We start from the raw sequence: 56,278 nt of genomic DNA, 5'->3' as shown, positions 1-56,278 counted from the left end.
ATGGTAATGGTGGTGCGGCCTTCGGAGAGCGCATCGATGGCGGCCTGCACCTCCTGCTCGGTCCGGTTGTCCAGTGCGCTGGTGGCCTCGTCGAGTACCAGGATCGGCGGATTGCGCAGAATCACCCGCGCCACCGCCAAACGCTGCTTCTCACCGCCGGAGAACCGATAGCCGCGTTCGCCGACCAGCGTGTCGTAACCGTCCGGCAGGCTCGCGATATGGTCGTGGATCTGCGCGGCCCGCGCCGCGGCGTACAACTGCTCATCGGTCGCATCGGGTTTGGCGAAGCGCAGATTGTCCGCGACCGAGGCGTGGAACAGGTAGGTCTCCTGCGAGACCACGCCGACGGCCGCGGCCAGATCGGCAAACGACAAGTCGCGCACATCGATTCCGTCGATCTCGACCCGTCCGGATGTCACATCGTAGAGTCGCGCCACCAGGTAGCCGAGCGTGGTTTTGCCCGAACCGGTTTCGCCGACGATTGCCAAGCTGGACCCGGCGGGGACGGCGATGTCGATGTCCTGCAAAACATCCCGAGTCCCGGCTCCATAGGTGAAGCCGACGTGCTCGAAGCGGACCGCGCCCTTGACGCCCGAATCCGGCACCGGCACAGCCGTTATCGGTTCCTCGATATCCGGCTTCAGATCCAGGTATTCGAATATCCGGCCGAACAGCGACATGGAACTCTGCACCTCCACGCCGGTGTACAGCAGTTGCACCATCGGCCGCAGCAGGCTGGTCTGCAAGGTCGTGAAGGCGACCAGGGTGCCGATCGAAACCAGCGGATGTCCCGCCGCCACGGTCAATCCCGCCGCCCAGTAGACGATCGCGGGCATGGCCGCCATGACGATCTGAATCGTCGACTGCCGCCACCGTCCGGCCATGCCGGACCGGATCTCCAGGTCCACCAGCCCACGCGACTCCTGCGCGAAATCCGCAACCAGCGCGGGCGAGCGGCCCATCGTGCGCCCGAGCAGAATGCCGCTCACCGACAGCGATTCCTCCACGATCGCCGACATGCCCGCCAATTTCTGCTGCCGCTGCGCGGTGATCTTCCTGCGTTCGTCGCCGACGCGGCGGCTGATCCAGACGAAGAACGGCAGCATGACCAGTGAGACCACGGTGAGCCGCCAGTCCAGGGCGATCATGGCGATCACCGAGGCGGTCACGGTGGTGAAGTTCGAGACCAGTGAGGTCGCGGTCGAGGTGACCGTCGACTGCATGCCGCCGATATCGTTGGCGATCCGCGACTGCACCTCACCGGTGCGGGTAGTCGTGAAGAACGACAACGGCATTCGCTGCAATTGCGCATACACCGCGGCGCGCAGATCGTGCATGACCTCTTGACCGACCGCGGTGGAAATGTAGGTCTGGAGCACGCCGAAGATGCTGGTGAGTGCGGCCACCGCGACCATGCCCGCCGCCAGCACGGTCAGCAGATCGGTGCGGCCGTGTGGCAGGGCGTCATCGAGGATGCCGCGCAACATGAACGGTGATGCCAGCGCGACCAGTGACGACAGACCTACGAGCGCGGCGACCAATGCCAAGCGCGCGCGATACGGACGAAACAGCCGGACGATCCGGCGAAGTTGATGTGGGGGCCGCATAGGCGCCTCCTTCCGAGGACTACTACAGCAAACTGAGCATGACTCATAATTGTTCCCAAAACAATGAGTTATGCTCAACGAATGGATATCGCGCTCGATCCCGACCTTCCCGAGCTGTTCCTGCGCACCGCGAAACGCATCCGCCGCAACCAGGTCGCCCGACTCGCCCCGCTAGGCATTACCCCAGGTCAGGCCCGTGCTCTCCGCATTATCGGCCACCACGACGAGCCACTGCGGATGGCCATACTCGCCGAGCACCTGGGCATCGTGCCGCGATCGGCCACCACCGTCGTCGATGCGCTCGAAGCCGCGGACTTGGTCACGCGCGCGCCCGACCCGACCAACCGCCGCTCGACCCTGGTGACGCTGACCGACTCCGGCATAGCCGCGCTCTCGCAGATGGCCGCGGCCCGCCGTGCGGCCGCTGAAGAGGTCTTTGCCAGCCTGAGTGAACAGCAGCGCACAACGCTTCGCGATTTACTTGCCGCACTCGATTCGGAGGCGCCGGTCGGCCCATCCGCTGGGACGAACATCTCGTTGACCTCCCCGCCGCCCCGGTGCTGAATTGGGACATGCCGGCCTCGCCCGCCGGTCCGATTGCGAGGGCGCAGACCGACATCGCCGCCGAGACGGACCTAGCCCATAGCGGGCCAGGCATCCCTGCCCGGTCTCGACGTTGATCGTCGCCCGGAATAGCCGCACCATCGGGACCGGCCAGCGTCACCCCGCGACATCCACGCCGTGGCTGCGGGCAAGGTAGCCAGGTCGTAGTGCCGAAGTCCTTGGGGCGGTGCGTGTTAGGCGGAGCGGGAAATTTCGGCGGCGGTTACTACGTGGCGCATGAGGAGGGCGGTGGTTACGGGGCCTATGCCGCCGGGGACGGGGCTGAGGGCGCAGGCTTTGCCGCGGACGGTTTCCGCGTCGACGTCGCCGACGATTTTGCCGTCGGGGGCTTCGTTGGTGCCTACGTCGATGACAGTCGCGCCCGCGCGGACGTGTTTGCCGGTGACCAGGCCGATGCGGCCGGCGGCGGCTACGACGATATCGGCGGCGGACGTGACGACCGGGAGGTCGGTGGTGCGGGAATGACAGATGGTGACGGTGGCATTTTCGGCGAGCAGGAGTTGGGCAAGGGGCTTGCCGACGATATTGGAGCGGCCCACGACGGCGACATGCCGACCGGCGAGCGGGATTTCGTGATGCTTCAGTAGTTCGACGACGGCCTCGGAGGTGGCGGGGACGAAACCGTCGAGGCCGGAGGCGAGCAGGCCGAGGGAGAGCGGGCTGACGCCATCGACGTCCTTGCCGGCGGCGATGGCGGAGCTGACATCGTCGAGGGTGACACCGGCGGGCAGCGGCGTCTGCAGCATGATCGCATCGATGGCGCTGTCCGCGCTGCGGGCGGTGAGTTCCTCGCGGATCCGCTCGATGCTCGCGTCCGCACCGAGTTCGATGGTGTCGCAAGCGATTCCGAGACGTTCGGCGGCCTTGCGCAGCGAGTTCACGTACCACGCGCTGGCCGGATCGTCATTGGCCACGATCAGGGCCAGGCGCGGCGCGGTTCCGCCCGCGGTGAGCGCGGCGGCGCGCTGCTTGGTGTCGGCGTTGATGGCGGCGGCGAGTTCCTTGCCGGACAGCGAAACGGTATCCACGTTGTCACACCTTATCGGCTGCACCGCGCGGCTGGTTCCGCTGGTCGTCCTGCGCGCGGCCCGGTTTACCCGAACGCCGGAAACAACGCCTGGCAATTCCCAGTTTATGGCCTTTACCAGTCGTATTGTGATTGTGCTCGCCAATGGCTAACTGTCAGCTTACCGACCTCATACCCCGTTTCACGCGTGGAAAGGTGTCGACTGCAGTGAAGATCTCGAGGCATTGGAAACTATGGGTGGCGACCGCGTTCGCAGCCGCGACCATCACCGGACTATCGGGCGCACCCGCCATCGCGGCGCCGGAAACCGACGTGCTCTACAACTCCGCCCAGCGTGCCTTCACCGACGGCGACGATGCCGCCGGACGCGCCGAACTTCGACAGCTGATCGCCGCCGACCCGGCTGATACCGAGGCCCTTTCGCTGCAGGCGATCTGGTCGCATTACGCCGGTGACCTGCCCGCCATGGCCGATGCGCTGGCCCGCCTCGCCGCCGCCGACCCGGCAATGGCCCAGGGCACCAATAATGTGCTCGGCGCGATCGGCGCCGCGATCGCCACCCTGCCGAATCCGCTGCCCGCGATCGTCGGACCGCAGACCGGAATCGTGGTGCTCGGCTACGGCCTGCTCCCGGACGGTTCGCTGCGCCCCGAATTGGTGAACCGGCTGACCGCGGCCTGGTTGCAGGCGGTCGCCTCACCACTTTCACCGATCGTCGTCACAGGCGGTAATCCACAGAACGGGATCACCGAGGCCGAGGCCATGCGGGCCTGGCTGGTCGGCAATGGCCTGCCCGCATCCCGGATCAATGTCGAGAGCCGGGCCGGATCTACGGTGCAGAACGCACTTTTCAGCACCAGGATGCTGCGGGATCTCGGCGCGAACAGCGCGGTCGTGGTCACCTCGCCCAACCACATCCGGCGCGCGGTCGCCGATTTCATCGTCGCGGGCACCCAGGTGGTCGGGGCGATGACCTCACTCGAGCAGCTGGTATCACAGTTGCCGCCGCCCGGCAGGCAGGCGCAGCGCGGCATCTACCTGGACGCCACGCGGACATTCCAGCTCGCCACCACCCGCTGAGCGACCCGGTCCGAGCGTGCACATTCGGCCCCGAAATGGCACAAACGCAAAAAGTGCACGCTCGGCCACCACCACACCCGCAAACACGGCACGATATTCCGATGACATCAACCGGAGATGTGGTCGCGCAACTGCGCGCCGCGGGCTGTGTATTCGCTGAAGACGAGGCACGGTTGCTCATCGCCGCCGCGACGGAGACCGGTGCCGATCTCATGGAGTTGGTCGCCCAACGGGTCTCCGGAACTCCACTGGAATACCTGCTGGGCTGGACCGAATTCCACGGCATCCGTGTCGCGGTCGCCCCGGGCGTGTTCGTACCGCGCCAGCGCACGGTCTTCCTCGTCGACGAGGCCGCCGAACTCGCTCGCGCCATGTCCGCGCACCCCCTCGTCGTCGATATATGTTGCGGCTCAGGCGCATTGGGTCTCGCGCTGGCCAAAACTCTGGCCGCCGAAGGCCGTCAGATAGAACTCGCCGCTACCGATATCGAACCTATGGCGGTCGAATGCGCCCGCCGCAACCTCACCCCGATCGGCGCGCCCGTCTACGAAGGCGACCTTTTCGAGCCGCTTCCCCGTGAATTGTCCGGGCGCATCAATATCTTGCTCGCCAACACCCCGTACGTGCCATCGGAGATGATCTCCAAGATGCCGCCGGAGGCACGCGATTACGAACCGCGCACCGCCCTCGACGGCGGTCCCGATGGCCTGGATATCTTCCGCCGTGTCGTCGCTGCCGCCCGCAGCTGGCTCGCGCCGGGCGGCCACCTGCTGGTCGAATCCACCGAAGCCCAGGCCATGCCCTCGATCAGCGTCCTCACCGCGCACGGCTTCACCGGCCGCATCGCCGAATCCGATGAGTTCTACTCCACCGTGGTAATCGGCACCAAGCCGAATACGTGATGCAGGCCACCACGCAACGCCGATGAACTGGATACGACCGCTCGGGCGATCCGAGGCCGCTACTTCTTGCGCCCGGTGAACTCGTCCATCGAGTGGTACACACCAACCGAATTCAGGAACAGATCGCGCAGCTTGATCGGCAGCAGACCGGAGATCGCCTTGTTGAGGCGGGAGGTCCACGGCAGGATCACAAGTGGAGTGCCTGCCTTCATTTCCCGCCACGAGGTATCTACGACATCGTCCTGTTCCAGGATCGGCGTGAACAGGAACCCCTTCGCGCCATCGAACATTCCGGTATTGATGTAGGTCGGACAGACCGTCGTGATCTGCACGTGGTCGTGGCCCGCCTGTTCGAGTTCGATGCGCACCGAATCCGACCAGCCCAGCGCCGCCCACTTCGAGGCCGCGTACACGCTCATGCGCGGATTGGAAACCAGACCCGCCGAGGACGCGATGGTCAAGACGCGCGCCACACCCGTGCCGCGCACCATCGCGGGCAGGAATTCGAGCGTAATGTACATCGGCGCAAGGGAATTGATGGCGATCGTCTTATCGATATCGGCGCGATCGGTGGTCTCCCAGAAGTAACTGTTGCCGCGCACGATGCCCGCATTGTTGATCAGGATATCGATATCGCCGACTTCGGCGCGCACCGCCGCCGCGGCCTCTCCGATGGCGTCCTGCGCGGATACATCGACCACATAGTGATGAATGGCGACACCGCGACCGGACAACTCGACCGCGGTCTCCTTCAATGCGGATTCGTTGATATCCCACAGCACCACCGCGGCCGCGCCCTCACGCACCGCCCGCTCGGCGAACCGCTTACCCAGGCCCATTGCCGCGCCCGTGACCAGGACCTTCTTATCGGCTACCGTGTCCAGTTTCATTCGTCCTCATCCTGATTTCTTCGTGAAATAACTTCTGGCGCAATTACTTTTGACGCAGCGCCTTCATGACGCCGAAGTACAGCGTCATCGTCTTCGCCCACAGTTCCTCGGACATGCCGGGCAGCGGCGCGATCGGGAGCATCCGCTGCACCGCGATCGTCTGGGTGTCGATGTACTTCAACAAGCCCTCTGGACCGTGCCGACGCCCGGTACCCGAAATGCCGAGCCCACCCGATGGCGCGTCCGCACTCCCCCATGCCGCGATGAAGCCCTCGTTCACATTCACCGAACCCGCATTGATGCGCGCGGCTACCTTGCGGCCTCGATCGGCATCCTTGGTCCAGACGCTCGCATTGAGTCCGTATGCGGTGTCATTCGCCTGCTCGACCGCCTCATCGTCGCTGCCGACCCGATAGATCGACACCACCGGCCCGAAGGTCTCCTCGCGATACACCGTCATCCCGGGACGCACTCCGGTCAGCACGGTCGGCTCGTAGAAATACGGTCCGAGATCGGGACGAGCCCTGCCGCCCGCCAGCACCTGTGCGCCCTTCGCGACGGCGTCGTCGACATGCGCACTGACGGTGTCCAATTGGCGCTGGAATGTCAAAGACCCCATATCACTGGCGTAATCGAGCGCACCGCCCAATTCGATCGCCCGCACATGCTCGATGAATTCGCCGACGAACTGGTCATAGACCTTGTCGTGCACATAGATTCGCTCCATCGACTCGCACAGCTGCCCCGCCGAGGCGAAGCAGGCCCGAATCGCGATCTTGGCCGCCCGGGACACATCCGCATCGGCCAGCACCAGCAGCGGATTCTTGCCGCCGAGTTCGAGCGAATAACCGATGAGCCGTGCCCCGGCCTGCTGCGCGATGGTCCGGCCGGTCGCACTGGACCCGGTGTAGTCGACATAGTCGGCGCGCGCGATCACCTCACCGCCGATAACCGAACCCCGACCGAGCACCGCCTGCCAGAGTCCGCGCGGCAGCCCGGCGCGCTCGGCGGCATCGATGGCCCATAGTGCGGTCAGCGCAGTCTGGTTATCCGGGCGCGCGACCACGGCATTTCCGGCGGCCAATGCGGGCAGGGCGTCGGAGACCGCCAGGGCCAGCGGATAGTTCCAGGGCGAAATCACCGCGACCACGCCCTTGGGCCGATGCCGCACATCGACCTGGGTCAATACCGGCAGCACTCCGCGCGGCTTGCGGGGGGCCAACAGCTTGTTCGCGACCGACGCGTAGTACCTGGCATTGACCGCGACATCCCCGACCTCGTCGAAGGCGTGCGCGCGCGATTTACCGGTCTCGGTCTGCACAATATCGAGGATGGTGTGCTGTTCGGCCAGCACGATGTCGTGGAATTTCCGCAGCACCGCGACCCGCTCGCGGACCGAGCGCCGCGCCCATTCCTGCTGCGCGGTGCGCGCGGTCGCGAAGGCCGTTTCGATGTCGCCGGTAGCGGACTGCGGCAGGTCCGCGATCTTGTGTCCGGTCGCGGGCGCAAACACCTCCACCGCGGGGGCACCGCCCGCGATCGCACGATTCAGCAGGGGTTGCACCAGGGCCGCGGGCAGGGCCGTCGGTTCGGTCAGCTGGCGGGCGGTCGTCATTGTCGGCCCTCTCCTGGGTCGGGCGCCTGTGCTGGACGAGGCGGTAAGCCGAGTTCAGCCATTTCCTGAACACTAGTGTTAGATTAATGCCGGTGCCGCACCTCATGTCAAGCTGTCGGGTGTGGGACACAGACGGGTCAGGCTTCGAGTTGTGAGGCATCACCATGTCCACTGACACTTCCCACACGAATGGCGCGGCCCGCCGGGGCAGACCACCACAGACCCAGGAGCAGGCCGAGGAGGTCCGCGCCCGCATCGTGCTCGCCACCGCGGCGGTATTCACCCGCGGCGGCTCGCGCGGACTCAGCGTCGCCCAGATCATCGAACAGGCAGGACTGGCCCGACCCACCTTCTACCGCTATTTCGGCAATGCCACCGAACCGCTGCACGTCGTGTTGGAGGTCTCCAACGACGGCCTCGTCGACGGCATCCGCACGGCACTGACCGGTCCGGACGAGCCGGTCGAACTCGGCATTCGTCTCATCGACGCCTACCTCGGATGGGCCCGTGGACATGGTGCGATGCTGCGCCCGCTGTTCGCCGAACTGCACGATCCGGCCTCACCAGTATCGGCCTATCGCGAACGGGCACTGGACGATATCCGCGCGCTGGTGCGCGAAACGTTCGCGGAATTGGGCCGGCCGGTACCGTCACCGCTGGATCTCGATGCGGCCCTGCATGTTTGCGAGTATGTGGTCTATCGCATTTCAGCGGGTACCACGCCCGGCGCCGAGCCGGACGCGGAAACCGTTGCCGCTGGACGGCTCACCATGATCCGCGTACTGCTCACCACGCTCGGCACCCGCGCCGATCTCGAATACGCGATGACGCTACCGGGCATCTTCCCGGCCGCGCAGTGAACCTATAGATCGAGTTCGAGTTCGCCACCGCGAGAACGCGATACGCAGGTGAGCATCGCATTGTTGCGCTCGCCGGGCAGTAGCGCCCGGTCCCGGTGCTCGACCTCACCGGCGAGCACACTCGCCCGGCACGTCCCGCAGAAACCCTGCTGGCACGAGTAGGCGACGCCGGGTACTGCCCGCCGGATCGCGGTCAGCGCGGATTCGTCGGCCGCGACATCGACCTCGGCTTCGCTGCGGCGCAATCGAATACGGAACGGCGCACCGTTGCTGACCGGTACCGCCGAGAAGCGCTCGGTGTGCAGCGAAGCCGTCGGATCGTGCAACAGCAGCACTTTACGCGCGGCTTCCGCCAATGCCGGTGGTCCGCAGACATATACCGCGGCACCGGTCGGCGTCTGTTCGAAGATCATCCGCGGATCCGGCACCCCGTACTCGTCATCGGGTCGCACCACCACATCACCACCGGTGAAGTGAGCGAGCTCGTACAGGAACGGCATCCGCGCCCGCGAGCGCCCGAAATACATGAGCCGCCACGGTATTCCGGCACGTTCGGTGGCGGTGACCATCGGTAGAATCGGCGTGATCCCGATACCGCCCGCCACGAAGAAGTACTCCGACGCGTCGATGAGCGGGAACGCATTGCGCGGTCCCCGCACCCACACTCGGTCGCCGACGCGCAGCTGCTCGTGGATCTCGCGGGAACCACCGTCGCCATCGGCGATGTAGCGCACCGCGATTCGGTAGCAGCTGCGATCCTCCGGATCACTGTTCAGCGAATACTGCCGCTGCCGACCCGAGGGCAGGTATACATCGATATGGGCGCCCGGCGTCCAGGCGGGCAGGTCCGCGCCGCCTGGATCGCACAGAGTCAGGCTGACCACCTCGTCTGCCTCGGCCTCGATTCCGATGATCGCCAACTCGAAATCGAAACCGGTGCGCCGCACCGGCTGTGGCCGCGAAAGCAGCTGCGCCGCTTTCCCTTCGGTGAATACCCGCTTGTAGGTGTCCACCGCCGACGCGATCATCCGCAGCCCGGCTCCCGGCCGGAACTGCTCCTCCACGGCGGTCATGACTCCGCCTCGCTTGCGCTCGGCTGTGTCACGCCCGCCCGGGCGACTGTGTTGGTTTCCTCGCTGCGCTCGGTCACGGCGCTTGCCTGTGCCGCTGGCGACCGCGCGAGGTAGCGCAGTGCGTTATCCATCGGACCGAGTTGGGAGGGATGGAATCCCGGCCGCAGGTACCGCGGAATCTCGGTCAAGAAAGTGGTGAAGTTCGGCACCACACCACGCAATGAGGCACTGGCCATTTGTAGCGGCCACCACCGGCCCTTATTCGGCGAAGGGTCACGCTGGAACAGGTAGGCGCCCGAAATCACGAACAACGCGAGCAAACCCGAACTGGCGATCAGCGCCTGACGCGCCTTGCGGGCGTAGCCGCCGTCGAGATGCATGTACGCGTCGTAGACGACGCTGCGGTGTTCGACCTCCTCGGCACCATGCCAGCGGACCAGATCCAGCATTGCCGGATGCATTCCCTTGGCCGCCAATTTGTCATTGGTGAGCAGCCATTCGCCGATGACTGCGGTGTAGTGCTCCATTCCCGCGAACAGGGCGAGTCGCTCACACAGCCATTCGTGTTTGGCCCGGCCGGACAGTCCGTGGTCACCGAGCAGCCGATCGATCAGCCAAGCGACGCGATCCACCATCGGACCGACATCGAGCCCGAGGTGTTCCAATTGGTGGCGGGCCTTCTCGTGCGAACCGGCGTGCATCGTCTCCTGACCGATGAAGCCGCGGACCTCTTCCCGCAATCGCTCGTCATCGATCAGCGGCAGCGCCTCGGCCAGCGCCTGCGCCATGGCCCGCTCGCCCTCGGGGAGCACCAGGTGCATCACATTGATGATGTGGGTGGCCATCACTTCGCCGGGGATGTAGTGCATCGGCACCGAATCGAAATCGAAGCTGACGTCCCGCGCGTTGATGGCATGAGCCTGATCGGCGTAAGCAGTGCCCATCTGATGGTCCTCACGTCTGGTCCCTGGAAGATCAGGGTATTGCCGACATCAGACGCTGTCAACATCAAATGCTGTCAACATCACATGATGTCAACTTCCCCGCTATGGGAGGATCGAGCCATGAACGACGCCGTTTCCGATGGATCGATACCGGGCATGCGCCGCTGGCGCGGCACGCCCCCGGCCGACCGAATCGCCGCGCGCCGCGAACAGCTCGTAGAGGCCGCCATCGAGTTGATGGCCACGATCGGAGCCTCCGATATCTCCATGCGCGGGGTCTGCCGGCAGGCCGGACTCACCGAGCGCTACTTCTACGAGAGCTTCCCGAATCTGGACAAACTGCTCACCGCGGCCTTGGAAACCGTCGTTCTCGGTGCGCAGGAATGCCTGCTCGCGGCGCTGGCCACCGCGCCGCCCGAACCCGAGAAACTATTTCGTCATGCCATTTCGGCGTTCACCGAATATCTGATCGAGGATCGCCGCCGCGGCCAGATCATGTTCGTGGAATCGCAGGCCACCCGGGTACTCGGCGACCGAGGCAATGAGCTCATCGAATTGTTCACCGCCCCGATCGCGCTCACGATCGGGTTGGGTGACGATGGGCCGCAGACCCCACCGGACCAGTACGAGAACAGCCTGAACTCGAACGCCATCTTCGGCGCGATGGCGTATATGTACCGTCCGTGGCTGGACGGAACGATCGATATTCCGCGCGAACGGTTCGATGATCACGCCACCAGCGTGCTGCGCCATATCGCGGCCGCGCGATCGTCCGAGCCGCAGGAGTCACACTGACCTGCCGTTACCCTTGCGTGGACACCGGATCCCGATCCCGCGACCGTTCGAAAACCATTGCGCGATCGGTGATCTTACCGTGGCGCAGCGTGAACAGATCGCGTAGGTAATTCATGCGTAGGCGCCATGGCGCCTTGGTCCCCTGGATCGGGAATTGACTCGCGGCACGCTGGACGTAGCCCGGATTGAAATTCAGGAATAGCGACGCAGCGCCGACGGACGGATCGCGCACCGGCGTGCAGCGGGCGTATCCATTGTCGTGCATGTGGCGTAGTAGCCGAACGACATACTCGCACACCAGATCCGCCTTCAGCGTCCACGACGCATTGGTGTATCCGATGACATATGCGAAATTCGGCACATCCGACAGCATCATGGCTTTGTAGGCCATATGTTCCGAGAGGTGCACCGGCTGTCCGTCGACGGAAAGTTCCATGCCGCCGAAGGCGAGTAGATTCAAACCCGTTGCAGTGATGATGATGTCGGCATCGAGGGTCGCGCCGGAGGCCAGGGCAAGGCCGGTCTCGGTGAATGTCTCGGCCTTATCGGTCACGATATCCAATCGGCCCTTGCGGATCGCGCGGAAGAAGTCGCCATTGGGGGCCAAGCACAGTCGCTGATCCCATGGATCATATATCGGGGTGAAGTGGGTATCGATGTCGTAGCCCGCCGGCAGCCAGCGCCGCTGCCAGCCCTTGATCCGCTTGCGCATGGATTGCGGATACCGTTGGCTCAGTTGGTAAATCGCGGTGGCCAGCGCCACATTCTTGGCCCGGGCCACCGCGTAAGCGGCGCGAGTCGGTAGGAATTTGCGCGCCTTTACGGCGAGGTCGTCGCGGGCGGGTGCGGAGATGATGTAGCTCGGTGAGCGTTGCAGCATCGTCACGTGCGCGCCCTGGTCGGTCAGTGCCGGTCCCAGCGTCACCGCGGTCGCGCCGCTGCCGATCAGCACCACGCGCTTGCCCGCGACGTCGAGATCACGCGGCCAGTGCTGCGGATGGATGATCGGCCCGGCGAAACGCTCGGTACCCGCGAAATACGGGGTGTAGCCCTCGTCGTAGCGGTAGTAACCGGAGCAGCAGAACAGGAATCCTGCTGCGAATGTGATGGTTTCGCCGGTATCGGTCCGCTCGGCGCGCACCGTCCACCGGTTCTCCCGCGAGGACCATTCGGCACCGACGACTCGATGATTGAAGCGGATATTGCGGTCGATCCCGTTCTCGGCGGCGGTGGCGCGCACATAGTCGAGGATGTCCGCCCCGTCGGCGATCGACTTGTCCCCCAGCCATGGACGGAAGCGATAGCCGAGGGTGTACATATCGGAATCGGAGCGAATTCCCGGATAGCGGAACAGATCCCAGGTGCCACCGATCGCGTCGCGGCTCTCCAGAATCGCATAGCTCTTCCCCGGGAAGGCCCGCCGCAGGTGATACGCCGCGCCTATGCCGGACAGTCCGGCACCGACAATGAGCACATCAACGTGCTCGCCAGCGACCGTCATCGATCTCGTCCTCCGATATTCGGCGGCGCGACTCGCACCGACTTCACCTCCAGCCTATCCGTTGGGCATCGGGATGATCATCGCCCTGGTCGTGGATGCGACGTTGGTTCGGATGCTGTTGGTGCCCGCGCTGGTCACGCTGATGGGGGCGGGCGAATTGGTGGCTACCGGGTGGTGGTTCGCCGCCGGGGGGCACTGTCCCGGTGGTCGAGGAGGAGCCCACACCGACTTCCTGAAAACGCACATATGTTTCGATGGAACCGTTTCCTCGGCGTGTGCGTCTCTATGATCAGACGGGATAAGGAAGGGGCGACCGCGATGGCTGTTGATAGTCCGTTCGGCGGGTATACCGAGGATGCGAAGACCGGGGCGCTGAAGGTGCGGATGGAACCGCAGGCGTTTCTGGATATCGACGCGGCCTGCCAGAGCCTCATCGACGAGCTCACGGTCGCGCAGCACGATGCCCGGTCGCTCGGCGAGAAAGAGTCCTGGGGCCTCGGTGAGAACAATCCCCGGCTCACGTCCGCCATCGAACTGGTGAAGTTGTTCCGGGAGAAGGCCTTCGGCGGTCCGAACAATGCATACGACACCATCGGCGACTACATAACAATCGCCACCGAGATCCAGAACCTGTTCAAGACCATCCGCGACACCTACGAGCAGACCGACGCCGAATTCGCCCGTCAGCTTCGCGAGATCCGCGTATGAGCCAGCCGCTGCGCAATCGGCGGCTGACCGGTCCGGCGCTGTCGGCGGCCGCGCTGGCACTTCTCACCGCATGCACGAGTGACAAGGGCTCACCGACCCCGCAGAGCATCACTTCGACCTCCGCGCCCGGCTCGTCCGACACCACCGCGACGGCATTCGATCCCTGCACCGCCTTGACGCCGCAATTTCTGGCTCAGCATCAATGGGATGCCCGAGCTCCGGAGCACAAGCAAACAACCACCGGCGCATTCACCTGGACAGGTTGCGCCTACCTCGCACGAGCGCGCTACAGCTTCGGTGTCCAGACCACCAATGGAACCCTCGCCGAGGCTCGCGAAAAGTTCCCCACCGCAACCGAACTCACCATCCACGGCCGCAAAGCCCTGCGCTACGAGGCCCGCCCCGACGTCCCCGGCGGCTGCACCGTCAATATCGATATGAAATCCGGCTCCCTCTACATTCTCGTAGACGATCCCCGGGGCCTGCACCCCCGCAAACTCACCCCCTGCGATAACGTCACCGAAATCGCCGAAGCCGTCGTCCCACAGCTCCCCCAAGGCAGCTGACAGGTTGTCGGCCTGGAGCGAATCCGATTATCCCGCAACCGGATCGCCCGCCGCTCGCCAGCCACTTTCGATACCGCGCATCAGCGCGGGGTACACCAGCAGATAGCGGAACGGCAGGATTCCGGCCATATAGAGCTTGCCGAGTGGGCCGTTCGGTTTGACCAATACGGCCATCTGGCCGCGGTAGCCGCCGGTTTCGTCGCGGACCCAACCGATATGCATCACGCCGTGCATGGTTCGGTTGGCGATCTCGGCGGCCCATTCGGTGTCGGTCAGGTAGATCGAGCGGAATGGGGCGCCCTCGAACACTGGTCCACGCACGTCGCGAAGATCAGCGGGCAACCGGTCACGCAGCGACGGTACGCGCGCCTCGATACCCGCGTCGGCCCTGTCCCAGCCGAGCAACGCACCGAGCTTCCAGCGGATCGCGAACAGCACTCGGTAGACGACGGAGAATTCACTCGCATTGTTACCCGAGGTCATCTGCCGCACCAGCCGCGGAAAATCATCCGGACCGCCGGGTGTCGGCAATGCCCAGACATCCTCGACCCCGAAATCGGGCGCTATGTCATGGATCCGCCAGAGCCGGGATGTGTGTGCGGAATTCGGTAGTCGCATTGCGCCATCCATATCCGAGGCCGTCATCGGGATGCGAGTTCGAAGATCTTGCGCGGACGGTCTTCGCGCTCGTCGAAGGTGACGTCTACATCGGCCGCCGCGACGGCCGCGAAGGACGCCGCGAACGCCTCGTCGAATTCCCACTGTCCCGTGGAGACGACCGCGTCACCACCATCGGTGGTGACCCAGCAGTCAGCGGACAGGCATCCGGGCACCGATCGCAGCACCGCGCCGACTTTGCGGACCCGGGCGACGAAGTCGTCGAAATCCTCGGGTCGTGGGTAGTGGAATGCGACGAATCCGACCGTCATGACGGTCCCCTCTCGTTGGCGAGGACACCGTAGCCCTCGCAATCGCTGATGTACCAACGGCTTTCAAATATACGGTGCCGTATACTTCGATCGTAGCCAGCGGTGCGGCGGTGTCAACACCGTCCGCGATACTGAAGGTATGGTTGCCGTCACTCGCACCCCACGAAGCAGCTGGATCGAGCAGGGCCTGCTGGCGCTGTCGACCGGCGGTCCCGATGCTGTCCGCATCGAGAGCCTCGCGCAGGCACTCGGTGTCACCAAGGGGGGCTTCTACGGGCACTTCGCCGACCGCAACGCATTGCTCGAGGAAATGCTCGATACGTGGGAGCACGAGAGCACCGATGAGGTTCGCGCGCAGGTCGAGAGCGAGGGCGGCAACCCACAGACCAAGATTCGGCGCGCGGGCTTGCTCACTTTCTCCGACGAGCGCCTGCCCATCGACCTCGCCGTGCGCGACTGGGCCCGCCGTGATCCGGCGGTCGCCGAACGGCTACGTCGGGTAGACAACGACCGGATGGAGTATGCGCGCGAGCTGTTCGGCAAGTTTTGCTCGGATCCCGACGAAATAGAGGCCCGCGCGCTGCTCGCATTCTGTTTGGCGGTCGGTAAACATTTCCTCGCCGCCGACCACAACGAGCGAACCCGCCTCGAGGTGGTCGTCCGCGCCGCCGACCTGCTGTTCGAGGCTGCGCCGGAGCGCTGAAACTACCTGCGGCGCAGCAGAACTCCGCGAATGAAGGCGGCCTGGCCGGCGTGCTGGATATCGTCGTCCACGACGCTGATCAGCCGTACGCCCAAGGTGACCGGGGGGTCCCAGCGGGGGTCGACGATGCGGGGCAGATCGGCATCGGCGAGTCCGCAGACGTAGTCGATCGTCTGCGCGTGCACCGCGTCGTAGTAGCCCAGCAGCAGCTCGGCGGAAATCCCGCCGAGTTCGGCGACCTCCGCGGCGCGGTGCCCGTAGCCGGTCGCCTCGGCGGGGAACGGCAGGTCGAACCGCTTGGCCCAGCCCGCCGCCGTCCACACCTGCTCCAGTCCCGCCACGTCCGCGACGTGGTCGTCCTGCACCCGGGTCAGATGCCAAATCAACCAGGCGATGGAGTTGGCGTCCGGATCGATCCGAGCCGCCAACTCGGCCTGTCCGAGCCCCTCGACCGCGCCGTGCACATTCTCCCGAACCCGTCCGAAGGCATCGACCAACAACTCAGCGCTCGTCATGACCTCATGCAAGCACACAGCCGCCGCCGATATTCCCGATCGTGCCGTTATCCACCCAGCGGCAGCAGCAGGTCGGCCGATTCGAGGTCGAGCAGGGCTCGTTTGGCAGGCAGTCCACCCGCATAGCCGGTCAGGGATCCGTCGGCTCCGATCACGCGGTGGCACGGGAGCAGGATCAACAGTCGGTTGTGAGACAGCGCACCGCCGACCTTGCGAGCGTCGGCTACGGTGCGGCCGAGTTGGCGGGTCAGAGCACCATAGGTGGTTGTTCTGCCGTATCCGGTGGTCGCCTCGAGTGTCCGCAGGACCTCTCGATCGAATGCGCTCATATCCGTCAGATCCATCGGTACCGTGAACTGCTGGCGTTCGCCGGTGCAGTATTCGTCGATCTGATCTGCGGCGATCTCCAGATGCTCACGCGCCGTGACGTTTTTGCCCGACGATCCGGTCGGCGGAGCGTCGGTGAACGCGACCATGGTGACACCGGTCTGGTTCGCTTCGATCAGCAGGTTGCCAAGCGTCGAGCCGTGCACCAGTCGTGCGGTGGCGGTATCGGACATGATGTTGCTCCCTTCTTTCGAGCCTTCATCAGGTAGACGCCGCCCAGTACCGAAACGTGAGATCACCTGCCGGAGTCAACTTTCCATGCCGCGTATGCCGCAGGCAGGCAGACCGCGCACGGCCGGTAACCGGCGGCGACGGCGGTCTGTTCATCGGCGAAGAAGACACGCTGAGTGCGGTAGTGGCCGCGCGCCAACGCACGCAAGGCCGACGGGCAGTCGAGGCGGCCGTAGAGTTTGCCGCGCCGATGACCGCCGAATCGGCCCGGAGTGGGGCTGGGATACGGGCGGCCGTCGGCGTCGGTCAGGGTGTACATCTCATTCGGCGTCGTGCAGAACCAGGCCCAGGGTGTGTCGGTGACCGCTACGAATTCGACTGACGCCGTGGCGGATCGGGGCGCGAGACCAACCACGCGCCGATGGAGTCGGCCGGTCTCGGGTGGTGAAGACGAGCGCGTGGCCCTGTTCCAGGATGGTGACCATCGGCTTGGATTGCGCGCGAGGGCGCTGCTCGACCAGGAGGAATTCACCGCCGGTGTGGTCGATGCCGGGACGGTCCAGGCCGATTACGACCTGCAGCGGAAAGACGAGCTCGCCGTAGAGGTCACGGTGCAGGGCATTCCAGTCACCTTCGGTGTAGCGCAACAGGATTGGCGTCGGCTTGGCTTGACCGGCGGCGCGACAGGTGTCGAGCCAATCGTCGAACTCGTCGGGCCAAGGCGTCGGATCGTCGAGTCGCTCGGCCCAAGTACGGGCGATGGGCAGCAATTCGCGGTAGAAAGCCCTGCGCAACCGCATGATCGGCGCGGGCACCGGATCGGCGAAGTACCGGTAGGTGCCCTGGCCGAATCGGTACCGAGCCATATCGATCGTCGACCGGAAGCGGCCCAGATCCTCCCACATGGCGCTGAATTCGGCGCATTCCTCCGGAGTCAACAACGGGCCGGTCTGAGCGCAGCCGTATGCATCGATCTCCTCGGTAAGAACGCTCCACGGCTGTGCCTCGACTCGTTCTTCCAGTGCGGCAAGGGTTGTCATCGCCTCTTCTTTCACGCAGCTTCGAGCGTGAGCAGGGTGGTCTTGGCGGTGACACCACCGACGTACTGGCCGATCGAACCGTCGCTGCGCACCACCCGGTGGCACGGGATGACCACCGGCAGCGGATTGTGCGCACAGGCCGAGCCGACCGCACGAACCGCGCGCGGACTGCCGACGGCCGCGGCGACATCGGCGTAGCTCTCGCGATGTCCGTAGCCGATATCGCTCAGATGCTCGATCACCTGACGCCGGAACCCGACGGTCAACCGCAGATCGAGTGGCAGATCGAATTGTGTTCGCGCACCGGCGAAGTACTCCTCGATCTCACGGGCGGCAGCATCCAGACGACTCGGGGCGGCCAGCACACGCGGGCTGATCCGCTCGGCGAGCGTGGCGAGTACGGTGTCGTGGTTCTCGTTGGGGTAGGCGACCCGCACCAAACCCGCAGGGGTGGCCGCGAGCAGCAAGGTGCCGACGGGCGTGTCCAGCGTGCGGTAGGCGACGTCGAGCAGGCCCGCGGCCTGGGCGTCGGCGGCCAGACGTCGACGCAATTGGGACAGGATCTCGGCGGAGTTCGGGGTCAGGCCGTCGAAGAGGCCGTCCGGATCCCGGTCGATAGTGGCCATCATGTTCGATCCTTCGGGTAGAGCTTGCGCAATGTTTTGAGGCCGTCGGCGGCGGCGCGACGGGCGGCATCAGTCGAATTGCCCAGCAGCTGAGCGATTTCCGCGTGCGGTAGACCCGCCAGGTAGTGGTAGGCCACCGCTTGACGCTGTTTGGGCGGCAGCACCGCGAGTGCGTCCCACAGATCGCGGTCGTATTCGGCCGGGTCGGCATCGGGTGCCATGCGATCGGGCAGGGTTTCGGCGGGAACGGGCGCGCGGGTCAGTGCGCGCCCCACATCGATCGCGCGCCGGTGCGCGATGGTGACCAGCCATGCCTCGATATTCGTCTTCGGGTCGAGCTCGGGATAGGCCCGCAGGGCCGACAGAAAGGTCTCCGACCACGCATCGGCGGCATCCGTCGGACCGAGCACCGCCCGGCACACGCGCAGCACCATCGGGCCGTACTCGGCCACCACTTCCTCGAACGGAGGCAATCTCACGCTAGGTAGACGGCTGGGACGCGGAAAACGTGAGATTCCCAGGTCAGGCTCACTATGATTCCGGAGTGCGCGACAAGCCGCTGGCACGCAGGACGCGGCGGTCGATGGCGGCGCGGATTGAGTCGTCGGTGCCGATGATGCGCACGTGGCGGCGCGCGCGGGTAATGGCCGTGTACAGCAGTTCCCTCGTGAGCAGGGTGGATTCGGGTTCGGGCAGGACGACCGAGACGGTGTCGTACTGGCTGCCCTGGCTGCGGTGGATGGTCATGGCGAAGACGGTGACAACGGCCGGAAATTGGGTCGGATGCACCAGATAGGGTTCGCTGCCGCGCTGCAGCGCCGCGCGCAGTGAACCGTCGGGCATGCGCACGATGACACCGGTATCGCCGTTGTAGATGCGCGCCTCGTGGTCATTGGCGGTGACCAGCAGGGGCTGGCCCGGATACCACGGCGCGTGGTGCGAATCCGGCCCCGCGCCACCGGCCGCAGCCCATTCACCGGCCATGCGGTCCCAGCGCTCGACACCGAAGGGACCCTGGCGATGCGCACACAGCAGGCGATGGGATTCGAGGGCGGTCAGTGCGGCCGCGGCATCGCCATCGAGGGCGGCCGCGGTGACCTCGCGGGCGGCGCGCACGACATCGACACGAACGGGTGCGGTGTCCTCAGGAGCGCAGAGCGAGAGTTCTTCGCCACCCGCGCGCAGTAATGCAAGTGCGGTGTCGGCGTCACCAGCGCGGACCGCGACGGCGAGTTCGGCGATCTTGCCGCCGAAGCGGCGGCCACGGGTCAGCCGGACGATGCCGCCGCGCAACCGCGTTCGCTCGAGATCGGTCAGCGCCTCCGGATTACCGTCGGCCGCAATGGATTCCCCACCAAGCACCTGGTCGAGAACCGGATTCGGTTCGCCGACAACAGGTCCGGCGACGAGATCGGCGAGTACCGCACCCGCGTCGACCGACGCGAGCTGATCCGGATCGCCGACGAGCACCAGGCGGGTATCCGGGCGCAGCGCGGCCAGCAGGCTGCTCATCATGGTCAGCGACACCATCGAGGTTTCGTCGACCACGATCACGTCATAGGGCAGCCGGTTGTATTCGTGATACCGGAACCGGGTCGCCCGGCCGCGCTGCCAACCGAGCAGACGGTGCAGGGTTGCGGCGGTGAGCTCCGGCAGCGCGAGCGATTCGGCCTGTTCACGCACCGCTTCCTGCAATCGTGCGGCAGCTTTGCCGGTGGGCGCGGCCATGGCGATGCGCAGTGCGGGCAGCTTCGGATGCGCCTTCTGGTGCGCGTCGAGCAGGGCCAGAATGCGTGCGATGGTGTGGGTCTTGCCGGTGCCCGGCCCGCCCGCCACCACCGTGGTCCAGTGCGTCGCGGCGAGTGCGGCGGCGATCCGCTGGCGGTCGGGGACCGCACCGACCTGGGCGTCGAAGAGTCGGTCGAGTTCGCGGCGCACGATGGCCGGATCGACCTTCGGATGGTGTCCGGAGCGCTCGGTGAGCACGCGGCGGATCGTCTGCTCCTGCTGGTAGTAGCGGTCCAGATAGAGCAATGGCCCGGTGGACTGCACGTCGACCAGGCGCAGCGGTTGCAAGGGCCCAGCTGGTCCCCCGCATACCAATGGACTGACCCGCAGCGCGGCGACCACGGCATCGATATCCGGCCACGGCAACGTCGCGGGGTCGATATCCGAACCCGCATCCCAGGTTTCGTCGGCATCGACACCGATTTCGCGCATGCGGTGCAGTTCCAGGCAGACCGAGCCAGAGCGCACCGCTCGCACGGCCAGGGCCGCCGCGAACAGCACCTGCTCCGAGGATTCGCGCCCCATCCGCCCCAATCGGAGTGCAACGTGCACGTCGGCGGCGGAGAGCACCCCCGCCTCGTTGAATATGCGCAGCAGCCCGGTTCCCCGCTGCGCCAGCTGAATCGACGTCATCGGCGTGCCTGCGCCGTCGACGCGAGGTGGCTGTCGAAGGTGGCTCGCTCGAATAGGCTGTGCACCCGTTGTCGCAGCCGCACACCAGGTTTGCGGGGTGTGCGGTTGCCACAGTGGGTGTGCGGGCGACCGTCGGTCATCGGGCAGCCTCCCCCGCCAGTAGATCGGACAGCGCGACGATCAGCGCAGCCGGTGGATTCCAGTCGAAAACTCCACAGCCCGACGGAGTGTCGGGACCGATCATGCCGCGCACGAACAGGTAGCGGGCACCGCCGAGGTGGTGCGAGGGGTCGTAACCGGGCAGCCGCCAGCGCAGGTAGCGGTGCAGGGCGACCGCGTAGAGCAGGGCTTGCAGCGGATAGTGCGAGCGCAGCATTTCCGCGGCCATGCGGTCGTGAGTGTAGTGGTCGACGGTGAGATCGCCGGTGCCGAGGCGGTTGGTCTTGTAGTCGACGATGACGAATCGTGGTTGCGCATCCGGATTTTCGGTGATGCGCAGCACAGCGTCGATACTGCCGGTGAGGTAGCCGCGCAGCGGGGTGTCGTCCAGCGATGCGAGTTGGTCGGCGTAGCCGGACAAGGAATCGTCGGCCGGGAGATGGGTCCGCAGCAGTTCGGCGATCCGGCGCAGGGTGACTGTGTGCGCACCGGGGATGTCCCCGCCGGCGAGCGGGAGCTCGAAGTCGAGTTCGTTGAGCCGGTCGCGGGTGGAAATATCGGCGAGACAACCGAATCCGAGTGGTGTGTGCAGCACGGCGAGTAGGGCGGTGCCGAGTAGCACCGGATCGGCCTCGGCCATGAGCTCTTCCGTGGCCGCGCGGCAGCGGGTGTGCACCTCGGTGGCCAGATCTGGTGCGTCGGTATCGATTCGCTCGAGCACACCGTGCACCAGCGTGCCGAATTCGGCGCCGTAGGGCAGCGCGTTCATCAGAGAACGGGTCGCATCGGCGATCGCGGGTTCGGTTTCGGCGAGAAGCGGCGTGCCGGGTTCATCGGATGGGCCGCGGTCGTCCTCCGGTTCGGCCTCCGGGATAGCGGCGTCGTGCGCATCTGCGGTCAGTGCCGAATAGGAGGTGCGACGCCACTGCAGGTCCATGGTGCGGGCGAACTGCGCCGCGGCAATGGCTCCGGTCGGAAGTTCGGTGCGCACGCGGCGGACCTCGACCGTATCGGTGTGCTCGACACCTTCCACCGATATGGCCTCCGGCGCCCCGGCGGCCCAGGCCGAAAGCATCGACACCGCAACGGCATCCGCCGGCACCGCCGCCTTGCTCGGTACGAGATCCCCGCCGTCCGGGCGGCCGAGGACCATTCGATGCAGCGGTGCGTTGGCGGTGGTGATCGCGGGCGCCCACCAGGCGACGATCTGACACATCGCGCGGGTAAGTGCGACGTACAGCAGCCGCAGTTCCTCGCCCGCCTCCTCGGCTTCACTGCGCAGCTTGCGCTCGCCATAGCCGGACGCGTCCTGGCCGCCGACATCGAGTACGCGGGCGCCGTCGTCGGTGTGGAATAGCAGGGTCTGCGGGTACGGGTTCTTCGCGTTGTCCCATGCGAATGGCAGGTAGACGATGGGGAATTCGAGTCCCTTGCTGGCGTGCACGGTCGCGATCTGCACGGCCGCGGCATCGCGATCGAGGCGACGGCTGCGGTCGGCGACCGAGCCGGAGGCGGGATCGCGCACTCGGTCGGCGAGCCAGCGGGTCAGCGCGGTGAGGCCGAGACCTTCGGTCAGCGCGACCTGATCCAACAGTTGCGCGATGTGCCGCAGATCGGTCAGCTCGCGTTCACCGTTCTCGACGGACAGCAGCCGCTGGGCCAGATCAGCTTCGGCGGATATCTTTTCGAAGACCGCGGCGAAACCCGCGCGGGCGAACAGCCTGGCCGCTTCCCGCAGCTGGGCGGAAATGCGGCCGACCAGATCCGCACCCCCACTATCGATCTCGACCGCGGTCACGCCGAGCAGCGGTGTGCAGGCGGCGAGGCGGACACGGTCGGAGCGATGCGGCTGTTCGAGTGCGCGCAGCAGCCACAGCCAGTCCGTCGCACTGCTGGTGGCGAAGACGCTGGTGCCACCGGCGAGTACCGAGGCGACCCCGACACGCTCCAAAGCGGTTCGCACCACGTCGATTTGGGATCGAGTCCGCACCAGTACCGCGATATCGCCCGGTCCGATCGGTCGCGGTCCGGTTTTCGCCGCGAACAGCACACTGGACTCCAGCAACCCCACGATATCCGCCGCGAGATCCTCGGCGACCTTCGACCGCATGCGCCCGACCGCCGGGAATCCCGATTTGTTCAGCGGCCCGGCTCCGGTGCGCGGCAGACACCGCATCCGCAGCGGCGTCGTCAGGTCATCGGGGCCGGACAGTCGCGACCAGCCACGGGTCGCGGTAACCGGGTAGACCGTGATCTCCTTATGCCCCAACGCCGCACCACCCTGCAGATGATCCAGTGCGGCGAGCAGACCCGCATCACTGCGCCAGTTGTCGGTGAGCTCCTTACGGGTATCGGCGTGTGCGACGGCATCGAGATAGCTGAGCACCTCCGCGCCGCGGAAGGCGTAGATGGCCTGCTTCGGATCACCGACGAGCACCAGGGTCGAATAACCGTGAAACGCCAGCCGCAAGATGTCCCACTGCAGCGGATCGGTGTCCTGGAATTCGTCGACCAGGGCGACCCGATACCGGTCGCGGATGCGGCGACAGGCCCGCGGCCCGTGCTCCGGATCGGCGAGCACGTCGTGCAACAGCACCAGCAGATCGTCGAAATCACGCAGTCCGGCAAGGCGTTTGCGGCGCTCGGTTTCCTTGCGCACCGCGGCGGCGAAGGCGACCCGCTCCCCCGCCGGTCCCTCTCCCTTCGGCACCAATACGGCGTGGCGATCCTGCACCGCCGCCAGCGCCAGCGTATGCGCCTCCTTCAGCGAAAACGGCGGCTCCGCGCGGGCATACCGGTTCAGGTACAGGTCATCAGCTACCGTGCCGATCAGATCATCGATCGTCTCGACCAACCGCGATCCGGGATCATGTTCGCCCGCCACACCGAGCTCGTCCAGCATCCGCTGGCAGAAACTGTGGGTCGTCGCAATGGTCCCGGCATCGAAATCCGAAAGCGCGGTGAGCAATCGCCGCCGACGCAGCAGCACCTCGGCCGAATCCGCCTGCGCCAGTAGTCGAATCAGCTCATCGGCGTGGGCCCGAGCCGTCTCCGGATCGGCCAGTGCCGTCGCCACCGCGACAAACCGGTCCCGCGTCCGTTCCCGCAGTTCCTGTGTGGCGGCCCGACTGAACGTCACCAGCAACAGCTGCGAGATATCGATCCCGATCTCGGCGACATACCGCACCGCCAACCCGACAATCGCATGCGTCTTACCGGTACCGGCACTCGCTTCGAGCACCGTGGTTCCGGTCGGCAGTGGCCCGTCGGGATCGAACCGGTCGGCATCCAGCGAGGGCGCGGCGAATGCGGCTTCCTCGATGGTCATCCCCGCCGCCCCTTTCCGTGCCTGGCAAATCCGGTGCTCGCCTCCACGTTCCCCCCGGCGCCCGCCCGTATCCGGGAGGCGCGCCGAACGAAGTGCCCTCCCAATCGACGAGTACGCCTCATGGCTGGCCTTGATTCTCGGCAGCCAGCAGCGGTGCCCACATGCGACGAGCCACGGACCCGAAGCGGGTGGTTTCCCCGGGCTCGCCCGCGGGCGCGGGGGCGGCCATGAGGTGTTCCAGGCGAGGGGCAGGCCCCCAGATGTAGCGCAGGTGACGGTCGGTGTGGTCACCGAACGGCCCGGGACCATTGGGCCCGCCATTGAATTCGCGTTCGGCGGCGCTCACCGCTTCGTCGGCGTTCGATCCGCGGAAGCGACGTTCGGCGTAAACGGCGGTAGCGCCAGCAGCGATCGGGAGCGGTTCGGTAAGGCCAGCATCACGCAACCGCACCAGTTCACGCAGGATCGCCAGTGCGGCGGGCGGTTCCGGAGCCATGAGCTCGGAACGCCATGCCGGACGGCCGAATTGGCCGCGCCCCGTGGTGACCGCGCGCCACGAGCGATCCTCTGTCACCGCCAAGGCAAGCAACGAAACCCAAGCGGCAATGCGGTGTTTCGGGGCGAGCCGAGAGAACGTGGTGCGAACCAAGGATTCGCCGCGCACCTCGGGCACCGTGCCGGTGAGCCGACGGCCATTACCGAGATCTACCGCGATATCGACCGCGCGCGGCGCACCCTCGTACTCCGGCAGCGCCGCGCGCACCAGCTTGTCCACCGTCGACTCGACCTCGTCGAGCACCGCACCACCGAATCCGAACGGCGGCAATGTGCCACGCCGCCACTCCGCAGCGCGCAGCGTCGACGGATCCGCGCCGGTGAGCCGCGCGGACAGCAGTCGTTCGCCCAGCTCCCATTTGGCGAGGCCGTCGAGTTCGATGGGCAGCCGGTCGGCAATGTCGTCTACGTGTTCGGGAACGCGCAGTCCGAGGCGCTGCCACAGGAATGCGCGTACCGGGTGTTCGACGAACGAAATCAGGTCGGCCAGTGCGACATCCGCGGGTTCGAGCGCGGGCAGCGGTTCGGGCAGGAAGGCGGGCCGCGGCTGTGCGGGTTGTCCGGCCGCCCGCGCTCCGGCGAATGCGACGGTGTCGAAGCTGAACGGGCGCTCGGCCGCGAAATTGCGACGGTCGAAGCCCTGCAACGGATGTCGGGTCACCACCGCGTCCATTCCTGGCGCGCCGACGTGTGCGCGCAGTGCATCGAGCAGTTCGGCGACCGGGATGGCGGGTGGACGATGCGCGCCGGTCACCGGGTCGGCTCCGGTGTGGAAGATCAGCAATTGCTCCGTGGCCGCGAGCACCGCATCCAGCAGCAGCTGGCGATCCTCGCTACGCGCATCCCGTTCGCCGAGTAGCGGATTGCGTGCGAGCACATCGTCACCGTCGACGCCGCTGGTGCGCGGGAAGATCTCGTCGTCGAGACCGAGCAACACCACCACACGATGCGGTACCGAACGCATCGGCACCATCGTGCACACCGTCAATTCGCCGGTCCGGAAATTCGCCCTGGTCGGTCGCGCCGCGAGCCGACTCGACAGCAGCACACCGACATCGGCCAGCCGCAGTGGCACATCACTCGCATGTTCGGTGGCGGCGGCAAGCTCACGACGGGCCTCGGTGCGCACCCACGCCTGGCTGTCGGGTACGTCGGTGAGCAGTTCGAGACAGCGCCCGAGCACCGTCGCCCATTCCTGCGCCGGACGTGGTCCGCGCAGGTCACGCAGGCAGACCGCGAGCCGGTCGATGAATTCCGCGAACCGGCCCGCCAAGTCGACATCATTGCTGTCCACATCGTCCAGCGGCAGCGCGAGATCCAGCCAGTCCTCTGAAGATTCGTCCGCGGTGACACCGAGCAGGATGCGGTCCACCGCGCTATTGAGCGTGTTCTGCGCGAAGTCGGCAAGCCCGAATGCCTGCCGTTGGCGCTGCCCGATTCCCCACCGCGCACCGGATTCGGCCGCCCATTCGCGCAACCGCTCGATATCGTCGTCATCGAAACCACAACGGCGACGGACGGTTTCGGACGCCGCCAGATCCAGCACCTGGGTCACCGTCACCCGCCCGTCGGCGAGCTCGAGCAATATCGCGATCACCGCGAGCATCGGATTGGTCACCCCGCGCCCGCGATCGGCGAGCCGCACCCGAAGCAGATGCGCCGGATGCGCCGGATCACCCACCGACTCGACAGATCCCACCATCTTCTGCCCGAACGCCGCCCGCACCAGCGGGGCATACGCCTCCACCTCGGGGCACATGATCAACACATCGCGCGGTTCCAGTGTGTGATCGGCCGCGAACAACCCGAGCAGACATTCGCGCAACACTTCGACCTGTCGTGCTGGGCCATGACACGAATGCACCTGCACGGTCTGGTCATCGAAGCGCGCGGGTTCGGGCGGCCACACATCGTCCCGAATCCCGGACTGCAGGGCACTCAACAGTGTTCGGTCCGAATCCCCCTGACCGCCAGCGTGATTCGACCCGACTGCCGCATGGTGTCGGTCCACGGCACCGACCAGCCGCTGCTGGAGCTCCCGCACATCCCTGCCGAGCCCCGCGAGCAACGGATGCCGCAGCACCGTCGCACTGACATCATCGGCCCGCGCCACGGCGGCGGGCAGCCCACTCAACTGCGTCCACATCACCGGACTCGGATGTGCGAGCCACAGATGCACATCCCGCCGATGCGCCAGCGCCGACAACACCGCGAGTTGATCGCTCGGCATTCGCGTCACCCCGAACAATGACAAACGCGCAGGCAGATCCACCAGATCCGGCTCGTCCCGCAACCGCGCGCAGGCCGCGTCCAACCGCTCGGCCGGACTCGGCACCCCGACTTCAGCCCGCAACCGCCGCCACAATTCCGGTTGCCACAGCAAATCATCCGGCACCGCCCGCCCGGCACCGTCGGTATCCGAACCCGCCGCCCACTCCTCGATGAGCCCGGGTCGCTGCGCCGCATAACTGTCGAACAGCGCCGCCAGATGCGCGGCAGTCGCATACCGCCGACCGACCCGATGTCCGGCGGGTTCCCCGACCCCGAGATGCCGCGCGAGGACCGCGCTCCACGGTTCGCCCAGCGATGCGTCGATCACCCGCAGCAAGGTCCACACGACCTGCTCCGACGCCCACGGATCCGCCTCGGGCCGCACCCCACTCGCCGCCGCCGATACTTCGGCGACCAACGCACCGGGCGACGGGAATCCGATATTCGCGGCAACACCATCCGAGCGACCCGACACGCCGAGCACCGTCGACAGTCGCTGCGTCAACCACCGCTCGACACCCTTCGCGGGCACCGCGACCACCTCGGCCGCGAAGGCATCCGGCAACGGTTCGGCAAGCAGTGCGGCCAACGCCTCCGCCAACGCATCGGCGCGCTCGGCGCGATGTATGTGCAGCGGCATCTGCGCCCTCTCCTCGGTTGGTCCGGTATGTCCGCACTGCGCGTCAAGTCGTCTATCGGCACGGCTCGGCGCTTCCGCACGTTTATACGCCCAGCGACCAGCACGCAACCTCCCGACCCCATTCGCACCGGAGTGAAATAAGCCACACGCGAACGATTTACTTGGTCGTGTCACGTCGGATCGCGCCCGTCGATGTGCAACAGTGCTCAACCGGGGAGGAACGGGATAGCTGCACGAAAGGCTGGTTCGCGTTCATGATGGCGATGGTGATTCCCCTGATGCCGAGAGGCGGATTCACGGTCCGCCGGGTCGGTGACAGATGGGAGCTGGTCAACTCGCGCTCCTACGGTCGCACCGTAGTCCTACACTCCTGGCCGCGCGATCAGCATGCCGAGGCCTTCGCTCACTGCTACCGCCTCAACGGGCGCACCGTCGAGGAATTGCACGCCGCATTCCGCTAGCGCGAAAGACGCTGCGGTACAAGCACAACGCCGTTTACCACAGCGACGGGCAGAGCTCAAGACGTGCGTCCGGCCCGCCGATGTGCGATCGTGTTGCCTCGTGCGTCACGCCTCCGTCTCTGTCCTCGCCGCTGCGGCGATCCTGGTCCCCACTACCACCGCGCTGATTCCGTCGGCCTACGCGGCGCCTCCGGCGCATACGCAGGGCTGCATCGCCGGTTTCGACTGCGATATGAGCAGCCGAATCGCCTCTGTCGACGCGTATTTGAAGAGTCGGCCCGGTGTGACCGGTTACGTGGTCCGTGATCGAGTCAGCGGTGGGGTGTACGCGAACGAGAATGCGGAGAACTCGGTCTGGACCGCCTCCACCATCAAATTGGCGATCGCCGCCGATCTGCTCAACCGCGCGCGGGCCGGCGTGATCGGACTCGGTCCGGAGGACCGCGGCCTGATGGAATCGATGCTCGCCACCTCCAATGACCAAGCCGCCGACATCCTCTGGAACAAGTACGCCGGCATCGATCGGATGGCCTATAACAACGCCTTCCGCTCCAACGGCATGGTGAACCTGGTTCCGCAGCCGACGAATACCGCCATGTTCCCCGACTGGTCGTTCCAGAAGTGCACCCCCGCCGATCTGGATCGGCTGATGGACTCGATCTTCAACAATATGCACCCCGACGACCGGAACTACCTGTTCGACCGCATGCGCGCGGTCGACAGCAACCAGCATTGGGGCGTATGGGGCGCGGGCGCCGCGATGCGGCCCGGCCTCAAGAACGGCTGGTCCGAGGAGCAGGGCGGCTGGGTGGTGAACTCGGTCGGCTTCGCCGGACCCGGCGAACGCTACACGCTGGCAATCATGAGCTCGCTCGGCAGCGACGGCGGCTACACCGAAGGCGCCGCGACCGACACCAAGGTCGCCGAACTGCTGTTCAGCGGCCGCTGAGCTGATCCTTTCGGGCGCCCCGCAAGCGATCGCTAGCGGCGGCGCAACCGCACGGGCGCACCATCCCGGGGGAACGGAATCGTCGTGAATCCCCACGGCATTCGGTAATCCCCCGGGAGTTCCCACTCGTAATCGCGCACCAGCGCGGCAATGATCGTCTTCACCTCGAAGGTTCCGAAGTGCATTCCGATGCACTTGTGCGCACCCGCGCCGAAGGGCACCCAGGCGAGTCGATGCGATTTGTCCTCGCGCCGGGCTTCGCCGAAGCGTTCCGGATCGAATACTTCCGGCCGGGTCCATAGCTCCGGCAGGAAGTGATTAACCGTATACGCGCAGTCGATCGGCGTGCCCGCCGGAATGTAGTGCCCGAGAATTTCGGTGTCGCGCACCGCCCGTCGCGGCAGTCCGGGCACCGGCGGCATCAAGCGCAAACTCTCCTTGAGCACCAGATCCAGTTCGCGCATCCGGTCCAGGTCGGCGATTGTCGGTGCGCCGCCGCCGATTTCGGCATCGACCGCGCGCACCTCCGCGCGCACCCGCCGCTGCCATTCGGGATGTTTGCCGAGGTAGTAGGCCACCGCGGTGGCGGTGGTCGTCGTGGTGTCGTGTGCGGCCATGATCAGGAAGATCATGTGGTTGACCACATCCGTGTCACTGAACACGGCGCCGTCCTCCGTGCGCGCATGACATAGTCCGGAGAAGAAATCCACCGACTCGGTCCGGCGCTTGCGCGGCAGCATCTCGGTGAAGTACTGCTCGAGCACCTTGCGCCCGCGCAGCCCGGCACGCCAATTGCCACCGGGCACGGGCTGTCGAATAACCGACAGCCCGGCATGGGTGCAGTCGATGAACGCATCGATAAGCTTGCGGCGCTGCGCCCCGACATCGACGGCCATGAAGGTCTCGCCCGCGATCTCCAGGGTCAGTTCCTTGATCGTCGGATAGAGCCGGACAGTGCCGCCGTTCTGCGGCACCCACCGATCGACGGCGGCCCGCGCCACCGGCGTCAATGCCGCAAGATGCGCCTCCAGCCGCTCCCGGGTGAAGGCCTGCTGCATGATCCGGCGATGGAACATGTGCTCGTCGAACTCCAGGAGCAGCAGTCCGCGCCGGAAGAACGGACCGATGAAGTAATCCCAGCCCTGGCCGAAATCGCGACGCCGCTTGCCGAGCACCTCATCGATCGCCTCCGGACCGCAGACCAGCACCCGATCCAAGCCAAGCGACGAATTCAGCGATACCGGACCGTAGCGGCGATACCGCTGCATCATTTCCGCCGGACCCCAGCGCAGGTAGTGCAGACCCCGGCCGAAATACGGAAGTCCGGCATCGCCCGTTACCGCGGTCGCGCTGCTGCCGCGTGGCGGTGAGGCCAGCACATGCGGACGCTCGGGAACTCGACGCAGCAGTCGATCGATCAGGTGGTCGTCCGGGATGTCGATGAGCGACACATTCTCGGATTCGGGCCGCACGCTGGGCTTTCGGTTCCCGGTGCGGATGTGGACGACACGGCCCCCACCGACCATGACAAACCTCCCTGAACGACAGAATCTATCGTATTCTCTTTTCACATTCGTTCGCTCGAAAAGAATCGGCACATCAGCTACCGGGATCTCGCCGTGACGGCCAGGACAGCGCCGACTACCGTAAGTCGGGTCAACAACGTTCGAGGGGCCGCACCCCAGGTTTGAGGAGCACCGACGATGAGCACTCAGTCTGCCGAGGAGAACCATCGCCATCGGGTGGTGGTGATCGGCTCCGGATTCGGCGGCTTGTTCGGTACCAAGCACCTCAAGCATGCCGACGTCGACGTCACCTTGATCTCCAAGACCTCGACCCATCTGTTCCAGCCGCTGCTCTACCAGGTCGCCACCGGCATCCTGTCGGTCGGCGAGATCGCCCCCGCGACCCGGCTGGTGCTGCGCAAGCAGAAGAACGCCCAGGTGCTGCTCGGCGATGTCATCGATATCGACCTCGAGCACAAAACGGTCACCTCGCAACTGCTCAACACGAACACCATAACCTCGTTCGACAGCCTGATCGTGGCGACCGGCGCGCAGCAGTCCTACTTCGGTAACGACCAGTTCGCCACCTACGCCCCCGGTATGAAGACCATCGACGACGCGCTGGAGCTGCGCGCGCGCATCCTGGGCGCATTCGAAGGCGCCGAACTTGCGGTCACCCAGGACGTGCGGGACCGGCTGCTCACCTTCGTGGTGATCGGCGCCGGACCCACCGGTGTCGAATTGGCCGGTCAGATCGCCGAACTGGCCGATCGCACCCTGGAGGGCACCTTCCACAACATCGATCCGCGCGACGCCAGGGTGATCCTGGTCGAGGGCGCGGGTGCGGTACTGGGCCCGATGGGTCCGAAGCTGGGCGGTAAGGCCAAGCGGCGACTGGAGAAGATGGGCGTGGAGATTCAGCTCAACGCCATGGTCACCAATGTCGACGCGCACGGTGTCACGGTCAAGGATGCCGACGGTACGGTGCGCCGCATCGAATCCTCGTGCAAGGTGTGGTCGGCCGGTGTGCAGGCCAGCCCGCTGGGCAAGATGCTCGCCGAACGCTCCGACGGCACCGAAACCGACCGCGCCGGACGCGTGATCGTCGAACCCGATCTGACCATCAAGGGCCATCCGAATGTCTTCGTGGTCGGCGACCTGATGTCGGTGCCGAATGTGCCAGGTCAGGCGCAGGGCGCGATCCAGGGCGCGACCTATGCGGCCAAGCAGATCAAGGCCGGACTCGAGGGCCAAGCGCCGCAGGACCGCAAGCCGTTCAAGTACTTCAACAAGGGCAGCATGGCGACGGTGTCGCGTTTCAGCGCTGTCTGCCAGGTCGGCAAGCTGGAGTTCGGCGGATTCATCGCCTGGCTGGCCTGGCTCGCGCTGCACCTGTACTACCTGGTCGGCTACCGCAGCCGGATCATCACGGTCATCCAGTGGTTCGTGACCTTCCTCGGCCGCACCCGCGGGCAGATGGCGGCCACCGAGCAGTGGGTCTTCGCCCGGCTCGCGGTGGAGGCGGTACAGGCCGATCAGCAGGATGCCGACGAACTCGCGGCGGCGCTGGGGGCGCCGCCCGCGGAGAATGGGAAGGCAGCCGCGCGTACTGAGAAGGCGGCTGACCGCAAGGTGGGCTAGCCTTACAGTCAGCTAATTATCAGTAATCTCTCTGCCTCGTAAGTTCGCACCCATCCGAGCGTGCCTCGAATCCGAATGTGGGATGACATTTCTCCGGATGAAAGGCGATGTATGGGGACAGGCAAGCACAGAGCTCCTAACCCGCAGCGGCAGAAGATGGGGACGATGGTCGCGGCGGGTGCGGTACCGCTCGTTCTGGCGCTGGTGGGCACCGGCACCGCGAATGCCGAGCCCGCACAGTCGAATACGGTGACCCAGCCGGAGCAGTGGCCTGCGGCCGACGCCCCGAATGCGATGCCGTACGAGGGTCTGCACATCCCGGACGACACCAAGAGCTCACTGCAATGGTCGCGTCCCGCTCCGGAGAAGAAGTACCTCGCCCCCGTCGGTGTGCTGCACGGCCCCGGCCCCGTGGCTCCGGTACCGCCGATCGCCCCGCCACCCGGGAAGTTCCGCTTCGGTGACGTCGTCATCGACGCACCGGATTGGATCAACCAGGAGCAGGCGATCCAGATCAACGACAACTCGGCGACGGCCGAGGCCAATCTGGCGACATTCCTCGATTCGATCGGCATGGAGCGCAGTCGTTCCGACCGGATCGCTGGACAAACCATCGGCACCGCCGCGATGGGTGCCATGGCGGGGGCGGGGGCGGCTATCCCGGTCGCGGCGACCTCCGCGCTGGTCGGGGGTGCGCTGGGACTGGTCTTCGGACTTCCGTTCGTGCCGGTGGGCATGGTTGCGGGTCCGATGCTCGGGGCGAGCTTCGGTGCGGCCGTGATCACGGTCCCCGCGGCCGCCATCGGGGCGGCGGCCGGTGCGGCCGTCGGCGCGGTCAACGCGTTCAACGCGCCCTCGCGGGTCGTCGGCGACTGATCGAACGCCGAACCGGGGTGGGAACCTGACGACGTTGTCGGGCTCCCACCTCTTTTCATTCCCCCGCCCGGTGCATCGCTACACCGTGTGGGGCGGGGTAAAAGCCCGCTGTGACGGATGACACATCGCTCAGCGAACCTGGAGCTACCGCGTACTGACGAGCAGCGGTCCCGTACGGGTGGACAGGGTCCCGCCCAAAGCGAGAGGGAGGCGGGCCGCGACCCGGCCGTTGGTTTCCACGGGGCGGTCGTCCGGATAGACGAGTTCGCTGTCCAATGCCCTCGGTGCGGCGAGATCGTCATCGGTGGCACTACCCGCACCGAGTTCGAGTCGATGCCGCAACAGCGGCAGGGCGCCGATGTCGGCGATCAGCTCACCGCGCCAACCGCCGCCGTCTTCGCCGGTGCGCCCGATCTGTACGCGTTCGCGCAGCCGTAGCTGGGCGTCGGGGGTCAATCGCACCTCGGTCACCGCGTGGTGGTGCGCGCCGCCCGCCACGATCGTCGGCTCCGGATCGAAATCCAGCTCTCCCGCGACGTCGAAATGCCAGTGCGCCAACGACAATGGCGTGCGCATGCTCGGTAGCGCGATGGTGGCCGCGACCGAGCGCACGACCAGCCGTGCGCCCGCACCGACCACGATCTCGATATCGAGTTCATCGCCGCCGAGCGGGGTGGCCGCAGTGCCGATCAGGTGGACGGTGTCCGGACCGGTGCGCCGGGCCGCCAGGCCACCGCTCGCGTGGATCTCGGGCAGTGCGCCGACGGCCGCGACAATGCGAACCTCAGTGCGCAACAGCGGATTCGGTGACTGATTTGTCCTGTTCAGCGATGGCCCGCAGTTGCTCGCGCACCCAAGCGAGCACCGCGGTGGCGGCCGGATCCTCGGTCAGCGAGATCATCGCCGTGCGGCGGCCCTCGCGTACCTTCGCGGCATCGCGTGCCATGACGTCGAGGTCGGCGCCGACCAGCGGGGCCAGATCGGTTTTGTTGATCACCAGCAGGTCCGAAAACGTCACGCCGGGCCCGCCCTTGCGCGGCACCTTGTCGCCGCCCGCGACATCGATGACGAAGATCTGTACATCGATGAGGCCGGAGGAGAACGTGGCGGTGAGGTTGTCGCCGCCGGATTCGACCAGGATCAGATCCAGTGGCGGATTGGCCGCGATCAGATCGTCGATGGCATCGAGATTCGCGGTGATGTCGTCGCGGATGGCGGTATGCGGGCAGCCACCGGTCTGCACGGCGGTGATCCGCTCATCCGGCAGCACCGCGTGGCGGCGCAGGAAATCGGCGTCCTCGGTGGTGTAGATGTCGTTGGTCAGCACCGCGAGCGAGAGTTCGTCACGCAGTTGTCGGCATAGGGCAGCCACCAGGGCGGTCTTACCCGAACCGACTGGTCCGCCGATTCCGATGCGCAGCGCCTCGCCGGGCGTGCGCTCGCGCTTGGGCCGGTCATGCGAGTGATCGTGCGGTTCGCCGTCGATCAGGTGGGGTGGCATATCGGTGCTCCTTTCCGCTTCTATCCTTGCCGATTGCGCGCCTAGGACGCGAACAGGGGCATATCGCGGACGAGGTGTCGCTGTGCGAGTACGTCCTGTAGCGGATCCGAGAGCGCGGCGAGTTCGGCCGCGGCCGCGGCCGCGGTCCGGTCGCAGAGTTCGCCGAGCCGGATCGTGCAGGCTGCGACCGCAGCGGGATCCAATGCCAGTAACCGCTGTGCCGCGGTCGCCGCGCCGGTCATGGTCGTGTAGACGACGACCGCGGCGGCCTGCTCGGAAGTCGCACCGCAGACCTGACCGACCACACCGAAGGCCGTCGACAGATGCGGCCGCACACCGAGAACCGTCCAATCCTTCCCTGGCCAAACCTGTTTCGCCAACCGCACCAAGCCGCGCCCCTGTGCCCGCGACGCTGCCCGCGCGGCCGGAGCCGGTGTCCGCGCATCCGCCTCGGCTTCGGCCCGCTCCGCGGTCAACTTCCCCGCACACACCGCCGCCGCCAACGAGGCCGCCACCAGGCCGGAAGTCCGGATCCGCCGCCGCAAATACAGCTCAACGGTCGCGACATCCCGCACTACCCCGGACGCCACCGCCTCCTCCACTCCCCCGGAATGCACGTGCCCCCCGATCGGCAGGCGCGAGTCCGCCAACGCGAACAGCGTCGCCAACCCCGTGGTCCCCGCATCCGATCCGCGCACCCGTCGATCCTATGCGTGACACGGTCGGGCTCCCTCACCCCGACCGGGCCACACATGATGTTCGGACCAGAGCGGGGTCGGGATGTCTCCTGACACCGCCGGGTCTGAAGGCATCGCGGTGCGCCCGACCGCGTTACCGCCAACGACTCACCGTCGGATGCGTGCGACACGCCGGAGTGCGATGAGTTTCGGGGATCCGCGCGGTCTATCTTCCTGAGGCCGTAACGGTCTCGCGGTTATGAGGAGGGCCGATGACTGATAAGGAATCAACGGGACAGCGCCGATTGGCGGAGCATCCGACCGTCAAGCGGGTGACCGAAATGGCGCGCACGACACCGGATCCGGTGCTGAATGCGGCGCGGCTGCGCGAGCTGTGCCTCGCGGCGGGAGCCGACGATGTGGGCTTCGTACCGGTCGACGATCCGAGGGTGGCGGTCGAACTCGAGCATGCGCGCGAAATCCTGCCCTCCGCACGCACATTCGTAACCTTCTGTGTCCGGATGAACCGGGACAACCTGCGCAGCACCATGCGCAGCCTGGCCAATACCGAATTCAACCACGCCGACGACGAGACCAACGAGGTATCGCGCCGCATTACCAGGGCCCTGCAGGATGCCGGGTACCGCGCCGTCTACCCCGCGCCCGGATATCCGATGGAGGTCGACAAGTTCCCGGGTCGGATCTGGGTGATCGCGCACAAGGTGGTGGCCGAGGCGGCCGGATTGGGCGTTATGGGTATCCACCGCAACGTGATTCACCCGAAGTTCGGCAATTTCATCCTGCTGGGCACGGTGGTCACCGATGCCGTGATCGACGAGCCGAGCGCCGCACTGGATTTCAATCCGTGTCTGGAATGCAAGCTGTGCGTATCGGCCTGTCCGGTCGGCGCGATCACCAATGACGGCGGCTTCGATTTCCAGGCCTGCTATACCCACAACTACCGCGAGTTCATGGGCGGCTTCACCGATTGGGCCGAAACCGTCGCCGACAGCGATAGCGCCGCCGAGTACCGCGAGCGCGTCACCACCGGCGAATCATTCTCGATGTGGCAGAGCCTGTCGTTCAAGCCCAACTACAAGGCCGGATACTGCATGGCCGTCTGCCCGGCCGGGGAGGATGTGATCGGCGCCTACCTCGACGATCGCAAAACCCACCTCGACGATGTCGTGCGTCCGCTGCAGAACAAGGCCGAACCCGTCTACGTCCTGCCGGGATCGGCCGCGCAGGAGCACGTCACGCGCCGGTTTCCGAACAAGACGGCGAAGGCGGTGACCAATGGCTTCCCGGACGAGGTCAACGTCCTGCTCGATCAGATCGGCCCGCGTCCGCGCCGGAAACCGGGCGTATAACGATCAGCGAGGAACGCACGTTCCATGAAGCGCTGCGCCCGTCCTCGGGTCAGATCGGACCACGCCTGGACTCCGGACGACCACCACGGCGCGATTTTGCGCGGCTTGGCGGCCACGGCGTGACAGACCAGATCGGAGGCTTCGTCGACGGTCAGCCCGGGAACGCGACTGAAGTCGGTCGGCGCACTCATCCTGGTGTGCACGAGTGGCATGTAGATCGAGGTCGTTGTCACCTTGTCGGCGGCTATTTCCGCTGCGGCACTGCGCAACCAGACATCGAACGCGGATTTGGAAGCACCGTAGGCCGCCCACCGCGGGGCGGGCGGCATGAGTACGCCCCAGGTGGAGATATTGACGATATGACCCTGTTTGCGTTCGCGCATACTCGGCAGCAAGGTGAGCAACAGCCGGACCGGCCCGAGATAGTTCACATCGACGGTGCGCGTGAAATCATGGAAGCGGTCGTAGGATTCGTCGATCGAGCGGCGAATCGACTTGCCCGCGTTATTGATCAGCACATCGATATGGCCGTGTTCGGCCAGTAGATCGCGCCCGAGTTTTTCGACGGCGTCCATATCGGTCATATCCGTCGGGTACACACATGCGGTGCCGCCCTCGGCGGTGATCTCGGCCGCCACCTGCTCCAGAGCGTCGACGGAGCGCGCTACCAGCAGCACCGTCCCACCGGCCGCGGCCAGTTTGCGCGCGCTCGCCTTGCCGATGCCGTGCGACGCGCCGGTCACCAGCACGGTCCGGCCCGCGACCTCCCCGCGCAGGGATTTCTCACGCGGCCGGGAGGTCGGGTACAGCAGCCAGGACGCCACCCGCTCCGCGAGCGGGCGGCCATTGCTCGAAGCGGGAGTGTCGTTCACCCTCCCGACTGTATGCGCCGACCTGCCCTATTCGCGATCATTTGCCGAGGCACGCAGCAGCTCGGGCAGATCTTGTCGGGGCAGATAGGCCGCGATCCGCAACCCGTCTTCGGCACGGCGCACCAGGAAGTCGCTGTATACGTCGAGGGACCGTTCGCCGAGCGACAGCGCCCACCGTGCCGAGGTCAGCCAGCAGTGTCCGCCCAGTTCGAAGGTGGTTTGCTCGACCAGCCGGGTGCGCGGGACGGACCCGGCATCGAACTGGCACGCCCGCGCTCGGGCGGCGGCCACGAATTCCTCCCGGCTCACACAGCGACTCGATGTCGGGGTGGTCACCAGTATCACTGGCTCGAAAAGGCTTGGCAGTGCGGCGAAATCCGATGTCGCGACGATCTCGTCGTAGCTGCGGATGAAACCCTCGATCGAGGTGATGTCATGCGAAATCATGACATCCAATTATATCGCGAAGCCCATCCGAATCGAGGGAGGCGCGCCGGTCAGCGCCGTGGTGCGAATGCGGCGACCGCCGCCATCACCACCAAAAGCGCTGCGCCGACCGAAGTCGCGACATGCATTCCGGAGACAAAGGATTCGCGTGCGGAATCGATCAGCGCGGAATTGTCACCCGCATGCTGGACGGTCTCACCGAGCGTGTCCGCATAGTCGCCACCGGACCGGAAGACCAGTGCCGCAACCGAACCCAGCAGTGCGAGGCCGAGCGCATTGCCCAATTCGAAGCTGGTCTCGGAGATCCCGACCGCGGATCCGGCCCGCTCCGGCGGCACCGAGGACACCGCCACATCCGACACCAGGGTGAACGCCAAGCCGTAACCGATGCCCGCAATCGTAGATCCCGCCAGGTACCAGGCGATACCGCCGTCCACGCCGACACCGATCAGCATCACATTGCCGATAGCCGAGGCCAGCAGCGCCAGCACGAAGGTGGGACGCACCCCGAGCGTGTGCCCGATCCGCGCGCCACCCATCGAGCACACGAATACCGCGATCGCCATCGGAATCCCGAGCAGCGCGGCCGCCAGCGGGTCACGTCCGGTCACCGATTGCAGGTAGACGCTGGTGAGGTAGCTCATTGCCGCCAGCGACATCATGCCGACCAGGCTGGAGCCGATGGCGACCGAGAACTGCGCACGCCGGAACAGGCGCAGATCCAGCAGCGGTTCGGCCAGCTGCCGCTGCCGCCGCACGAAGATCGCGAGCAGCACCGCACCGGCGAGTCCGATCACGAGCGGTTCGATATCGAACCCTTCGGCCGCGATCTGTTTCACCGCGTACACCACCGGCAGAATGCCGCCGATGGACAGCAGCACACTCGGAATATCCAGCGGACCGACAACACCGGCGCGATGTTCCGGCAGTACGAACGGACCGAAGGCGAGCAGGATCAGCAGGACCGGAATATTGATCAGAAATACCGAGCCCCACCAGAAGTGGTGCAGCAGCACGCCACCGAGGATCGGGCCGACCGCGGACCCGCCCGCGAAGAATGCGGTCCACACACCGATCGCGGCGGCGCGTTCGCGGGCGTTGGGGAACAGACTGGAGATCAGCGCCAAACTCGACGGAAGCAGCGTCGCCCCGCCCATACCCATCAGCGCCCGCGCGATGATCAGCACCGCGGCGCTCGGCGCGAAGGCCGCCATGATCGATGCGATACCGAATACCGACGCACCAGCGAGCAGAATATTGCGCCGCCCGATCCGGTCACCGAGATTGCCCATGGTGATCAGCAGGCCTGCGATGAGGAACCCGTAGATATCGAGAATCCACAGTTGCTGCGCGGCCGACGGGTCGAGATCTAGGGTGAGCGTCGGCATGGCAAGGAAAAGGACCGAAATGTCCATCGACACCAGCAGCACCGGCAGTAGCAATACCGCCAGACCGAGCCGAGCACGCCGCGAACCGGACGCCGCCGCATGCGCGACCTCCACCTGTGTCATGTCGATTCCTCTCCCGCGTCGCGTACGGTGTACGCATCAGTCCGGGTACAGTGTACGCATGCGGTCTGAAAACTGGAAGCGAGTCATGGGATGACCGAACCCAAGCTCACTCGAGCGGCCATTGTCGATACCGCGATCGCCCTTGCCGACGAGGCGGGCTTGGACGGGTTGTCCATGCGACATATCGCCGAGCAGCTGGGTGTCGGCGCGATGTCGCTGTACCGGCACGTCGCGAACAAGGACGAACTGCTCGCGCTGATGACCGACGAGATCTCGGCCCGCAATCCGTATCCGTCACCGGAGGGCGAGAACTGGACCTGGCGCGACCGGGTGCGCATCGCAGCAGAGATCGATTGGGCGCTCTACCAGAAGCATCCGTGGGTGCTGCTCACCTTCGCGATGCCCCGCTACAGCTTCGGCCCGCAGGGTCTGGCCTGTTTCGCATGGCTGGTCGAGGGGCTGCGCGAGCTGAATGTCTCCACCCGCGAGGCGTCCACCATGGCCTTCGCGGTATGGAACTACATCTCCGGGGCCACGCTGCCGCATATCAGCGGTGCGCTGGTCGCGCGTAAAGGCATGAATCCGGAGGGCTCGAACGGACTGCGGGCGCTGCTGGAAGGAAAATCACAACTGCCCATACCGCCCGCGCTCGCGGATCTGAACGGCAGTGGTGTCAGCGATCTGACCTCGGAGGATTTGCTGTATATCGGATTGTCCGCGCTCTGCGATGGATTCGAGGCACGGTGCGCGAAGTCCGCCACCTCTTGACCTGAACGGCGGTTCAGGTCGCAGGGTGGGTTGGTTCGCCGACGATTAGGAGCCACCGTGCACGCCATCCGCCTTCATGCCTTCGGGCCAGCCGACAATCTGCGCTACGAAACGGTTTCGGATCCGGTGCCCGGGCCGGGGCAGGTGCTCATCAGGGTCGCGGCGGCGGGCGTGCACGTCATCGATACGGCGCTGCGCCGGGGCACGCCCGGCCCCTATCCACTGCCCGCGCTGCCGACCATCCCGGGTCGTGAGGTCGCCGGGACTGTGGCGCGAATCGGTCCGGACGTCGATGCGTCCTGGCTCGGAAAGCGAGTGGTCGCGCATCTCGGTCAGGCCCCCGGTGGCTATGCCGAGTTGGCCGTAACGGAAACCCCTCGGTTGCACGAGATTCCGGCCGAACTCGATCCGGCGGAGGCGGTCGCGATCGTCGGTACCGGGCGAACGACTATGGGGATCTTATTGTTCACCGAACTCGGTCCGGACAGCGTTGTGCTGGTAACCGCCGCTGCGGGCGGCATCGGGACACTGCTGGTTCAACACGCGAAGAATGTCGGGGCGACGGTGGTCGGACTGGCGGGTGGGCCCGAGAAAGTCGAACTCGTGCAACGTAATGGCGCGGATATCGGGATCGATTACCTACGCCCCGACTGGCCCGAACAGGTACGCGCCGAGCTCGGCGACCGCAGGGCCACTGTGTTGTTCGACGGAGTCGGCGGCGAAATAAGCCGCGCGGCAGTCGATCTGCTCGGCAAGGGCGGTCAGCATCTGATCTATGGCGCGGCCGACGGCGCTCCGCTATCGCTTTCGGAGGAGGAATTGGCCACCCGCGACATCACCTCCGAAATGGTCGTCGGACCGCGCATGCTCCAGCGCGTCGACGGCGACCTGCGCCCGCTCGAAGACAAGGCGATGGCCGAGGCCGCAGCCGGTCGAATGCGGCCCGCGGTCCAGCGTTTCGCGCTTGCCGATGCGGCCGAGGCGCACCGCGCGCTGGAGACGCGGGGCACCGTCGGCAAGGTGGTGCTTCAGGCGTAGGAGCGACCACCCGGATCGTTCTGCGCGCGGAATCCCAACCCCGCCGCTGTTCGATCCATCCAATGACGCCCATTCCCCGCCCCCACGCCTGGATCTCCGGCGAAACCGAGCACCGGAGATCCGAGCGGCTGTGTTCAGTCGAGGGCCTCACCGTTGACCACGGCGTAAGCGAAACCGTCCCAACCCTTGCTGCCGACGGTTTGCACAATGGTGGCGTCGAGGCTGGGTTCGGCGGCGAGCAGGTCGACCAGATCGCGGCTGGCCTGGACCGCCGGATCGTCCGAATGATCGTCGGCGACAGCGCCATTGCGCACGACATTGTCGACGATGATCACCGAGCCCGGGCGGGTCAAGCGCAGCGCCCAGAGCACATAATTCGAATTGTTGACCTTGTCGGCATCGATGAACACCAGATCGAACGGCTCCGGATCCTCCTCCGCCAGCACCGGCAGACTGTCCAGCGCCGCACCCACTCGGATCTCGACCCGATCCCCGACCTGGGCCCGATCCAGATTCTCCCGCGCCACCCGCGCGTGCCGCGGCTCGAATTCCAGGGTGATGACCTGGCCATCCTTCCCCACCGCCCGCGCCAACCAAATCGTGCTGTAGCCGCCGAGCGTGCCGATTTCGAGCACCCGCCGCGCCCCGATCGACCGCGCTATCAGATGCAGGAACTTCCCTTGCGCCGGCGATACATCGATAGCAGGCAGTCCGGCCGCCGCATTGGCGGCCAATACCGTCGCGGTCGAATCCTCGCCTCCCACCAGAGAGTCCACGATGAAGCTGTCTACGTCGGCCCACTCGAACGTCGTCATGCCATGAAGTCTGCCACCGGGTGCCGGCATACCGCCGAAACTGATCGGCCGACACCCACGTTCCCGGAAACCTGGCGGGGCATACCGCCCACACAGTCGCGTGCCCAGAACTGAGACCAATGCGTGTCACTTACGCTGTGAACGAGGGCGCCCGGCAACCAGCCCTTCTCGCGCCGACAATCAGAACAGGAAGTAGCGCTGGGCCATGGGCAACTCGGTGGCGGGCTGCTCGGTCCAGACCTCGCCGTCGATGCGCACGGTGAAGGTATCCGGATCGACTTCGATCCGTGGCATGGCGCCATTGTTCGGCATATCCGTCTTGGTGACGTGACGAACGTTCTTGACCGGAGCCAGTTTTCGGCGCAGGCCCAAGCGTTCGGCGAGGCCGTCCTCGATGGCCTGTTCGGAGACGAAGTGCAGCGAGGTCGCGGCAGCCGCCAGTGGTGCGGCACCGAACATGGGTCGCGGCAGCACCGGTTGCGGGGTCGGTATGGAGGCATTGGCATCGCCCATGGCGGCCCAGGCGATCGCGCCGCCCTTGAGGACGGCATGCGGGCGAACACCGAAGAACGCTGGATCCCACAGCACGAGGTCGGCGAGCTTGCCGACCTCCACCGAACCGATTTCGTGGTCGAGTCCATGGGCGATGGCCGGGCAAATGGTGTATTTCGCGATATAGCGCCGTACACGGGCGTTATCGGCGGCGCCGTCGCCGTCCAGCGCGCCGCGGCGGCGCTTCATGACGTGCGCGGTCTGCCAGGTACGCATGACGACCTCGCCGATGCGGCCCATCGCCTGGGAGTCGCTGCCGATCATGGAAATAGCGCCCAGATCGTGCAGCAGATCCTCGGCGGCGATGGTTGATGGCCTGATTCGACTCTCCGCGAAGGCGAGATCCTCCGGAATGGACGCGCTGAGGTGGTGGCACACCATGAGCATGTCCAAGTGCTCGTCCAGAGTATTGACCGTATGCGGTCGGGTCGGGTTGGTCGAGCTGGGCAGCACATTGAGATGCGAAGCGACGGTGATGATGTCTGGCGCGTGCCCGCCGCCCGCCCCCTCGGTGTGATACGCGTGGATGCCGCGGCCCGCGATGGCGCCGAGCGTGTCCTCGACGAATCCGGCCTCGTTCAGGGTGTCCGAGTGCAGCGCCACCTGGACGCCCGCCGCATCGGCGACGGTGAGGCACGCATCGATCGCGGCGGGGGTCGAGCCCCAATCCTCATGCAACTTGAAACCCGCTGCGCCACCACGCAATTGTTCCCACATGGATTCGGCGCTGACGGTATTGCCCTTGCCGAGCAACACGATATTCAGCGGCCAGGCGTCGGTAGCCTCCAGCATCCGGGCCAGATGCCAGGATCCGGGCGTCACGGTGGTCGCCTTGCTACCCTCGGCCGGGCCGGTGCCGCCGCCGATCAATGTCGTGATACCGCCGCCGAGCGCCTCGTCCATCAGCTGCGGACAGATGAAATGCACATGACAGTCGATCGCGCCCGCGGTGAGGATGCGGCCATTGCCCGCGATGATCTCGGTATTCGGGCCGACCACCAGATCCGGATGCACTCCGTTCATGGTGTCCGGATTGCCCGCTTTACCAATCGCACTGATGCGCCCGTCGCGAATTCCGACGTCGGCCTTGATGATTCCCCAGTGATCGATGATGACCACGCCGGTGATCACGGTGTCGGGGGTGCCATCGGCGCGCGTCGCGCGGGCCTGGCCCATGGATTCGCGCAGCACCTTGCCGCCACCGAAGACGGCCTCGTCGCCCGCGAGTCCCGGTCCGCCGCAGCGGTCCTCGGTGATCTCGATCAGCAGATCGGTGTCCGCCAGGCGAATTCGGTCCCCGGTGGTCGGACCGAACAGCTCCGCGTAGCGCGCCCGGCTCAGCTCACTCATGACGCACCATCCAAACGTCCGGGGGGATTGCGGCTGATGCCGTGGACCTCGCGGCTGCCGCCGAGCGGAACCAGCGAAACCCGTTGGCCGAGACCGGGTTCGAAGCGCACTGCGGTACCGGCGGGGATATCGAGCCGACGTCCGTGCGCGGCTGACCGATCGAAACGCAGTGCGACATTGGCCTGCGGGAAATGCACATGGCTGCCGACCTGCACCGGACGGTCACCGGTATTCACGACGTCGAGCTCGATGCGGTCCGCGCCCGCGTTCAACTCGATGGTGCCCTCGGCGCAGAGGTATTCGCCCGGAATCATTGTCGCCCTAGCCGATCGGATGGTGGACGGTGACCAGCTTGGTACCGTCCGGGAAAGTGGCCTCGACCTGGACGTCATGGATCATCTCCGGCACACCCTCCATCACATCGGCGCGTGTGAGAACCGTCCGCCCCGAAGACATCAGCTCCGCGACGGTGCGGCCGTCGCGCGCACCCTCGAGCACATGATCGGTGATCAGCGCGATCGCCTCCGGATGGTTCAGCGCGAGCCCGCGCGCCTGCCTGCGCCGGGCCAGTTCGGCCGCGTAGCTCAGCAGCAGCCGTTCCTGCTCATGCGGCGACAGTCGCATCCGGGCTCCTCAGTGCTCGTGGATCAGGGTGACGGTAATTCTGGCACGCCCGTTCCGGGAGCGCCGATCAATCCCGGGCGGGCAGATTCTGCAGACGCACCTGGCCGTGCGCCACCGTGCGACCCTCGTCATCGGTCAGCACGACCTGCCACAACTGCTGCAGGCGGCCGCGGTGCAGCGGTGTCGCCTCGCCGAAGACCTTGCCCTCGCGGACCGAACGCAGAAAGTCGGTGTTGTTGTTCACCCCCACCACGGTGCCCTTATTGCCCTGAGCGTTGTACCAGACGCCGCCGCCGACGCTTGCCAGCGTTTCGACGATCGTGCAGTACACGCCGCCGTTGATAATGCCTGCCAACTGCAGCAACTGCGGTCCGGCGGTGAGTTGACCGCGCACCCGATCCGGCGTGACCTCGGTGAATTCGAGTCCGATCAGATCGGTGAAGGTGTTCTTGCTGAGCTCGGTCATCAGCTCGGGCGTCACGTCGGCCAGCCCCTGAATCTGGGCAACTTCCTGCTGTGTCATGCATTCACCTTGACACAGGGTGTCCCGACCCTCGCACCACGGCTACTTCTCGGCGTTCACTTGCCGAGGCAGAGCGGCGGGCTCCACACGCACATGGAGCCCGCCGCGGCAGTGGATCGGGGGTTCACGGCAGCCCTCCGGAACACTCGGCCGATCCCAACGCCGAAATCAGTATAGGTCAGGCTTACCTAAGTGAGCAACTTCTGCCGTATCGCACTACGCTCGCGGTGATGCATTCGATCAAGGCCATGCGGGCGACCAGACACTTTCTGCCGGAACCCATTCCACGCACGACCATCGCCGAGATCGTGGACACGGCCCGATGGACCGGCTCGGCACGCAACCGGCAACCATGGCGATTCATCGCGGTGAATACCGAGACGCTGCGGATACAGCTGAGCGAACTCGGCCACTACGCGGGCCATCTGGCCGAGGCGCCGCTGGTCCTCGTATTACTTTCGGCGGATAACGGTTTCACCGACACCGAGTTCGATATGGGTCGCGTCTGCCAGTCGCTGTGCTTGACAGCCCACGAGTACGGACTCGGCACCTGCGTGACCACAATTCACCCCGGCGACAATGTCGTCCGAGCGGCGGCACTGCTCGATATCGAACCCGGGTGGCTACCGCGCCATGCCATTGCCATCGGCCGCCGCGATCCACAACGGCACCGCAGTCCATCAGCGATCCCGACCGGACGACTGCCCGGACCAACCCTGCTGACCTGGGCTTGACCGTCGCTATCGAACCAGGCAACCCACAACGCGTCGCACGGGCAGACCGCGCTCTTCCAGCGCCGACAGCAATCCATCACCCCGGCGCGCACCGACCAGCGAATCCGTCCGCGCCAGCTCCGGCACGTAAGTGGCCGCACCGACAATGGATTCGCCGACCAGCGACCAGAATCGACGCTCGCCGAGCCCCGCGCAACCGGCCAAGGTCCGCTGAATCAACCGCAGCGACGGTTCACACCGATGCGCGAGCCAGACGTACACGGCCTGCTCGCACGGCAACGTGACCACCCCGGTCTCCCCGGTCAGCCGATCACCGTCGAGCACGCGAATCGTGGTGTCCGCCAACCCTGCCCAATCGATTCCGCCGTCGTTGTCGGTATGGAGCCACAGATTCTCGAGACCCGGATCCCACACCCGCCCCTCGGCCACCAGCAGGGCGACCACCCGGCCGATCACCGCGTGGATCAACGCGGTCGCCACCACCTCGGCGGCGGTATCGGCGCTGATCATCTCCGCGGCGTGCCGCCGATACATCAGTTCGATCCGCCCCTCGCGCATCCCGTCGGCCAGCCGCCACCACCTCCGTTTGCCCTGCTCGGACATGGCGGCCACCGCATATACCCGCGGATGTTCTGGTTGCAACGAGCGCAACCGGGCACAGGCCCTACCGAATGCCACCTGGGACTGGCGAGGCATGTAGGTCGTGACTGGCTCGGACATCGAACCTCCTCGGGTCGGCTCCGTGATGGGTCGGATTGAAAAGATAGGTTAGGCTTACCAGACCTAGAACCCGGACACCACCTATCGAGTCAGGAGTAGTTCGTCGCTGTGACGGCATCAGGCACCATCGCGCTGGGAGCGCGACGAACAAATACGGCGCGCCGTCATCAGCTCGGACTCGTCGCGTTGACCGCACTGCTCCTCGTCGCCACGGTGGCCAGCATCGCCATCGGCACCCGATCGCTGTCCCCCGGCACCGTCTACGACGCCGTGCACAACGCCCTCACCTGCCCGGGCGGGCCGTTCACCTGCCCCGCGGACTCGACCGCAGCGGAGATCGTGCGCGGACTTCGGTTGCCGCGCACCGCGCTTGGACTGGTCACCGGGCTCGCGCTCGGAATCGCGGGTGCGCTGATCCAGGGCTATACCCGCAACCCACTCGCCGACGCGGGCCTGCTCGGCTTGAATGCGGGCGCGGCCTTCCTTGCGGCACTGAGCATTTACCTGTTCGCGCTCACCGCACCCGAGCAATACATCTGGTTCGCCTTCGCGGGGGCGCTGATCGCGGGGCTTGTGGTGTTCGGTGTATCCGCGATCGGTGGCGGCAAGGTGAGTCCACTCAGTCTGGTACTGGCCGGTGCCGCCGTGACCGCACTCCTGCAGGCGATGACGAATGCCATTGTGCTCATGGACAATGCGGCGCTGGACACCTACCGATTCTGGGTGGTCGGCACGGTGAACGGGCGCGATGCCGAGGTGTTCTGGCAGGTGCTGCCGTTCTTGGCGATCGGCGTGGCGCTGGCCGTGGCGGCTGCGCCGGGACTGAATCTGCTGAGCCTCGGTGACGAGGTCGCGCGCGGACTCGGCGTGCATATCGGACGCAGTCGTGCGCTCGGCCTGGCCGCGATCGTATTGCTGTGTGGTGCCGCGACGGCGGCGGTCGGCCCGATCGCATTCATCGGATTGATAGTGCCGCACGTCGCACGGGTTTTCACCGGGTCCGACTATCGCTGGCTGATCCCGTACTCCGGACTGCTCGGTGCACTGCTGCTGCTTTTCGCCGATGTGGTCGGACGAATTGTCGCGCGACCGGGCGAATTACAGGTCGGCGTGATGATCTCGGCCCTCGGTGCACCGTTCTTCATCCTGCTCGTTCGTCGCAAGAAGCTGGTGAGCCTGTGAAGCAGATCTCACGGCGATCGTCGCGAACGGATTTGCGGGCCGCCGGGAAACATTCATGACCGAACGAATCATGGACGAAACCTCTCCGGCTGGCACCGCGACCGGCACCAGCCGGTCTCCGGCCGAAACAGCACCTTCAGGACGTATTCGTCCCGCCTTGCGCGTCGGTCCGGTGTCGATTGTGCTGCGCCCAACCATGGCGCTCATAGTTCTTGTGTTGGCCGCGACAGTGCTCACGCTGTTCTGCCTCGATATCACCTTCGGCGACACCCACATTCCGATCGGCCGGGTACTGGATGTGCTCAGCGGCGGCGGCACCCGATCCCAGCGCTTCATCGTGCTGGAGTCCCGATTGCCGCGCGCGCTCACGGCCGCGGTAGTCGGTGCGGCACTCGGCATCGCGGGCGCGATCACCCAATCGATCCTGCACAACCCGCTCGCCGCACCGGATATGCTCGGCATCACCACCGGCTCGAGCCTCGGCGCGGTCGCAGTCCTGGTCGGAACCGGGGGTGCGACAACGGGACTCGCCGCGAGTGTCGGCGCGCCGCTGGCGGCACTGACCGGTGGTCTGCTCACTGCGGTCGTGATCTACCTCCTCGCCTGGGGGCGCAGCGTGACCGGCGACCGCGGGGTCACGCCCATGCGACTGGTGCTGATCGGCATCGGTGTGAACGCATTGCTGTTGTCCGGCATCAGCTTTCTGCTCACCCGCGCCAGTCTGCAGGACGCGGCCCGTGCTCAACTCTGGCTCAATGGCTCACTCAACAGCGCGGATCGGACCGAACTCGTCCCGGCCGCAGTGGCACTGGCCGTGGTCCTCGTGACCGCGGTGGCCTCCGCGAGAACCCTTGCCGCACTGCGTCTGGGCACCGATACCACCCGGGTGCTGGGCGTGCGGATCCAGACCCAGCAGACGCTATTGATCGGCGCGGCTGTCGTGGCCGCCTCCGTCGCCACCGCGGCCGTCGGTCCGGTCACTTTTGTGGCGCTCGCCGCACCGCAGATCGCCCGCCGCCTACTGCGAACTCCTGGCGAACCGCTCATCGGCTCGGCGCTCATCGGTGCCATCCTGGTAGTCGGCGCGGATGTGGCCTCGCGCACGCTGTTTCCGGTCGATCTGCCGGTCGGTGTCGTGACCGCCGCCTTCGGCGGACCCTTCCTGCTTTACCTGCTCGTGCGTATGAATCGGAAGGCGACCCTGTCATGACCAGCGATACGCGGCTCTCCGCACAGGAAGTCACCCTCGGCTACTGCGACCGCGTCATCGTCGACGGACTCGATATCGATATCGCACCCGGCGTCGTCACCACCGTCATCGGCCCGAACGGCTGCGGCAAATCGACCATGCTGCGCTCCCTCGGCCGCCTGCTGCGTCCTCGTCAGGGCCGAATCCTCTTGGACGGCAAGGCGATTTCGACGATGAAGACCAAGGATGTGGCACGCATCATCGGTATGCTCCCGCAATCGCCGGTCGCGCCCGAGGGGCTCACCGTGGCGGATCTCGTTACGCGTGGGCGTCATCCGCATCAGTCCTGGATCCGGCAGTGGTCGGCCACCGACGAGGCCGAGGTCATGTCCGCACTGGCGGCGACGGGCATCGCGGAGCTGGCCGATCGCTCACTCGACGAATTGTCCGGCGGTCAGCGCCAGCGCGCCTGGATCTCGATGGCACTGGCCCAGGGCACCGATATCCTGCTGCTCGATGAGCCGACCACCTACCTCGACCTCGCGCATTCGGTCGAGGTCCTGGACCTGATCGACCGACTGCACGACGACCTCGGGCGCACCGTGGTGATGGTGCTGCACGATCTCAACCTGGCCATTCGCTACAGCGACCAGCTCATCGTCATGCGCGACGGGCGCATCGTCTCCCAGGGCGCGCCCGCCGATATCATCAATGTCACACTGCTGCGTGAGGTCTTCGACCTCGACGCCTCGGTGCTCGAGGATCCGGTCTCCGGCCGTCCGATGATCGTCCCCATCGGTACCCGGCACGTTTTGCCGGCGTATGACAAATGACACACAGCTATCAGGCAGTTACGACGGCGTGTAGTACGCAATTGTGTCGTTGAGTCCGTAAGCTTGAAGAATGGCAGGACTTGGTGAACTCGAGAGGGCAGTCATGGACCAACTGTGGTCCAATGACGAGCCGCAAACCGTACGGCAGGTACACGAGGCTTTGGCCGCCCGCCGTGAGCTCGCGTACACCACGGTGATGACGGTGCTGCAACGGCTGGCGAAGAAGAATCTGGTGGTCCAGCGCCGCGACGACCGCGCCCATCGCTACGCGCCGGTGCATACCCGCGACGAACTTGTGGCCAGCTTGATGGTCGATGCATTGCAGCAGGCCGATGCGGCGGGCAGCCGCGCGGCGGCGCTGGTGCACTTCGTCGAACAGGTCGGCAGGGACGATACGGATGCGTTGCGAGAAGCACTCGCTAAGCTCGAGGCATCCGAAGATACTGCGCCGCCGAAGCAGTAGTCTTGGGATTCTGGCCTCACAATGAGGTGAGTGCCCTGGCCCCACAACGCAGTGAGCTGAGTCGATGAACGCAACCGCGCCGGTCTTCGCCGGTCTCGCTTTGCTTCTCGCGGGGCCTGCCCCAGCGCTGCTGAGCCGCGCGACCTGGCCGTATCGGACACCGCGCGCCGCGCTCGTGTTATGGCAGGCCATCGCGCTCGCAGCCGTGCTCAGCGCATTCGGCTCGGGCCTGGCCATCGCCGCACAATTACTCGTTCCCGGACCGAACGGTCGCCCGACCACCTCCCCGGCCCGGGAAATCGACGCGCTCGGACTGCCGCTGTGGCTGGCCTATGTCTTCGTCTTCGCGCTGACCCTGCTGGTCGGCGCGCGGCTGATGTACGCGATCGTGCGTGTCGGTGTGCACACCCGCAGGCGTCGGGCACGCCACCGCATGCTCGTCGATCTGCTCGACCAGAGCGGACCGCAGCGCCGCGCCGCCGATATCCGGGTCCTCGCCTCGACCGAACCGATCGCCTACTGCCTGCCCGGCCTGCGCCAGCGGGTCGTACTGAGCGAAGGCACGCTGACCAGCCTGAAGGACGCCGAGGTCACCGCCATCGTCAGCCATGAGCGCTCGCATCTGCGCGCCCGGCACGACCTGGTACTCGAGGCGTTCACCGCAGTGCACGAGGCCTTCCCCCTGGTGGTGCGCAGCAAGGCCGCGCTCGGCTCGGTCAAACTGCTGATCGAACTGCTCGCCGATGACTCGGCGGTAAAGGTGACCGGCCCGAAGCCGCTGGCCCGCGCGCTGGTCGCATGCGCCAAGTCCACCGCTCCGCAGGGTGCGCTCGCCGCAGGCGGACCGACCACCCTGATCCGCATCCAGCGCCTGGGTGGACGGATCGGCGATCTGCGGATCGCCTCGGCGGCGTATCTGGGGTCGGCGGCCATCCTGGTGGTCCCGACCATGGCCGTCGCGGTACCCTGGCTGGTCGAACTGGATCGACTGCTGCGTAACTGATTCCTCCGGTTCTCCCCGACACACCCGGTCCTACCGCAACCCGATGACCGGGCCCAACCATCTCGGCGGCACCACGCGTGCCCGGATCTACCCGCGCCGAGACATGAAAGGCACACAACCCCGTTGACCTCCTCCACCCCTGCCACCACCTTCGCGGATCTGGGCCTACCCGCCGTGCTCGTCCAGGCGCTGCGCCGCGACGGCATCGAGATGCCGTTCCCGATCCAGGCCGCGACCGCGACCGATGCGCTGGCGGGTAAGGATGTGCTCGGGCGCGGACCGACCGGCTCCGGCAAGACGCTTGCCTTCGGGCTGCCGATGCTCACGCTGCTCGCGGGTGCCCAGTCCAAGCCGGGCCGTCCGCGCGGTCTGGTGCTTGTACCGACCCGGGAACTGGCGGCCCAGATCGAAAAGGCGCTGGATAGTGCGGCACTGGCGCTTGGGCTGCGGATAGCCTCGGTGGTCGGCGGCGCGCCGATCAAGCGGCAGGCCGACCGGCTCGCACGCGGCGTGGACCTGCTCATCGCCACGCCTGGACGGCTGGAAGATCTGATCAACCAGCGCTCCGCCGACCTGTCCGATGTGCGGATCATCGCGCTGGACGAGGCCGACCACATGGCCGATATGGGCTTCCTGCCACAGGTCACCAAGCTGCTCGACCGGACACCGAAAGATGGTCAGCGCCTGCTGTTTTCGGCCACCCTCGACGGTGAGGTCGACAAGCTGGTCAAGCGCTACCTGCGCTCCCCGGTCACCCATTCCACCGCGCCGCCGTCGGCCTCGGTCGCGACGATGTCGCATCACCTGCTGTACCTGCGCAAGGCCGACAAGCGCGAGATCACCGCGCAGATCGCCGCCCGCGACGGGCTGACGATCATGTTCGTGCGCACCAAACACGGTGCGGACCGACTAGCCAAGCAGTTGCGCGCGGCGGGCATCGCCGCGGGCGCGCTGCACGGCGGTAAGGCACAGAACAACCGCGTGCGGACCCTGGCCGCATTCGCCGACGGTACGACACCGGTACTGGTAACCACCGACGTGGCCGCGCGCGGCATCCACGTGGACGGGATATCCCTTGTCGTGCACGTGGATCCGCCCGCGGAATCCAAGGCGTACCTACATCGCGCGGGCCGCACCGCCCGCGCCGGTGAGGACGGCGTCGTCGTTACGCTGGTCACCGAGGAGGAGCGCGCCGAGGTCGAGAAGATGACCCGCAAGGCGGGCGTCGATGTCGACGGCGTGCAGATCCGTCCGGGTGATCGGCGGTTGATCCAGATCACCGGTGCGAAGCAGCCATCCGGTGTGCCGATCGTGGCGGCGAACTCGGCAGTCACGGTGGGCGACGAAGGTGAGTTGCAGGTCGGTAGGTCGAGCCGCCGGTCGGGTGGTGCAGGCGCGGGTGGTCGTGGTCGTGGCGCACGCTCGGGCGGTGCGGGCTCAGCTGGTGCCGGGCGGCGTAGTGCCGGTTCGAGCGCTCGCGCCGGGGATGCGAAGAAATCTTCGGGTGGTTCGTCCGGATCGACCGCGACGTCGAGTCGGCGCGGAGCCGGAACGCCGGGACGTGGGTCGACGGCCGCGCCTGCCGCGGGTCGAACCGCAGGCGTAGCAACGGCGGCCCCGGGCCGCGGCGCGAAGACGGCTCCAGCGCGGACCGCGAGCGTGGCATCAGCCGCGCCGGGTCGTGCTGCCGGGTCGGTAAAGACAGCCCACGGAACGGGCTCATCCGCGCGTGGCGCATCGGCCAGCCATGGCACAGGAGCCACCTCCGGTCGCGGTGCCGCGTCCGGCCGCACCGCTGCGACCAGCGGCGACACGCCCGGCCGTACGCGTCGACGCGCCGGACGCGCGCAGGGGGTGCCGGGCGGCCGCAATCGGGGGGCAAACTAGCCTGGTGGCGAATCATCAGGTGGGTGCGGTCGTCTGTGCACTGATCTCGGCATTGCTCTTCGCGGTGGCCGCGGTCACGCAGCAGCATGCGGCGTCCGCGGTTCCGGAGGACGAGTCGCTCATTCGTTCGCTGATCCGCAATCCGCGCTGGTGGGCCGGAATCGTCGGTGACGCGGGCGGCTTCGCGATGCAGGTCGCCGCCCTGGCTCTGGGTGCGGTGCTGCTCGTCCAGCCAATTCTGGTGAGCATGTTGGTCTTCGCGCTCCCGCTCTCCGCCCGGATCAACCACCGCCGCGTCACGCCGCGCACGTGGGCGACCGCCATCGCCCTCGCGGCGGCGCTTGCCTGCTTCTTGATTGTCGGCGATCCGTCCGAGGGCAATACCAATGCGCCCCTGCGTGATTGGATCCCGCCGCTGGTCGGCCTGGTCGGTCTGCTGGCGGTAGCCGTCGTCGCCGCCCTCGGTACCTCCGACCCGACCCGCCGCGCACTCCTGTTCGGCGTCGTGGGCGGGGCCCTGTTCGGTCTGGCCGCCGCGCTCACCGAGTATGTAACCGAACTCTTCGATGGCGGCCTGACTCACGTAACGGGCAGCTGGCAGACCTGGGCCCTGTTGGCCTCCGGCCTGATCGGCCTCTATCTGCAGCAACGCGCCTTCCAATCCGGCCCCCTGGTCGCATCGTTGCCCGCCGTAACCATCGCCGAACCCCTGGCCGCCGCCTTCATCGGCATCACCGTCCTCGACGAACGCCTCCGCACCAATCACATCGGACTCGCCGTAATCACCGTCGCCGTAATCATCATGTGCGCGACCACAATCCAACTGTCCCGCATCCAAGCCGAGGCATGACACACGGCTCGGGATCACGTGGAAACCATGGCGGCATCGGCCGAGAAGCGCCGCCGCCATTCCACCTGATCTTGATTCCGGTGCCGCGCCTCACATCTCGAGCTGGGCCGGGACCGAATGCTGGGTGATTGCACGGGAGTACGGCGCACCGGTTAGAATCGGTTAAGTGCAGTTTCTCCCTGGTCATCAGCCGCCGTACGACCTGACCTACGACGACCTCTTCCTCGTCCCGAATCGGACGGATGTCGCGTCACGGTTCGATGTGGATCTGTCGACCGTTGACGGGTCCGGCACCACCATTCCCATTGTCGTCGCGAATATGACCGCGGTCGCCGGACGTCGGATGGCCGAGACGGTCGCTCGTCGCGGCGGCATTGTCGTCCTACCGCAGGATCTCCCGATCGCCGCGGCATCGGAAACCATCGCGTTCGTCAAGAGCCGCTCGCTCACCGCCGATACCCCGGTCACGCTGGATCCGGAGCGTTCGGTCTCCGAGGCCGTCGCCCTGATGCACAAGCGCGCCCACGGCGCGGTGGTTGTCGTCGACGGCGGTAAGCCGGTCGGCGTGGTCACCGAGGCGTCCTGCACCGATGTCGACCGGTTCGCCCGACTGCGCGATGTCGCGGTCACCGATTTCGTGCAGGCACCGGCCAGCACCTCGCCGCGCGATCTGTTCGATCTGCTCGAGGCCGAGCACGCGCAGCTCGCCGTGCTCATCGCCGAAGACGGCAGCCTCGCGGGCGTGATGACTCGTACCGGCGCCGTCCGCGCCGGGATCTACCAGCCCAACGTGGACGCCGACAACCAGTTGCGCGTCGCCACTGCGGTAGGAATCAACGGCGATGTGGCGGCCAAGGCCAAGGCGCTCGTCGACGCGGGCGCGGACCTGCTCGTCATCGATACCGCCCACGGCCACCAGGCCAAAATGCTCGAAACCCTCAGCACCATCCGCGATCTCGGCCTCGGTGTGCCATTGGTCGCCGGCAATGTGGTCTCCGCACAGGGCACCCGCGATCTGGCCGCCGCGGGGGCGGACATCATCAAGGTCGGTGTCGGCCCCGGTGCCATGTGCACCACCCGCATGATGACCGGCGTCGGCCGTCCGCAGTTCTCTGCGGTGGCCGAATGCGCCACCGCCGCAAAGGAACTCGGCGTGCACATTTGGGCCGACGGCGGCGTCCGGCACCCCCGCGACGTCGCTCTCGCACTTGCCGCGGGCGCGTCCAATGTGATGATCGGCTCCTGGTTCGCCGGTACCTACGAATCCCCCGGCGACCTGCGCGTGGACCGGGACGGCAATGCCTACAAGGAGAGTTTCGGCATGGCCTCCAAGCGCGCCGTCGCCGCACGGACCGCCACCGACAGCGGCTTCGACCGCGCCCGCAAGGCACTGTTCGAGGAGGGCATCTCCAGCTCGCGCATGCGCCTGGATCCGGAACGCCCCGGCGTCGAGGATCTCATCGACCACATCTGCTCCGGCGTCCGCAGTGCATGCACCTATGCGGGTGCCCGCAGCCTCTCGGAGTTCCACGACAAGGCGGTCCTCGGCGTCCAGTCAGCGGCGGGTTTCGCGGAAGGGCGCCCACTGCCGAGCGGCTGGTAGTCCCTGGCGAACGGGCAGCCCAGCCGAACAGCCGGTAGCCCCTCGCGCAAGGGCAGCTCGCCCCAACAACCGATAACCCCTCACGAACAGGCAGCTCACCCAACAGTCAATATTCCCTGCTCAGCGATGGCTGACGACGGCGGCTTCCCGCCACAACCAACTACGACGGAGTGAGTCTTACGAGCGACCGTTCGCGGCCCGTCTCGCGTCCGAGCCGTCGAAGCGCATGCGACGAACTCGCGAGACTCGCCCTTCCAGCACGCGTGCATCAGGTGCCGAACGTCCCGTCATCACCAACCACCACGGAGCGAGTCTTACGAGCGACCCGTTCGCGGCCCGTCTCGCGTCCGAGCCGTCGAAGCGCATGCGACGAAGTCGCGAGTCTCGACGGCTCGGA

Annotated in this window: 54 protein-coding genes and 1 pseudogene (1 of these 55 cut by a window edge); 24 read left to right on the top strand and 31 right to left on the bottom strand. The window is 66.2% G+C overall.

The window, feature by feature from the left end:
* Nucleotides 1-1,607 carry the 5' portion of an ABC transporter ATP-binding protein gene (locus tag ACIBJI_RS28650; protein ID WP_364347732.1) on the bottom strand. It extends 154 nt beyond the left edge of the window, so only the first 1,607 of its 1,761 coding nucleotides appear in the window; the start codon lies at nucleotides 1,605-1,607; its stop codon lies off the left edge, out of view.
* Between the two features lie 81 nt (nucleotides 1,608-1,688).
* Here ACIBJI_RS28650 and ACIBJI_RS28645 point away from each other — a divergent pair, with 81 nt between their 5' ends.
* A complete protein-coding gene (locus tag ACIBJI_RS28645; RefSeq protein ID WP_364347735.1) occupies nucleotides 1,689-2,171 on the top strand; it encodes a MarR family transcriptional regulator in 483 nt (160 codons plus the stop codon).
* Between the two features lie 233 nt (nucleotides 2,172-2,404).
* Here ACIBJI_RS28645 and ACIBJI_RS28640 read toward each other — a convergent pair whose 3' ends face one another.
* Nucleotides 2,405-3,259, bottom strand: coding sequence for a bifunctional 5,10-methylenetetrahydrofolate dehydrogenase/5,10-methenyltetrahydrofolate cyclohydrolase (locus tag ACIBJI_RS28640; RefSeq protein WP_364347738.1), 855 nt, complete (start codon nucleotides 3,257-3,259; stop codon nucleotides 2,405-2,407).
* 236 nt (nucleotides 3,260-3,495) lie between these two features.
* Between ACIBJI_RS28640 and ACIBJI_RS28635 the strand changes: the two genes are divergently transcribed.
* Together ACIBJI_RS28635 and ACIBJI_RS28630 are read left to right on the top strand one after the other, a co-directional pair.
* Nucleotides 3,496-4,338 (top strand): YdcF family protein, encoded by an 843-nt coding sequence (locus ACIBJI_RS28635; protein ID WP_364347741.1) that lies wholly within the window; start codon nucleotides 3,496-3,498, stop codon nucleotides 4,336-4,338.
* A gap of 101 nt (nucleotides 4,339-4,439) precedes the next feature.
* Nucleotides 4,440-5,240 (top strand): putative protein N(5)-glutamine methyltransferase, encoded by an 801-nt coding sequence (locus tag ACIBJI_RS28630; protein ID WP_364347744.1) that lies wholly within the window; start codon nucleotides 4,440-4,442, stop codon nucleotides 5,238-5,240.
* A gap of 59 nt (nucleotides 5,241-5,299) precedes the next feature.
* Here ACIBJI_RS28630 and ACIBJI_RS28625 read toward each other — a convergent pair whose 3' ends face one another.
* Nucleotides 5,300-6,130 (bottom strand): SDR family NAD(P)-dependent oxidoreductase, encoded by an 831-nt coding sequence (locus ACIBJI_RS28625; RefSeq protein WP_364347747.1) that lies wholly within the window; start codon nucleotides 6,128-6,130, stop codon nucleotides 5,300-5,302.
* A gap of 43 nt (nucleotides 6,131-6,173) precedes the next feature.
* Nucleotides 6,174-7,745, bottom strand: a complete 1,572-nt coding sequence (locus ACIBJI_RS28620; protein WP_364347750.1) for a succinic semialdehyde dehydrogenase — start codon at nucleotides 7,743-7,745, stop codon at nucleotides 6,174-6,176.
* Between the two features lie 164 nt (nucleotides 7,746-7,909).
* Between ACIBJI_RS28620 and ACIBJI_RS28615 the strand changes: the two genes are divergently transcribed.
* Complete coding sequence (locus tag ACIBJI_RS28615) at nucleotides 7,910-8,605, top strand: TetR/AcrR family transcriptional regulator (RefSeq protein ID WP_364347753.1); 696 nt, start codon at nucleotides 7,910-7,912, stop codon at nucleotides 8,603-8,605.
* A gap of 2 nt (nucleotides 8,606-8,607) precedes the next feature.
* On the opposite strand, the gene ACIBJI_RS28610 is transcribed toward ACIBJI_RS28615, so the two are convergent.
* Both ACIBJI_RS28610 and ACIBJI_RS28605 read right to left on the bottom strand, forming a co-directional pair.
* Complete coding sequence (locus ACIBJI_RS28610) at nucleotides 8,608-9,678, bottom strand: PDR/VanB family oxidoreductase (protein ID WP_396955509.1); 1,071 nt, start codon at nucleotides 9,676-9,678, stop codon at nucleotides 8,608-8,610.
* Nucleotides 9,675-10,622 (bottom strand): metal-dependent hydrolase, encoded by a 948-nt coding sequence (locus ACIBJI_RS28605; protein ID WP_364347759.1) that lies wholly within the window; start codon nucleotides 10,620-10,622, stop codon nucleotides 9,675-9,677. Before ACIBJI_RS28605 ends, ACIBJI_RS28610 begins: the two co-directional genes overlap by 4 nt.
* 120 nt (nucleotides 10,623-10,742) lie before the next feature.
* On the opposite strand from ACIBJI_RS28605, the gene ACIBJI_RS28600 reads away from it, so the two are divergent.
* Nucleotides 10,743-11,417: a TetR/AcrR family transcriptional regulator gene (locus ACIBJI_RS28600; RefSeq protein ID WP_364347762.1), complete on the top strand. Its 675-nt coding sequence runs from the start codon at nucleotides 10,743-10,745 to the stop codon at nucleotides 11,415-11,417.
* A 7-nt stretch (nucleotides 11,418-11,424) separates the two neighbouring features.
* Here ACIBJI_RS28600 and ACIBJI_RS28595 read toward each other — a convergent pair whose 3' ends face one another.
* Nucleotides 11,425-12,918, bottom strand: coding sequence for a flavin-containing monooxygenase (locus ACIBJI_RS28595; protein ID WP_397086682.1), 1,494 nt, complete (start codon nucleotides 12,916-12,918; stop codon nucleotides 11,425-11,427).
* A gap of 318 nt (nucleotides 12,919-13,236) precedes the next feature.
* Between ACIBJI_RS28595 and ACIBJI_RS28590 the strand changes: the two genes are divergently transcribed.
* Nucleotides 13,237-13,626 (top strand): hypothetical protein, encoded by a 390-nt coding sequence (locus tag ACIBJI_RS28590; protein WP_364347768.1) that lies wholly within the window; start codon nucleotides 13,237-13,239, stop codon nucleotides 13,624-13,626.
* Nucleotides 13,623-14,192 (top strand): DUF3558 domain-containing protein, encoded by a 570-nt coding sequence (locus ACIBJI_RS28585; protein WP_396955507.1) that lies wholly within the window; start codon nucleotides 13,623-13,625, stop codon nucleotides 14,190-14,192. Before ACIBJI_RS28590 ends, ACIBJI_RS28585 begins: the two co-directional genes overlap by 4 nt.
* A gap of 27 nt (nucleotides 14,193-14,219) precedes the next feature.
* Here ACIBJI_RS28585 and ACIBJI_RS28580 read toward each other — a convergent pair whose 3' ends face one another.
* Together ACIBJI_RS28580 and ACIBJI_RS28575 are read right to left on the bottom strand one after the other, a co-directional pair.
* Complete coding sequence (locus ACIBJI_RS28580; protein WP_396955506.1) at nucleotides 14,220-14,810, bottom strand: DUF2867 domain-containing protein; 591 nt, start codon at nucleotides 14,808-14,810, stop codon at nucleotides 14,220-14,222.
* A 23-nt stretch (nucleotides 14,811-14,833) separates the two neighbouring features.
* On the bottom strand, nucleotides 14,834-15,121 hold the full coding sequence (locus ACIBJI_RS28575; protein WP_396955505.1) for an antibiotic biosynthesis monooxygenase: 288 nt from the start codon (nucleotides 15,119-15,121) through the stop codon (nucleotides 14,834-14,836).
* A 139-nt stretch (nucleotides 15,122-15,260) separates the two neighbouring features.
* On the opposite strand from ACIBJI_RS28575, the gene ACIBJI_RS28570 reads away from it, so the two are divergent.
* Nucleotides 15,261-15,824 (top strand): TetR family transcriptional regulator, encoded by a 564-nt coding sequence (locus ACIBJI_RS28570; RefSeq protein WP_396955504.1) that lies wholly within the window; start codon nucleotides 15,261-15,263, stop codon nucleotides 15,822-15,824.
* Between the two features lie 2 nt (nucleotides 15,825-15,826).
* Here ACIBJI_RS28570 and ACIBJI_RS28565 read toward each other — a convergent pair whose 3' ends face one another.
* The 9 genes from ACIBJI_RS28565 to recC form a co-directional block, all read right to left on the bottom strand.
* Nucleotides 15,827-16,339 carry a DUF664 domain-containing protein gene (locus tag ACIBJI_RS28565; RefSeq protein WP_364347783.1) on the bottom strand — a complete coding sequence of 171 codons (513 nt, stop codon included), beginning with the start codon at nucleotides 16,337-16,339 and terminating at the stop codon, nucleotides 15,827-15,829.
* A 47-nt stretch (nucleotides 16,340-16,386) separates the two neighbouring features.
* Nucleotides 16,387-16,899, bottom strand: coding sequence for a methylated-DNA--[protein]-cysteine S-methyltransferase (locus ACIBJI_RS28560; protein ID WP_364347786.1), 513 nt, complete (start codon nucleotides 16,897-16,899; stop codon nucleotides 16,387-16,389).
* Between the two features lie 62 nt (nucleotides 16,900-16,961).
* Nucleotides 16,962-17,216 (bottom strand): Ada metal-binding domain-containing protein, encoded by a 255-nt coding sequence (locus tag ACIBJI_RS28555; RefSeq protein WP_364347789.1) that lies wholly within the window; start codon nucleotides 17,214-17,216, stop codon nucleotides 16,962-16,964.
* Between the two features lies 1 nt (nucleotide 17,217).
* A complete protein-coding gene (locus tag ACIBJI_RS28550; RefSeq protein WP_364347791.1) occupies nucleotides 17,218-17,937 on the bottom strand; it encodes a 2OG-Fe(II) oxygenase in 720 nt (239 codons plus the stop codon).
* Between the two features lie 11 nt (nucleotides 17,938-17,948).
* Nucleotides 17,949-18,563, bottom strand: coding sequence for a methylated-DNA--[protein]-cysteine S-methyltransferase (locus ACIBJI_RS28545; protein WP_396955607.1), 615 nt, complete (start codon nucleotides 18,561-18,563; stop codon nucleotides 17,949-17,951).
* A complete protein-coding gene (locus ACIBJI_RS28540) occupies nucleotides 18,563-19,042 on the bottom strand; it encodes a sigma-70 family RNA polymerase sigma factor (RefSeq protein WP_364347793.1) in 480 nt (159 codons plus the stop codon). Before ACIBJI_RS28540 ends, ACIBJI_RS28545 begins: the two co-directional genes overlap by 1 nt.
* 52 nt (nucleotides 19,043-19,094) lie before the next feature.
* Nucleotides 19,095-20,984, bottom strand: a complete 1,890-nt coding sequence (gene recD, locus ACIBJI_RS28535; RefSeq protein WP_364347796.1) for an exodeoxyribonuclease V subunit alpha — start codon at nucleotides 20,982-20,984, stop codon at nucleotides 19,095-19,097.
* Between the two features lie 136 nt (nucleotides 20,985-21,120).
* A complete protein-coding gene (locus ACIBJI_RS28530; protein WP_364347799.1) occupies nucleotides 21,121-24,471 on the bottom strand; it encodes a UvrD-helicase domain-containing protein in 3,351 nt (1,116 codons plus the stop codon).
* Nucleotides 24,472-24,589: 118 nt separating this feature from the next.
* Entirely contained in the window at nucleotides 24,590-27,937 is a 3,348-nt protein-coding gene (gene recC / locus ACIBJI_RS28525) for an exodeoxyribonuclease V subunit gamma (RefSeq protein WP_364347802.1), read from the bottom strand.
* A 263-nt stretch (nucleotides 27,938-28,200) separates the two neighbouring features.
* On the opposite strand from recC, the gene ACIBJI_RS28520 reads away from it, so the two are divergent.
* Together ACIBJI_RS28520 and ACIBJI_RS28515 are read left to right on the top strand one after the other, a co-directional pair.
* A complete protein-coding gene (locus ACIBJI_RS28520; protein WP_245567223.1) occupies nucleotides 28,201-28,398 on the top strand; it encodes a hypothetical protein in 198 nt (65 codons plus the stop codon).
* Nucleotides 28,399-28,498: 100 nt separating this feature from the next.
* Nucleotides 28,499-29,347, top strand: a complete 849-nt coding sequence (locus ACIBJI_RS28515) for a tat pathway signal sequence (protein WP_364347806.1) — start codon at nucleotides 28,499-28,501, stop codon at nucleotides 29,345-29,347.
* A 32-nt stretch (nucleotides 29,348-29,379) separates the two neighbouring features.
* Here ACIBJI_RS28515 and ACIBJI_RS28510 read toward each other — a convergent pair whose 3' ends face one another.
* Complete coding sequence (locus ACIBJI_RS28510; RefSeq protein ID WP_364347809.1) at nucleotides 29,380-30,873, bottom strand: cytochrome P450; 1,494 nt, start codon at nucleotides 30,871-30,873, stop codon at nucleotides 29,380-29,382.
* 177 nt (nucleotides 30,874-31,050) lie between these two features.
* On the opposite strand from ACIBJI_RS28510, the gene ACIBJI_RS28505 reads away from it, so the two are divergent.
* A complete protein-coding gene (locus ACIBJI_RS28505) occupies nucleotides 31,051-32,493 on the top strand; it encodes an NAD(P)/FAD-dependent oxidoreductase (protein ID WP_397086680.1) in 1,443 nt (480 codons plus the stop codon).
* Nucleotides 32,494-32,604: 111 nt separating this feature from the next.
* Nucleotides 32,605-33,369 carry a hypothetical protein gene (locus ACIBJI_RS28500; RefSeq protein ID WP_364347815.1) on the top strand — a complete coding sequence of 255 codons (765 nt, stop codon included), beginning with the start codon at nucleotides 32,605-32,607 and terminating at the stop codon, nucleotides 33,367-33,369.
* A 144-nt stretch (nucleotides 33,370-33,513) separates the two neighbouring features.
* Here ACIBJI_RS28500 and ACIBJI_RS28495 read toward each other — a convergent pair whose 3' ends face one another.
* The 3 genes from ACIBJI_RS28495 to ACIBJI_RS28485 are packed head-to-tail and all read right to left on the bottom strand — an operon-like array spanning nucleotide 33,514 to nucleotide 35,568.
* Entirely contained in the window at nucleotides 33,514-34,164 is a 651-nt protein-coding gene (locus tag ACIBJI_RS28495) for an urease accessory protein UreD (protein WP_397086678.1), read from the bottom strand.
* Nucleotides 34,154-34,870, bottom strand: a complete 717-nt coding sequence (ureG, locus tag ACIBJI_RS28490) for an urease accessory protein UreG (protein WP_364347821.1) — start codon at nucleotides 34,868-34,870, stop codon at nucleotides 34,154-34,156. The genes ACIBJI_RS28495 and ureG overlap by 11 nt, the downstream gene beginning before the upstream one ends.
* A 41-nt stretch (nucleotides 34,871-34,911) precedes the next feature.
* Entirely contained in the window at nucleotides 34,912-35,568 is a 657-nt protein-coding gene (locus ACIBJI_RS28485; RefSeq protein WP_364347824.1) for an urease accessory UreF family protein, read from the bottom strand.
* A gap of 251 nt (nucleotides 35,569-35,819) precedes the next feature.
* On the opposite strand from ACIBJI_RS28485, the gene ACIBJI_RS28480 reads away from it, so the two are divergent.
* Nucleotides 35,820-36,917 (top strand): 4Fe-4S binding protein, encoded by a 1,098-nt coding sequence (locus ACIBJI_RS28480; protein WP_364347827.1) that lies wholly within the window; start codon nucleotides 35,820-35,822, stop codon nucleotides 36,915-36,917.
* Here the strand turns inward: ACIBJI_RS28480 and ACIBJI_RS28475 are convergent.
* The 3 genes from ACIBJI_RS28475 to ACIBJI_RS28465 are packed head-to-tail and all read right to left on the bottom strand — an operon-like array spanning nucleotide 36,878 to nucleotide 39,747.
* Entirely contained in the window at nucleotides 36,878-37,789 is a 912-nt protein-coding gene (locus ACIBJI_RS28475) for an SDR family NAD(P)-dependent oxidoreductase (RefSeq protein WP_364347830.1), read from the bottom strand. The genes ACIBJI_RS28480 and ACIBJI_RS28475 overlap by 40 nt on opposite strands.
* Nucleotides 37,790-37,816: 27 nt before the next feature.
* Nucleotides 37,817-38,236 carry a hypothetical protein gene (locus tag ACIBJI_RS28470; protein ID WP_364347833.1) on the bottom strand — a complete coding sequence of 140 codons (420 nt, stop codon included), beginning with the start codon at nucleotides 38,234-38,236 and terminating at the stop codon, nucleotides 37,817-37,819.
* Between the two features lie 50 nt (nucleotides 38,237-38,286).
* Complete coding sequence (locus tag ACIBJI_RS28465; protein WP_364347836.1) at nucleotides 38,287-39,747, bottom strand: MFS transporter; 1,461 nt, start codon at nucleotides 39,745-39,747, stop codon at nucleotides 38,287-38,289.
* Between the two features lie 90 nt (nucleotides 39,748-39,837).
* Between ACIBJI_RS28465 and ACIBJI_RS28460 the strand changes: the two genes are divergently transcribed.
* Together ACIBJI_RS28460 and ACIBJI_RS28455 are read left to right on the top strand one after the other, a co-directional pair.
* Nucleotides 39,838-40,515: a TetR family transcriptional regulator gene (locus ACIBJI_RS28460; protein WP_364347839.1), complete on the top strand. Its 678-nt coding sequence runs from the start codon at nucleotides 39,838-39,840 to the stop codon at nucleotides 40,513-40,515.
* 57 nt (nucleotides 40,516-40,572) lie between these two features.
* A complete protein-coding gene (locus tag ACIBJI_RS28455; protein WP_397086675.1) occupies nucleotides 40,573-41,553 on the top strand; it encodes a zinc-binding dehydrogenase in 981 nt (326 codons plus the stop codon).
* 134 nt (nucleotides 41,554-41,687) lie between these two features.
* Here ACIBJI_RS28455 and ACIBJI_RS28450 read toward each other — a convergent pair whose 3' ends face one another.
* The 5 genes from ACIBJI_RS28450 to ACIBJI_RS28430 all read right to left on the bottom strand — a co-directional run bounded on the left by ACIBJI_RS28450 (nucleotide 41,688) and on the right by ACIBJI_RS28430 (nucleotide 45,360).
* A complete protein-coding gene (locus tag ACIBJI_RS28450) occupies nucleotides 41,688-42,368 on the bottom strand; it encodes an O-methyltransferase (protein WP_364347845.1) in 681 nt (226 codons plus the stop codon).
* Between the two features lie 180 nt (nucleotides 42,369-42,548).
* Nucleotides 42,549-44,270, bottom strand: coding sequence for an urease subunit alpha (locus tag ACIBJI_RS28445; RefSeq protein WP_396955499.1), 1,722 nt, complete (start codon nucleotides 44,268-44,270; stop codon nucleotides 42,549-42,551).
* Nucleotides 44,267-44,584, bottom strand: a complete 318-nt coding sequence (locus tag ACIBJI_RS28440) for an urease subunit beta (RefSeq protein WP_364347850.1) — start codon at nucleotides 44,582-44,584, stop codon at nucleotides 44,267-44,269. Before ACIBJI_RS28440 ends, ACIBJI_RS28445 begins: the two co-directional genes overlap by 4 nt.
* A gap of 7 nt (nucleotides 44,585-44,591) precedes the next feature.
* Nucleotides 44,592-44,894, bottom strand: a complete 303-nt coding sequence (locus ACIBJI_RS28435) for an urease subunit gamma (protein ID WP_364347853.1) — start codon at nucleotides 44,892-44,894, stop codon at nucleotides 44,592-44,594.
* A gap of 67 nt (nucleotides 44,895-44,961) precedes the next feature.
* The gene (locus tag ACIBJI_RS28430) at nucleotides 44,962-45,360 is read right to left on the bottom strand and encodes a PaaI family thioesterase (RefSeq protein WP_364347909.1); all 399 of its coding nucleotides are present in this window, start codon (nucleotides 45,358-45,360) and stop codon (nucleotides 44,962-44,964) included.
* 287 nt (nucleotides 45,361-45,647) lie between these two features.
* On the opposite strand from ACIBJI_RS28430, the gene ACIBJI_RS28425 reads away from it, so the two are divergent.
* Nucleotides 45,648-46,151 (top strand): nitroreductase family protein, encoded by a 504-nt coding sequence (locus tag ACIBJI_RS28425; RefSeq protein WP_364347856.1) that lies wholly within the window; start codon nucleotides 45,648-45,650, stop codon nucleotides 46,149-46,151.
* Nucleotides 46,152-46,157: 6 nt separating this feature from the next.
* Here ACIBJI_RS28425 and ACIBJI_RS28420 read toward each other — a convergent pair whose 3' ends face one another.
* Nucleotides 46,158-46,871 (bottom strand): hypothetical protein, encoded by a 714-nt coding sequence (locus tag ACIBJI_RS28420; protein ID WP_397086672.1) that lies wholly within the window; start codon nucleotides 46,869-46,871, stop codon nucleotides 46,158-46,160.
* 108 nt (nucleotides 46,872-46,979) lie between these two features.
* Here ACIBJI_RS28420 and ACIBJI_RS28415 point away from each other — a divergent pair, with 108 nt between their 5' ends.
* The 8 genes and pseudogenes from ACIBJI_RS28415 (at nucleotide 46,980) to ACIBJI_RS28380 (ending at nucleotide 55,881) form a co-directional block, all read left to right on the top strand.
* Complete coding sequence (locus tag ACIBJI_RS28415) at nucleotides 46,980-48,053, top strand: FecCD family ABC transporter permease (protein WP_397086670.1); 1,074 nt, start codon at nucleotides 46,980-46,982, stop codon at nucleotides 48,051-48,053.
* Nucleotides 48,054-48,108: 55 nt separating this feature from the next.
* On the top strand, nucleotides 48,109-49,263 hold the full coding sequence (locus ACIBJI_RS28410; RefSeq protein ID WP_397086668.1) for a FecCD family ABC transporter permease: 1,155 nt from the start codon (nucleotides 48,109-48,111) through the stop codon (nucleotides 49,261-49,263).
* On the top strand, nucleotides 49,260-50,075 hold the full coding sequence (locus ACIBJI_RS28405; protein ID WP_397086666.1) for an ABC transporter ATP-binding protein: 816 nt from the start codon (nucleotides 49,260-49,262) through the stop codon (nucleotides 50,073-50,075). The genes ACIBJI_RS28410 and ACIBJI_RS28405 overlap by 4 nt, the downstream gene beginning before the upstream one ends.
* A 70-nt stretch (nucleotides 50,076-50,145) precedes the next feature.
* The gene (locus ACIBJI_RS28400; RefSeq protein ID WP_364347868.1) at nucleotides 50,146-50,538 is read left to right on the top strand and encodes a BlaI/MecI/CopY family transcriptional regulator; all 393 of its coding nucleotides are present in this window, start codon (nucleotides 50,146-50,148) and stop codon (nucleotides 50,536-50,538) included.
* Between the two features lie 64 nt (nucleotides 50,539-50,602).
* The gene (locus ACIBJI_RS28395) at nucleotides 50,603-51,541 is read left to right on the top strand and encodes a M56 family metallopeptidase (RefSeq protein WP_364347871.1); all 939 of its coding nucleotides are present in this window, start codon (nucleotides 50,603-50,605) and stop codon (nucleotides 51,539-51,541) included.
* A 123-nt stretch (nucleotides 51,542-51,664) separates the two neighbouring features.
* A pseudogene (locus ACIBJI_RS28390) lies at nucleotides 51,665-53,047 on the top strand (DEAD/DEAH box helicase); the annotation flags it as partial.
* A 385-nt stretch (nucleotides 53,048-53,432) separates the two neighbouring features.
* On the top strand, nucleotides 53,433-54,278 hold the full coding sequence (locus ACIBJI_RS28385) for a DMT family transporter (RefSeq protein WP_364347875.1): 846 nt from the start codon (nucleotides 53,433-53,435) through the stop codon (nucleotides 54,276-54,278).
* Between the two features lie 166 nt (nucleotides 54,279-54,444).
* Nucleotides 54,445-55,881, top strand: coding sequence for a GuaB1 family IMP dehydrogenase-related protein (locus tag ACIBJI_RS28380; protein ID WP_364347878.1), 1,437 nt, complete (start codon nucleotides 54,445-54,447; stop codon nucleotides 55,879-55,881).
* The last annotated feature ends 397 nt before the right edge of the window (nucleotides 55,882-56,278 follow it).

This window comes from Nocardia sp. NPDC050408 (assembly GCF_044458905.1).
In the GTDB taxonomy this organism is placed as follows: domain Bacteria; phylum Actinomycetota; class Actinomycetes; order Mycobacteriales; family Mycobacteriaceae; genus Nocardia.
The sequence above is the reverse complement of the archived record's forward strand: the minus strand, read 5'-3'. Positions and strand labels throughout refer to the sequence as shown.

Coding starts and splice junctions, on each gene's coding strand:
- ACIBJI_RS28645 (WP_364347735.1), top strand. CDS start 1,689: ATGGATATCGCGCTCGATCCCGACCTTCCCGAGCTGTTCCTGCGCACC.
- ACIBJI_RS28630 (WP_364347744.1), top strand. CDS start 4,440: ATGACATCAACCGGAGATGTGGTCGCGCAACTGCGCGCCGCGGGCTGT.
- ACIBJI_RS28625 (WP_364347747.1), bottom strand. CDS start 6,130: ATGAAACTGGACACGGTAGCCGATAAGAAGGTCCTGGTCACGGGCGCG.
- ACIBJI_RS28620 (WP_364347750.1), bottom strand. CDS start 7,745: ATGACGACCGCCCGCCAGCTGACCGAACCGACGGCCCTGCCCGCGGCC.
- ACIBJI_RS28615 (WP_364347753.1), top strand. CDS start 7,910: ATGTCCACTGACACTTCCCACACGAATGGCGCGGCCCGCCGGGGCAGA.
- ACIBJI_RS28610 (WP_396955509.1), bottom strand. CDS start 9,678: ATGACCGCCGTGGAGGAGCAGTTCCGGCCGGGAGCCGGGCTGCGGATG.
- ACIBJI_RS28605 (WP_364347759.1), bottom strand. CDS start 10,622: ATGGGCACTGCTTACGCCGATCAGGCTCATGCCATCAACGCGCGGGAC.
- ACIBJI_RS28600 (WP_364347762.1), top strand. CDS start 10,743: ATGAACGACGCCGTTTCCGATGGATCGATACCGGGCATGCGCCGCTGG.
- ACIBJI_RS28595 (WP_397086682.1), bottom strand. CDS start 12,918: ATGACGGTCGCTGGCGAGCACGTTGATGTGCTCATTGTCGGTGCCGGA.
- ACIBJI_RS28590 (WP_364347768.1), top strand. CDS start 13,237: ATGGCTGTTGATAGTCCGTTCGGCGGGTATACCGAGGATGCGAAGACC.
- ACIBJI_RS28585 (WP_396955507.1), top strand. CDS start 13,623: ATGAGCCAGCCGCTGCGCAATCGGCGGCTGACCGGTCCGGCGCTGTCG.
- ACIBJI_RS28580 (WP_396955506.1), bottom strand. CDS start 14,810: ATGCGACTACCGAATTCCGCACACACATCCCGGCTCTGGCGGATCCAT.
- ACIBJI_RS28575 (WP_396955505.1), bottom strand. CDS start 15,121: ATGACGGTCGGATTCGTCGCATTCCACTACCCACGACCCGAGGATTTC.
- ACIBJI_RS28570 (WP_396955504.1), top strand. CDS start 15,261: ATGGTTGCCGTCACTCGCACCCCACGAAGCAGCTGGATCGAGCAGGGC.
- ACIBJI_RS28565 (WP_364347783.1), bottom strand. CDS start 16,339: ATGACGAGCGCTGAGTTGTTGGTCGATGCCTTCGGACGGGTTCGGGAG.
- ACIBJI_RS28560 (WP_364347786.1), bottom strand. CDS start 16,899: ATGTCCGATACCGCCACCGCACGACTGGTGCACGGCTCGACGCTTGGC.
- ACIBJI_RS28555 (WP_364347789.1), bottom strand. CDS start 17,216: ATGTACACCCTGACCGACGCCGACGGCCGCCCGTATCCCAGCCCCACT.
- ACIBJI_RS28550 (WP_364347791.1), bottom strand. CDS start 17,937: ATGACAACCCTTGCCGCACTGGAAGAACGAGTCGAGGCACAGCCGTGG.
- ACIBJI_RS28545 (WP_396955607.1), bottom strand. CDS start 18,563: ATGGCCACTATCGACCGGGATCCGGACGGCCTCTTCGACGGCCTGACC.
- recD (WP_364347796.1), bottom strand. CDS start 20,984: ATGACGTCGATTCAGCTGGCGCAGCGGGGAACCGGGCTGCTGCGCATA.
- ACIBJI_RS28530 (WP_364347799.1), bottom strand. CDS start 24,471: ATGACCATCGAGGAAGCCGCATTCGCCGCGCCCTCGCTGGATGCCGAC.
- recC (WP_364347802.1), bottom strand. CDS start 27,937: ATGCCGCTGCACATACATCGCGCCGAGCGCGCCGATGCGTTGGCGGAG.
- ACIBJI_RS28520 (WP_245567223.1), top strand. CDS start 28,201: ATGGTGATTCCCCTGATGCCGAGAGGCGGATTCACGGTCCGCCGGGTC.
- ACIBJI_RS28510 (WP_364347809.1), bottom strand. CDS start 30,873: ATGGTCGGTGGGGGCCGTGTCGTCCACATCCGCACCGGGAACCGAAAG.
- ACIBJI_RS28505 (WP_397086680.1), top strand. CDS start 31,051: ATGAGCACTCAGTCTGCCGAGGAGAACCATCGCCATCGGGTGGTGGTG.
- ACIBJI_RS28500 (WP_364347815.1), top strand. CDS start 32,605: ATGGGGACAGGCAAGCACAGAGCTCCTAACCCGCAGCGGCAGAAGATG.
- ureG (WP_364347821.1), bottom strand. CDS start 34,870: ATGCCACCCCACCTGATCGACGGCGAACCGCACGATCACTCGCATGAC.
- ACIBJI_RS28480 (WP_364347827.1), top strand. CDS start 35,820: ATGACTGATAAGGAATCAACGGGACAGCGCCGATTGGCGGAGCATCCG.
- ACIBJI_RS28470 (WP_364347833.1), bottom strand. CDS start 38,236: ATGATTTCGCATGACATCACCTCGATCGAGGGTTTCATCCGCAGCTAC.
- ACIBJI_RS28465 (WP_364347836.1), bottom strand. CDS start 39,747: ATGACACAGGTGGAGGTCGCGCATGCGGCGGCGTCCGGTTCGCGGCGT.
- ACIBJI_RS28460 (WP_364347839.1), top strand. CDS start 39,838: ATGACCGAACCCAAGCTCACTCGAGCGGCCATTGTCGATACCGCGATC.
- ACIBJI_RS28450 (WP_364347845.1), bottom strand. CDS start 42,368: ATGACGACGTTCGAGTGGGCCGACGTAGACAGCTTCATCGTGGACTCT.
- ACIBJI_RS28445 (WP_396955499.1), bottom strand. CDS start 44,270: ATGAGTGAGCTGAGCCGGGCGCGCTACGCGGAGCTGTTCGGTCCGACC.
- ACIBJI_RS28440 (WP_364347850.1), bottom strand. CDS start 44,584: ATGATTCCGGGCGAATACCTCTGCGCCGAGGGCACCATCGAGTTGAAC.
- ACIBJI_RS28435 (WP_364347853.1), bottom strand. CDS start 44,894: ATGCGACTGTCGCCGCATGAGCAGGAACGGCTGCTGCTGAGCTACGCG.
- ACIBJI_RS28430 (WP_364347909.1), bottom strand. CDS start 45,360: ATGACCGAGCTCAGCAAGAACACCTTCACCGATCTGATCGGACTCGAA.
- ACIBJI_RS28425 (WP_364347856.1), top strand. CDS start 45,648: ATGCATTCGATCAAGGCCATGCGGGCGACCAGACACTTTCTGCCGGAA.
- ACIBJI_RS28420 (WP_397086672.1), bottom strand. CDS start 46,871: ATGTCCGAGCCAGTCACGACCTACATGCCTCGCCAGTCCCAGGTGGCA.
- ACIBJI_RS28410 (WP_397086668.1), top strand. CDS start 48,109: ATGACCGAACGAATCATGGACGAAACCTCTCCGGCTGGCACCGCGACC.
- ACIBJI_RS28405 (WP_397086666.1), top strand. CDS start 49,260: ATGACCAGCGATACGCGGCTCTCCGCACAGGAAGTCACCCTCGGCTAC.
- ACIBJI_RS28400 (WP_364347868.1), top strand. CDS start 50,146: ATGGCAGGACTTGGTGAACTCGAGAGGGCAGTCATGGACCAACTGTGG.
- ACIBJI_RS28395 (WP_364347871.1), top strand. CDS start 50,603: ATGAACGCAACCGCGCCGGTCTTCGCCGGTCTCGCTTTGCTTCTCGCG.